The organism is Streptomyces sp. NPDC005866, assembly GCF_040629895.1.
In the GTDB taxonomy this organism is placed as follows: domain Bacteria; phylum Actinomycetota; class Actinomycetes; order Streptomycetales; family Streptomycetaceae; genus Streptomyces.
The window spans coordinates 170,120-227,311 of sequence record NZ_JBEXWP010000013.1 but is presented as its reverse complement, the minus strand read 5'-3'; the positions used below and the strand labels follow the sequence as shown (position 1 = coordinate 227,311).

The window sequence follows — 57,192 nt, the reverse complement described above, 5'->3', positions numbered from 1 at the left end:
AGCCACACGTGCCGTTCCCGGGCGAAGGGGCTCGGGTCGTACGGCGCTGGGACCGCCGGTTCCTCCAGGTCGGTGGGGGCGGCGGGCGGCTGCGGGGTCGCCGGAGGGTTCGCCGGGTCGATGCCGATCGACGGGGCGACGTACTCCAGCTCGCGCAGCAGGGCGTGGGACGAGCCCAGGGGGCCGCCGCTCGCGAGGAGTTCGTCGCTGGAGAGCGGGTTCGGGAAGTCGACGGGGACGTAGGCGCCCGCGTGGTCGTAGTGCCAGACGAGGTGCGACTGCTGGGCCGTCGACTCGAACATCTCCAGGAGTTGCTCGTAGTCGCCGCCCAGGTCGTCCACCGGGGACACCGGGAGGCCGCAGACCTGGAGGAGATAGACGCGGCGGAGGAAGTGCAGCGCGTCGTAGTCGAAGCCGGCCACCGGGGCGACCTCGCCGGACAGGCCGGGCATGTACTGGTACACCGGCACCGGCGGCAGCCCGGCCTCGGCGAGCACCTTGTTGTATTGCGCGAGTTCCTCGGCGAACGGGTTGTCGGGCGTGTGGCACAACACGTCGACGAGCGGTACCAGCCAGAGGTCACAGGCCAAAGAGGGCTCCTCGTATCAGCGCGTTCACAGCAAGTGTTCGGCTAGGTGGTCAGGGAAGAATAATCCGTGGGGCGCCCGGTCAGCTCCCCTCGTGCAGGTCCCATACCCAGACCCCACCGGTCCACTTACCGGATTTTCCGGTCAGTGCCTCGACCGCCTGCCGCAGCTTGTCGTCGTTGGGCTGTGGGGCGACCACCAGGACGCCCGCCTTCCAGTACGCGAAGTCCCGCTCCGCCTGCGCCCGCCAGTTCTTGCCGATCACCGGCACCTTCCCGCTGTAGCGGACGTCCCGCAGCATGTTGGAGGTGTAGCGCGGGACGGCACCGTAGATACCGATCCGGTCCTCGCCGTAGGGGCCGTTGAAGTATCCGCCGGGGAGCTTGAAGCCGAGGTCCGCCGCTGTCTGCCAGTGCAGCGCCTCGGCGTACCCGGGGTCGGGGAGCGGTATCGGGACGACGGACTCGCCCTGTCCGACGTACGGCTTCCACATCCCGCTCGTGACGAACTCCGGCACCGCCGTCCGCTGCGCGGACTTGAGCGGGGCCGGGACGATCGGGAGCAGGGCGAGCACGATGGCGAGCAGGCCGAAGTACTGGGCGCCTATACGAGGGGTGGCCAGCACCTTTTGGAGCGCGAGCGCGAGGAGTACGCCCAGCGCCGGGGCGCAGATCATCGCCGTCCGGCCCTCGATCACCGACTCGAAGAGGGGGAGATGACGGACCACGGCCCAGGGGCCGGGATACACCGTGTCCGTCAGCGGGATGCGGATCTTCGGGCCCATCGACAGCACCGCCGCGGCCACCGAGGTGAACGCCAGCGCCTTGACCAGCGGCCGCTCCCACAGCCGTACGAGGATCCCGAAGGCGAGCAGGACCAGCGGCCAGCCGTAGAACGCGTTCTGCTCGGTGGGGTTGAGGGAGAGTTCGTTGGCGCGGGCCGCGTTCCCGAAGAGCAGCGAGCGTTCGGCGAAGGCGAGGAGCGAGAGCGGGCTGTTTCCGGCGTTGTCGCCGTGCAGGACACTGTGGTAGCTCTGCGGGCCCGTGAACTGCCAGTAGAGAGGGAAGGCGACCAGAGGGAGACAGACCGTCCCGGCGATCAGCAGGCCCTTGCCCAGCGGGCGCCAGGACTCCTTCGCCACCTGCGGTCGTACGGCCGCGTAGGCGATGGCGAACAGGGCCATGCCCATCGCCGCGAGCAGGAACGGCTCCTCGCCCAGGAAGACCTGGTACGCCGCCATCAGGCCGAGCACGATCCCGTCCCGCCGGACCCGGGCGCCCGCGGCAAGGCGCAGGGCGCGGTCGATGATCAGCGGGATCATGAACAGGATCATGAAGTTGGGGTGCGCGTTGGCATGGCTGACCATCGGCGGCGCGAAGGCCGCGAGGGCCGCGCCGAGGAAGGCGGCACCCCGGTGCCGTACCACCCGCTTCACGATCAGCCAGTACCAGGCGACGGCGGTCGCGGTCAGGCCGAGGGCCATGCAGACGGAGAGCGAGACGGCCGGTCCGGCAAGGAGCGTGAGCGGGGCGAAGGGGACGGAGACGCCGAGCATGACCGTGTTGGCCATCAGGTTGACGCCGTCGGGGAAGCCCTGGACGTCGGAGAAGAGCGGGTTGCGGAAGTGAGCGAGGTTGTCCGCGGTCACCGCGAAGAACCACTCCCACTGGTTCTGGTCCTGGAGGGAGTCGGTGAGATAGCGGTGGTCCGGGTCGAAGAAGCGGCCCGAGTAGAGGGCGATCGACAGGGCCAGGAAGAGAACCGGGACCAGGAGGTCGGCCGGGCGGAGCCGGCGCAGCCGGAGGCGGGCCAGGTCCGCGAGGACCCTCGGGTAGGCCAGCGGGCCGACCTTGGAGCCGGGCTGGTGGCTCCAGCGGACCGGGACCTCGGCGATGGACCCGCCGCCCCGGTGCAGATGCTGGAGGACCTCGACGTCGATGCCCCAGCCGTCGAGGCGGGAGCCGGCGAAGGCCTCGCGGGCCTGGTCGCCGTCGAACAGTTTGAAACCGCACTGGGTGTCCTTGATGCCGGGCACCGCGGTGGCCCGTATCAGGAGGTTCCCGGCGCGGCCGAGCAGCTCGCGCAGCCGGTGCTGGTGGTCGGCTATCTCCGCACCCGGCACCGCCCGCGAGCCTATCGCCGCCGCGTTGCCCTCACTGAGCGCCTTGTCGAGCCGCTCCAGCTCCTCGATCGGGGCAGCGAGGTCGGCGTCGGTGACCAGCACCCGGCGGCCGCTGCTGGCGGCGACGCCCAGGCGCAGGGCGTTGCCCTTGCCCCGGTTGCGGTCACTGGTGACGAGGCGGACGTACGGGTGCTCCAAGGCGACCTCCCGCGTCCCGTCGGTCGAGCCGTCGTCGGCGACGATCACTTCCCAGGAGCCGAAGCGGCTCTCGTTGTCGGCGAGGTAGCGGGTGACGGCGTCGAGCGTCGGGCCGAGCCGTTCCTCCTCGTTGTACGCGGGGACGACCACGGACAGGTCGGGGGCGCTCATCCGTTCTCCGACAGTCGCTCGATGAGGGCGAGGGAGTGTGTGTTGTACGCGGCGACGATCCCCCGGGCGGCCTCGGTGTCCCGCCGGGACAGGGCGTCGACCAACTCCGTGTGCCGGCACCACAGATACCCGCGTAGATCGGGCAGTCGGCGCAGATGCCGGACCGCGCACACCCAGGACTGGACGCGCAGCCGGTGCAGGAAGTCGCCGAGGTAGGGGTTGCCGAACAGCGTGGACAGCTCCCGCCAGAAGCGCAGGTCGTAGCCGATCAGCACGGTGAGGTCACCGGCGGTCGCGGCGCGCTGCGCCTCCTCGCCGCGCCGGCGGACCGTGCCCAGGGCGGCCGCGACCCGGGGCTCCCGGGGGTCCTTGAAGGCGCGGTGGTGGCCGTCGGCGAGGGCCTGGAACATACCGTCGATCACCAGGCTGCGGGCCTCGATCATGCCCTGGTAGTCGGTGAGCGAGTACTCCGGGACCCGGAAGCCGCGGTGCTGGTCGGCGTCGAGGACGCCCTGCGCGGACAGGTCGACCAGGGCCTCGCGGACCGGCGTGGCGGAGACTCCGTACTGTTCGGCGATCTCCTTGACCGTGAACTCCTGGCCCGGCTGGAGCCGCCCGGCGAGCACCTCGTCACGGAGGGCGTCCGCGATCTGCTGGCGCAGGGTACTGCGGGTCACAGCGCCGTTGCCGGGCATCGTCGGGTGCCTCTCCTCACGCGTTCGGGTGACGTGCTCGCTTACATGTACATCTACGAGCACGCCACCTTACGCGTTCGGGTTGCGCGTGTACGCCTCCTCCACCGGTCTCCGCCGGTCTCCACGGGTCTCCACGTCACGGGCTGAAGCCGCCCGTGAGCCTTCCGTACGGTCTCGGTGAGCCGTCTGTCCTACACCGTGTACTCGTCGGCCACGCTCAGCGCGGCGTCGAGCGCGGCGAAGCCCTCCTTCAGCTCGGCCTCGGTGACGTTGCACGGCGGGACGACATGCGTCCGGTTCATGTTCACGAACGGCCACAGGCCCTGCTGCTTGGCGGCGGAGCCGAACGCGGCCATCGGCGCGTTGGCCTCCCCGGCCGCGTTGTAAGGCACCAGCGGCTCCCGGGTCTCCCGGTTCTTCACGAGCTCCAGCGCCCAGAACATGCCGGTACCGCGGACCTCGCCCACGCTCGGGTGCCGCTCGGCGAGCGAGGCGAGGGCGGGCCCGACGACCTCGGCGCCGAGCCGCTTGGCGTTCTCGACGACGCCCTCCTCCTCCATCACGTCGATGGTGGCGACGGCGGCGGCACAGGCCAGCGGATGCCCGGAGTACGTCAGCCCGCCCGGGTAGGGCCGCCTGGCGAAGGTCTCGGCGATCCGCTCGCTGATGGCGACACCGCCCAGCGGCACATACCCGCTGTTCACGCCCTTGGCGAAGGTCATCAGGTCGGGTACGACCCCGAAGAGGTCGGCGGCGAACCACTCACCGGTGCGCCCGAACCCGGCCATGACCTCGTCCAGGACGAAGACGATCCCGTACTTGTCGCAGATCTCCCGGACGCCCGCCAGGTATCCGGCCGGCGGAACCATGATCCCGGCGGTCCCCGGCACGGTCTCCAGAACGATCGCCGCGACCGTGCCCGGCCCCTCGAACGCGATCGTGGTCTCCAGGTGCTCCAGCGCCCGCGCGGCCTCCTGCTCCTCCGTCTCCGCGTAGAAACGGGAGCGGTAGAGGAAGGGCGCCCAGAAGTGCACGACCCCGGCGGCGGCGCCGTCCGAGGCCCAGCGTCGCGGGTCGCCGGTGACGTTGATCGCCTGCTGGGTGCCGCCGTGGTACGAGCGGTAGGCGGACAGCACCTTCGGGCGGCCCGTGTGCAGCCGGGCCATGCGCACGGCATGCTCGACCGCGTCCGCGCCCCCGTTGGTGAAGAAGATCTTGTCCAGATCACCGGGCGTCCGCTCGGCGATCAGCCGGGCCGCCTCCGACCGGGCCTCGATGGCGAAGGCGGGCGCGAAGGTCGTCATCCTGGCGGCCTGCTCCTGGATCGCGGCGACGACCTTCGGATGCTGGTAGCCGATGTTGGTGAAGACGAGCCCGCTGGTGAAGTCCAGGTACCGCCTGCCGTCGTAGTCCCAGAAGTACGACCCTTCGGCGCCGGCCACGGCCGGCGGGTCGATGAGGTCCTGCGCGGACCAGGAGTGGAAGACGTGCGCGCGGTCGGCCGCCTTGACGGCGGCTCCGGCCTGGGGATTGGGCTGAGGGGTCATGGCGCCGAGCCTAGGAGTGCCCGGCGCGTACGCGATATCGGCGACATGTTCCATGGCCACGGCGATTACGCGACAGATTGTCCACAACACGTGGACACACCCACGGATACAGCGGAGCAGCCGGTACCTGTTACGGAACCGTAGACAACGCGGGCCCCGGCCGCCGGAGCGGCCGGAATATTCTCGGCTCGATCAAGAGTGTGGAGAAGGGTCGGATCTGCCATGGAGAAGCTGAGGCCCGGGGATCCGCAGCACATCGGGAGGTACCGGCTCCTCGCGCGGCTGGGCGCGGGCGGCATGGGGCAGGTGTATCTCGCCCGGTCCGAGCGCGGCCGTACCGTCGCGGTGAAGCTGGTACGGGCGGAACTCGCCGAGCATGAGGACTTCCGGGCCCGCTTCCGGCAGGAGGTGCGCAACGCCCAGCGGGTCGGCGGGTTCTGGACCGCACCCGTCCTCGACGCGGACACCGAGGCCGCCGTGCCCTGGGTGGCCACCGGCTATGTCGCCGGGCCGAGCCTCCAGCGGGTCGTCGAGCACGACCACGGGCCACTGCCCGAGCGGTCGGTGCGCATCCTCGCCGCCGGGCTGGCGCACGCGCTCACCAACATCCACGCGGCCGGGATCGTGCACCGCGACCTCAAGCCGTCCAATGTGATGCTCACCATAGAGGGGCCCCGGGTCATCGACTTCGGCATCGCGCGTGCCCTGGAGACCCTCCCCGGCGAGAGCGCCACCCGGACCGGCTCGCTCGTCGGCTCGCCGGGCTTCATGGCCCCCGAGCAGGTGCGCGGCGACCGGATCACACCGGCCTGCGACATCTTCTCCCTCGGCTCCGTGCTTGCCTACGCGGCCACCGGCCGGCTCCCCTTCGGCTCCACCGAGGGCGGCGCCCACGCGCTGATGTTCCGCATCGCCCGGGAGGAACCCGACCTGTCCGAGCTCCCCGAGGGCATCGCCGACGTGGTCCGCGACTGCCTGCGCAAGGACCCGGCGACCCGTCCCTCCCTGGACGCGATCCTGGGGAGAACAGGAGCGGTCGACACGGTCGAGGAGGGCCGCTCCAGGGACCCGTGGCTGCCGGGATCGCTGGTGGCCCAACTGGGACGGCATGCGGCGGAGTTGCTGGAGGTGGAGGATCCGACGGTGCACGGGTCCTTGGTGGAAGCGCCAGGAGCGCGGCCGGCGACCGGCCACCCGCAGCCGGCACCCGGCCCTCCCTCCCCCGAACACGCCCCCGCCTCCCACCCGGCCTACGGTTACCCGAACCAACAACCCCACCAGCATCCGCAGCCGTACAACCCGTACACCCAGAACGACCAGAACAATCAGAACAACCACTACAACCCGTACACCACTGTCGCCACCCCGGAGCCCACCGCCCGGCAGCTCTACACGCCCCCGCCACCCTCGCCGTACGAGTTCACCCCCGACGGCGAACCGCGCCGCACCGCCCGTTCCACCGTCCTGCTCGTCACCGTCGCCCTGATCGTGATGCTGGCCGCGGGCGGCTCCGTGTACGCGCTCATGAACACCGGCGGCGGCGACAAGGCAGGCGGCACGGCCACCCCCACCCCCTCGGCCACCGCCCAGGCCTCCTCCGGGGAGCCGACGCCCACACAGTCGCCGTCCTCGTCGGCCACCTCCACCGGTACCGTCCCCACCGCCTTCCTCGGCACCTGGGCCACGGCGGTAGACAACTCCACCGGCCACAACACCCGCGAACTGACCATCCGGCAGGGCGCCGTGGGCGGCACGGTCCTCACCCTCGTCGCCGACGGCCCCGGCTACCACTGCGAGTTCGAGGCGAAACTCGCCGGGAAGCCCGGCTCCGGCGGCCCGCTGGAGATCGGGCCGTCCACGGTCACGGCGGGCAAGCCCCGTTCGTCCTGCACCGCCGGAGAGGCCACCGAGGTGACCCTGCTGCCGGACGGCAGGCTGAAGCGGGAACGGAAGGACGGCGGCGAGAGTCTCACGTACAGCCGAGAGTGAACTCCCGCTACGCCTGGGGTAGTTGAACGTTCGGCGAACACTCGCTCAGGTGACCGAATTATCCCTTCATGGCTCCTGCTCGCCCCTTACGGTGACCGCACAATCCGACTCCGGGGAGTGGCGGGGGCACCCACATGGAGTGGCTGAGCACGGAAAACGTCGTGGCTGTCGGCACCGACCACGACGCCCCGTCCGTGGAGGCGCTCGAGCGCGGTGTCAGCCCGTACCCGTACCGCGAGATCGAGTACGCGTACACCTACGGCCAGCCCGCGGCCGACACCCTGGCGTCGAGCTTCCTGTCGTACGTCGTCAGGGGCAACGGCCAGGACGTCATCCGCACGCACGGCCATGTGCCCTGCTACACCCCGGTGGGGATGAAACTCTGCCGGTGAGCCGTGGCTCAGCCGAGGCTCACCCAGGTCCCCTGCGCGGCCGAGCGGCTCATCGCGTCCAGGGCGGTCGCGCTGTGCACCGCGTCCTGCAGGGTCGGGCCGTACGAGGTGTCCTCGGCGATGGAGCGCAGGAAGTTGCGGGCCTCGATGACCTTGAGGTCGTCGTAGCCCATGGCGTTGGCCGCGCCGGGCTGGAAGGCGCCGTACTCGCCGTGGCCGGGGCCGACATAGACCGTGCTGACGGGCTGGTCCTGGTAGGAGGTGCCGCGGCTGACGCCGAGTTCGCCCATCCGCCGGTAGTCCCAGAAGACGGCGCCCTTGGTGCCGTGCACCTCGAAGCCGTAGTTGTTCTGCTCGCCGACCGAGACCCGGCAGGCCTCAAGGACACCCCGGGCTCCGGAGGCGAAGCGCAGCAGGCAGTTGACGTAGTCCTCGTTCTCGACCGGGCCGAGTTCACCGCCGGTGGCCAGGGTGTGGCCGGCGGTGGCGCCGGTGGGGCGGGCGCGCTCCGGGATGAAGACGGCGGTGTCGGCGGCGAGCGCGGTGATGTCACCGAGCAGGAAGCGGGCCATGTCGACGCCGTGCGAGGCGAGGTCGCCGAGGACCCCTCCGCCGCCGCGTGCGCGCTCGTAGCGCCAGGTCAGGGCACCGTCCGGGTGGGCGGCGTAGTCGCTGAAGAGCCGGATTCGGACGTGGGTGACGGTCCCCAGCTCGCCGGAGGCGATCAGCTCACGGGCGTAGGCGACGGCGGGTGCGTTGCGGTAGTTGAAGCCGACCGTGCCCCGGACGCCCGCCTTCGCGACGGCGTCGGCGACCGCGCCGGCGTCCTCCGCCGTCAGGCCGACCGGCTTCTCGATCCAGATGTGCTTGCCGGCCTCGGCCATGGCGACGCCGATCTCGCGGTGCAGGAAGTTCGGCGCGGTGATGCTGACGGCGTGGACGCGCGGGTCGGCGGCGACCTCACGCCAGTCCCGGGCGGTCGAGGCGAACCCGAACCGGTCGGCGGCCTCCTCGGCCCGGCCCGGCACCTCCTCGGCGACCGTCACCAGCTCGGGGCGTACGGGCAGCTGCGGGAAGTGGTGGGGGACCCGCTGGTAGGCCTGGGTGTGCACCCGCCCCATCCAGCCGAACCCGACGACGGCGACGCCGAGCGTACGCACCATGGGCTGCCCTTCTGCCACTGCGTCTGGACCGTTCCAGAGACTGCCCGATCACGATGCGGGGCCGCTTCCGTGGATGTCAAGACATTAGGGCGTCTTGACAAATCTGCCTCACCGAGGCTCCGGCGGTCGCTGTCGGGGCATGTTCGGACGTGTCCCGTTCGTCCCCGGTGGCAACGGGAACCGTCCGTTGAGATGGCCCGCGTCCGCCCGCGGCCCCGCCGGCACCGTCGCCTGCATACCGAGCGGTGTCGGCCCTGTCCGGAACTCCACCATCCAGTCGGCCGTCTCCGTGCGGACCAGTTCGGTCACGTCCTCCGAGAACCGCCGCAGTACCGCCAGGCACCGCTCGGTCGCCTCGCTCGCCGTGCCCTCCGCAGGTCCGAGCACCTCCCGCACGCTCTCCGACGCCCAGTCGAACTGGAGCACCTGGAGTCGCCGCTGCACGGCCTGCGCGGTCGCCATGTCCCTTATCCAGCCGGAGGTCACCCCGAAGAACCGGTCGATGCCGACGCACGTCACCGCCATCAGCAGCGCGAGATACCCCCAGGGTGCGACCCCGCCGATCAGCCCGGTGAGGTCCAGCAGCGGCAGGGCCGCCCCGAGCACCGCCCCCACGGCCGCCCCGCACCGCAGGGCCCGCGCCCCCCGCCGTTTCCACACCCGGTCCGTCAGGTACCAGGCGGCGGTCTCCAGCGCCCCGCGCTCCACCCACCGGTACAGCTCGTCGAGCCGTTCGGCCGGTTCCCCCCAGTCGCCGAGCGGGAACGGCCGCCCGGTCAGATCACCCGGCCGCAGTCCGGGGGCACCCTCGCCCCGCCCGTCCTGAGGCGGCCCCTCGGGCTGCATCTCCGGCTGGCCCACCCGGCACTCCCTACTGATCACAACCGGTCACGTACCGTGACATCGGACTGTCGTTGCGCATAGCGTCGGCCATGGCACTGGACGTGACAATGGATGCTGACGACGGGCACCCTTCCTACCGCCCAATGGGTGGCGGCGGCCTTGCTTTCGCCTCTTTTCCGCTCGGAAGTGGGGCTTGATCAGGTATAGGGCCGTCGGGATTCTCACTCGAAAGAGTGGCGGGGCGATGGCCGCGTCGACCACGTAGGCTCATGCACAGCAGAGAAGACCCGGACCCGGACCCAGGAGCTGATCGTGATTCCCGGTGGTGGCCAGCCCAATATGCAGCAGCTGCTCCAGCAGGCCCAGAAGATGCAGGAGGACCTGGCACGGGCCCAGGAGGAGCTGGCGAACACGGAGGTCGACGGGCAGGCGGGCGGCGGCCTGGTGAAGGCCACCGTGACCGGTGCCGGCGAGCTGCGCGCGCTGAAGATCGACCCGAAGGCGGTGGACCCGGAGGACACCGACACCCTCGCCGACCTGGTGGTCGCGGCAGTCCAGGCGGCCAACGAGAACGCCCAGGCGCTCCAGCAGCAGAAGCTCGGCCCGCTGGCGCAGGGCCTGGGCGGCGGCAGCGGCATCCCCGGTCTGCCGTTCTGATCGCACCGCTCTGATCTCGCCGTTCTGATGTTCGTTGCCCGCGCGACACCCGCACCGCCTTCCTAGGACAGGCGGCAGCCAACTACGGTACGTACCGAAAGACTCCAGGAAGGGCAGTCCGTTGTACGAAGGCGTGGTCCAGGACCTCATCGACGAGCTGGGGCGGCTGCCCGGCGTCGGTCCGAAGAGTGCGCAGCGGATCGCCTTCCACATCCTGCAGGCGGAGCCGACCGATGTACGGCGGCTCGCCCAGGCTCTCCTGGAGGTGAAGGCGAAGGTCCGCTTCTGCGCGACCTGCGGCAACGTGGCCCAGGAAGAGCTGTGCAACATCTGCCGTGACGCGCGCCGCGACCTGTCGGTGATCTGCGTGGTCGAGGAGCCCAAGGACGTGGTCGCCATCGAGCGCACCCGTGAGTTCCGCGGCCGTTACCACGTACTCGGTGGCGCGATCAGCCCGATCGAGGGCGTCGGCCCCGACGATCTCCGGATCAGGGAGCTGCTCGCCCGTCTGGCCGACGGCGCGGTCACCGAACTCATCCTGGCCACGGACCCGAACCTGGAGGGCGAGGCGACTGCCACCTACCTCGCCCGCATGATCAAACCCATGGGCCTGAAGGTCACCCGCCTGGCCAGCGGCCTCCCGGTGGGTGGCGACCTGGAATACGCGGACGAGGTCACCCTCGGCCGCGCCTTCGAGGGGAGACGACTCCTAGATGTCTGACGCCACACTGCACGCGACCGCCCAGGACCCCGACGACTTCGCGGTCCAGATCGCCGACCAGGTCGAGAGTTTCCTGGTGGCCGTCACGGAGGTGGCGAAGGGCGACGAGCCGGACTCGGCCGTCCCCTTCCTCCTCCTGGAGGTCTCCCAGATCCTGCTGGCCGGCGGCCGTCTCGGCGCGCACGAGGACATCGTCCCCGACGAGCGCTACGAGCCGGACCTGGGCCCCGAGCCCGATGTCGATCAGCTCCGCGAGAACTTCGCGCGCCTCCTGGAGCCCATCGACGTCTACTCCGAGGTCTTCGACCCGTACGAGCCCCGCAAGGCGCCCGTGCCGGCCCGTATCTCGGACGACCTGGCCGACGTCATCGCCGACCTCCGCCATGGCATGGCCCACTACCGGGCGGGCCGCATCTCGGAGGCCCTGTGGTGGTGGCAGTTCTCCTACTTCTCCAACTGGGGCGCCACCGCCTCCGCGGTCCTCCGAGCCCTCCAGTCCGTCCTGATCCACGTCCGCCTCAACCAGCCCCTGGCGGAGCTGGACGGCCTGGACACCGACCAGGACACGATGGGCGACGAAACCCTGGAGTTCGAGGCGGGCCAGGTCATGCAACAGGAGATCGGCGGCCAGCTGGGCCTCAAGTCGAAGTGACCATTCGACACGAGGAAATCTCCCCGAAGCCCCTGCTCTCCTCCCGGCCCGTGTGAGCCAGGGCACTTTCCGCGTGGTGTGCCGTGTGCTGGGCAGGTTCGGTGCCGGAAGCGAGCGGCGGAACAGTCCACCGTGACGTCTCACCATGCGGGAGCGCACTGGTGGAATTCGGGCGCTCGTTAAACTGAGCCGACACAGACAAACCGAGCGAGGAGCGCACGTGGGCCTTGTCGTGCAGAAGTACGGAGGCTCCTCCGTAGCCGATGCCGAGGGCATCAAGCGCGTCGCCAAGCGAATCGTGGAAGCGAAGAAGAACGGCAACCAGGTGGTTGTCGTCGTTTCCGCGATGGGCGACACGACGGACGAGCTGATCGATCTCGCCGAGCAGGTATCCCCGATGCCTGCCGGGCGTGAGTTCGACATGCTGCTGACCGCCGGAGAGCGTATCTCCATGGCACTGCTGGCCATGGCGATCAAAAACCTGGGCCACGAGGCCCAGTCGTTCACCGGCAGCCAGGCAGGCGTCATCACCGACTCGGTCCACAACAAAGCCCGGATCATCGACGTCACGCCGGGGCGGATCAGGACGGCGCTCGACGAGGGCAACATCGCCATCGTGGCCGGGTTCCAGGGCGTCAGCGCCGACAAGAAGGACATCACCACGCTGGGGCGCGGCGGGTCCGACACCACGGCCGTGGCGCTGGCCGCCGCGCTCGACGCCGAAGTCTGTGAGATCTACACCGACGTCGACGGTGTGTTCACCGCCGACCCGCGCGTGGTGAAGAAGGCGCGGAAGATCGACTGGATCTCCTTCGAGGACATGCTGGAGCTCGCCGCCTCCGGTTCCAAGGTGCTGCTCCACCGCTGTGTGGAGTACGCCCGCCGCTACAACATCCCGATCCACGTCCGGTCCAGCTTCAGCGGACTCCAGGGCACGTGGGTCAGCAGCCAGCCGATTGGGGACAAGAAGGTGGAGCAGGCCATCATCTCCGGTGTCGCGCACGACACCTCCGAGGCCAAGGTCACGGTCGTCGGTGTCCCGGACAAGCCGGGTGAGGCCGCCGCGATCTTCCGGACCATCGCCGATGCCCAGGTCAACATCGACATGGTCGTGCAGAACGTGTCCGCCGCCTCCACTGGCCTTACGGACATCTCCTTCACGCTGCCGAAGACCGAGGGCCGCAAGGCCATCGACGCGCTGGAGCGCAACCGGCCGGGCATCGGCTTCGACTCGCTTCGGTACGACGACCAGATCGGGAAGATCTCGCTGGTCGGCGCGGGTATGAAGACCAACCCGGGCGTCACCGCCTCGTTCTTCGAGGCGCTGTCCGACGCCGGTGTGAACATCGAGCTGATCTCGACCTCCGAGATCCGTATCTCGGTCGTCACCCGCGCCGACGACGTGCCGGAGGCCGTGCGCGCCGTGCACACCGCCTTCGGGCTCGACTCCGACAGCGACGAGGCCGTGGTCTACGGAGGCACCGGCCGATGACTGCGAAGCCGGCGCTCGCGGTCGTGGGTGCGACCGGGGCCGTCGGCACGGTCATGCTCCAGATCCTGTCCCAGCGGGCTGACATCTGGGGCGAGATCCGCCTGATCGCCTCCGCGCGCTCGGCCGGTCGCAAGCTGACCGTGCGTGGGGAGGAGGTCGAGGTCGTCGCCCTGTCGGAGGAGGCCTTCGACGGGATCGACGTCGCGATGTTCGACGTACCCGACGAGGTGTCCGCGCGCTGGGCGCCCGTCGCGGCCGCCAGGGGCGTGGTCGTCGTGGACAACTCCGGGGCCTTCCGGATGGACCCGGAGGTGCCCCTGGTGGTGCCCGAGGTCAATCCGCACTGCGCCCGCAACCGGCCGCGCGGGATCATCGCCAACCCCAACTGCACCACCCTGTCGATGATCGTCGCCCTGGGCGCGCTGCACGCCGAGTTCGGGCTGCGCGAGCTGGTGGTGTCGTCGTACCAGGCGGTGAGCGGGGCCGGGCGGGCCGGCGTGGAGACGCTGCGGGCCCAGCTGTCGATGGTCGCCGGTACGGAGCTGGGGACCAAGCCCGGTGATGTGCGGCGGGCCGTCGGGGACAGCACCGGGCCGTTCCCGGAGCCGGTCGCGCTGAACGTCGTACCGTGGGCCGGGTCGCTGCGGGAGGACGGCTGGTCGTCGGAGGAGATTAAGGTGCGGGACGAGTCCCGCAAGATCCTCGGGCTGCCGAAGCTGCCGGTCGCGGTGACCTGTGTCCGGGTCCCGGTGGTCACCACCCACTCCCTGACCGTGCACGCCCGGTTCCAGGGCGAGGTCACGGTCGACGGGGCCTGGGAGATCCTGGACACGGCCCCGGGCGTCGTGCTCTTCGACAATCCGGCCGCCGGGGAGTTCCCGACCCCCGCCGACGTGGTGGGCACGGATCCGACCTGGGTCGGGCGGGTGCGGCGGGCCCTCGACGACCCGACCGCGCTGGAGCTCTTCGTCTGCGGGGACAATCTCCGCAAGGGCGCCGCACTGAACACCGCGCAGATCGCCGAGTTGGTGGCGGCGGAACTGACTGGCCGTTCAGGTATGGCGGAGTTTGCGTGAATAGTCGGTGACCACGGTAAATGCCGCGAGTGGGAGCGTGCCCACAAGTAGGATCTCCATAATAAATGTGGCCCGGAGCATGGTCCGGACCTCTTGAACCCGGACCCCTCGGCGTTCGAAGATTTTCCTCCCCGTCCTCCGCAACCAAGCGGACGGCGGGGAGCGTCTTTGCGGTCGCCCTCTTACTGGGCGCTTACGCGGCCGGCCTTCGGGCCGTGGGGACGCATGATCCTGGCGTGGGGACGCCGTGATCGGGGCGTGGGGACGCCCGTTCATATGGGACATAAGGGAAGAGCGGGACGCATGACGGCATGTGAGACACCGTCGGGTGCACTGCCGGACGCGCGGAGAACGGTGTCGACCGTGCGGGCCGGCCGACCCGGCATGCCCGGCGTGAAACCGCCCGGCGCGCCCGACACGAAACTGATGCCCGGAACGTACAACCCCTACGGGGGTCAACGTGTCCAACTGGCGTGGCAGAGGTACTCGAACTCAGTGCGCCCCGCGGCGCGACGGCTTTGCGGCCGCCCCGCGCGGGCGGGCGCTCCCGCATGCCCGGCGCGGCCGGCGGCATGCCGGTGATCGCGCCCATGCCCGCAGCGCGGCCCACCCGCATACCCAGCCAGCGCGACGGCGCGGACGAGACGGCGGCGGCCGGTACCACCGTCGACCACCTCACCGAGACCTACCGGGCGCACTACCGTTCGCTCCTCGGCCTCGCCGCGCTCCTTCTCGACGACACCGCCTCCTGCGAGGACGTCGTCCAGGAGGCGTTCATCCGCGTCCACTCGGCCCGCAAACGCGTCCGCGACCCGGAGAAGACCCTGGCCTATCTCCGCCAGACGGTCGTCAACCTCTCCCGTTCCGCGCTGCGCCGCCGCATCCTGGGCCTCAAGCTCCTCTCCAAGCCCATGCCCGACATGGCGAGCGCCGAGGAGGGCGCCTACGACCTGCTGGAGCGGCGTGACCTGATCAAGGCGATGAAGGGCCTGCAGCGCCGCCAGCGCGAGGTCCTGGTGCTGCGCTACTTCGCCGACATGACCGAGGCCCAGGTCGCCGAGACGCTCGGCATATCGCTGGGCTCGGTGAAGGCGTACGGCTCGCGCGGCATCGCGGCGCTACGGGTGGCGATGGAGTCGGCGGCATGACGGACAGCCCCGAGGGAGGCGACTCACATGATCGCCACGAGCCCTACGCTTGGCACGAGCCGACACAGGACGGTGCGCCGCGCGACGGACGCGAGTCGCACGGTTCGGGTGAGCCTCACGGTTCTCCCGGCTTGGGGGAGCCGGCGCGGGATCAAGGGCCTGCCGGCCGGCGAGAGCCGCCGCGAGACCACGAGCAAGAGCACACGCAATCGCACGCTGGGAACGGAACTGTGAACCACGGCCCCGACGAAAAGGGCCCCGAGGAGCCCGGACAGGGCTTTGAGGGGCTCGGCCCCGGCACCGACGGGCTCGGTGCCGACGAGCTGGCCCTGCGCCGCATGCTGCACTCCGCGGTCGACGATCTCGCACCGCGCGACGGCGCCCTGGACCATCTGCGACGTGCGGTGCCCGCCCGCCGGGCCCGCAAGCGCCAGGCCGTCGTCGGCATGGCGGCCGCCGCCCTGTTCATCGGCACCGCGATCCCCGCCCTCGTGCATGTCTCCAACTCCGGCGGCACCGACCCCAACACCTCCATGGCCGGCCAGGCCTCGCAGGCCCAGGGCGGCTCCGCCGGCGGCAAGAACCCCGACGGCGGCGCCAGCACCGCGGGCGGCTCCAGCGGCCAGGCCACCGGCCACCACCCGGGCGGCACCAAGGCCCCCGGCAAGGGCGAGAGCACCGGCCCCGTCACCGGCACCAAGGTCGTCCCCACGGCGAGCGCCGACACCATGGCCCCGGTCTGCGCCTCGGCCCAGCTCTCCACCCCGACCTCCACCGTCGAAGCCGCCGACTCGACGGGCGTTGTCTACGGCACCTTCCGCGTCGTGAACGTCTCCACCACCAGCTGCACGGTCGGCGGCCCCGGCAGCGTCGGCGTCCTCGCACAGGGCGCGGCCGACCCCACCAAGATCAGCGCGGTCCGGCATGTCTCGGGCGACGCGGCGGCCGGGCTCCCCGACCCGTCCACCGAGCTCACCGGCCTGGTCCTGGCACCGGGCGCGGCCTACGAGGAGAAGTTCGGCTTCGTCCCCCTGGAGACCTGCCCGACCAGTGGCTCCAGCACCGGTTCCACCGACACCGGCGGCACCACGGCCTCCCCGAGCCCCTCCGTGGACCCCGGCAGCAGCACCGGTACGACCACGGGGCCGGCCGGCGCCACTCCCCAACTGCTCACCGCGGACGGCACGGCCGACGGGAGCATCGCGGTCTCGTACACCCCGGAGGCCGGGTCCCCGACCGGCTCCGCGACGGTGCCGAACGCGTGCGCCGGGACGGTCTACTGGAGCGGGGTCCTGCCGGCGGTGTGACGCCGTCACCGGCCGCGGTCGGGCTTGCCGACTGTCAGACTGTCGCGGTCGGGCTGTCAGCCCGTTGCGGTCGGCTCTCAGAGCGTCGCGGACGGGCTCTCACACCGTCGCGGTCGGCTGTCAGACCGTCGCGGACGGCTGCCGGGCTTCCTCGTCCGGAACCAGCCCGAGCGCCGCGTCCCGCGCGAACTCCACCTCGCGGCGCAGCAGTCGGAACCACATGAACACCACGAACCCCGCGAACACGAACCACTCGCCGGTGTAGCCGAGGTTCTGGAACGCCTTCAGATCGAGCCCCGAGTTGTCCGGCGCGGCCGCCGGAACGGCCGTCATCCCCGAGTCGGCCTTGTCCAGCGTGATCCACGCGTCGTACACCCGGTACGGCACCAGGTTCACCAGCGAGGCCGCGCTGATCGCCGCCGTCTGCCCCGTCGGCAGCCCGCCTAGGGCGCTGACGCCGTTGTCCCCAGGCGTCTCGGAGGCCTGCAGCGCGCCGGTGACGGTGACCTCGCCGGCGGGCGGCGCGGGCGCCTTGGCCGCGTCGGCCCTGCCCGGCAGCCAGCCGCGCACGACGGGCAGGGCCTGTCCGGAGTCGGTGCGCAGCAGGGTCAGGACATAGAAGCCGTCCTTGCCGTCGAGTTGCCGGCCGGGCACCAGCAACTGCTTGGCATACCGGCCGGTGACGGTGGCCCGCTTGCCGGAGGTCGACTGGTCGACGGGGAGCAGGTCGGCCAGTGGCCGGGCCGCTTCCGTCCTGGCGGCCTCGACCTGCTTGTCGGCGCTGCGGTGCGCCTCGACCCGCGACTCGAAGCGGCTCAGCTGCCAGGACCCCATGAAGACGCAGAACGGGATGGCGAGCAGCACGAAGACGTTGATGCCCCACCAGCGGGGTGTCAGCAGGAAGCGGTACACGCCTTCCACGGTACGGGGAGCTTCGCCGTGGACTGGGAGTGGGGTGGCCGACTCGCAAAGTTATCCACAGGCTGAGGACGGCCGCAGCGCGTTGTGGGCGGGGGCGGGCACTATGGGGCCATGACTGCGGCCATGAGTGAGAGCGAAATGCCGGACTGGGAGAAGCGCTTCCGCGCCCCTCGGGTCTCCCTGCCGGACTGGGCGGAGGACGCCCCCGACCGTTCCCTGTTCGTGTCGAACGCGACGGGGACGTATGAGCTGTACGCCTGGGACCGCGCGAGCGGGGAGCAGCGCCAGGCGACGAACCGGCCGAACGGCACGACGGACGGGCTGCTCTCCCCGGACGGCGCGTGGATCTGGTGGTTCGACGACAAGGACGGCGACGAGTTCGGTGTCTGGCGCCGCCAGCCCTTCGGGGGCGGCGCGGACGAGGAGGCGACGCCGGGCCTGGAGCCGTCGTACCCCTCGGGCCTGGCGCTGGGCCGGGACGGCCGTACGGCGGTCGTGGGCCGCTCCACCGACGACGAGGGTACGACGATCTACCTGGTCAGAGCGGGGGAGGAGCCGCGGGAGATCTACCGCCACCACGAGTCGGCGGGCGTCGGCGACCTCTCCCAAGACGGCTCGCTGATCGCCATCGAACACACCGAGCACGGCGACGCGATGCACTCGGCGCTCCGCGTGGTCCGCCCGGACGGCATGCGGGTGGCCGAGCTGGACGACACCAGGGGCGGCGCGGAGGAACTGGGCCTTGAGGTATTGGGCTTCGCCCCGGTCGACGGCGACCCGCGGCTGCTGATCGGCCACCAGCGGCGCGGTCGCTGGGAACCACTGGTCTGGGACGTCGTGACCGGCGAGCAGACGGACCTGACCCTCGACCTGCCGGGCGACGTGAGCGCGGAGTGGTACCCGGACGGCAGCGCGCTGCTGATCGTCCACAGCCACAAGGCCCGCAGTGAGCTGTTCCGTTACGACCTGGCGACGCGTGAGCTGACCCCGATCCCGACCCCGGCGGGCTCGGTCTCCGGGGCCACGGCCCGCCCTGACGGAACCGTCGAGTACCTCTGGTCCTCCGCCGCCGAGCCGCCGGTGGTCCGCTCGACGACGGGCGAGGTGGTCCTGGACCCGCCGGGCATGAAGTGCCCCGCGTCGGTGCCGGTCTCGGACGCGTGGGTGGAGGGCCCGGCCGGCCCCATCCACGCCCTGATCCAGAAGCCGGCGGGGGCGGAGGGTCCGTTGCCGACCGTCTTCGACCTGCACGGTGGCCCGACCTGGCACGATAGCGACAGCTTCGCGGCGGGCCCGGCGGCCTGGGTGGACCACGGCTACGCGGTGGTCCGCATCAACTACCGGGGCTCCACGGGCTACGGCCGCGCCTGGACGGACGCGCTGAAGCACCGGGTGGGCCTGATCGAGCTGGAGGACGTTGCGGCGGTACGGGACTGGGCGACCGAGTCCGGCCTGGCCGACCCCGACCGCCTGATCCTGACCGGCGGCTCCTGGGGCGGCTACCTCACCCTCCTGGGCCTGGGCACCCAGCCCGAGTCCTGGTCGGTGGGCATCGCGGTCGTGCCGGTCGCCGACTACGTCACGGCGTACCACGACGAGATGGAGTCCCTCAAGGCGATGGACCGCACGCTGCTGGGCGGTACGCCGGAGGAGGTGCCCGAGCGGTTCGCCGCGTCCTCGCCGCTGACCTACGTCGACGACGTGAAGGCCCCGGTGTACATCTCGGCCGGCGTCAACGACCCCCGCTGCCCCATCCGCCAGATCGACAACTACGTCACCCGCCTGGCAGCCCGCTCGGCCCCGCACGAGGTCTACCGCTACGACGCGGGCCACGGCTCCCTGGTGGTGGACGAACGGATCAAGCAACTGAGACTGGAGATGGAGTTCGCGGAGAGGCACCTCATGCCTGCGGCGACAGCGCCGACGGACTGAGGCGGACTTCTCAGGGCCGGCGCGGCAGAGCGTCCGCGACGCCAAGCGCCCCGGCAGGGCGGGCGGGGCTGTATCAATGTGCGGCTACCGCCGCGTGGGCGCGCTGAGCCCCCAGCCATCTGCGCCGAACCCACCACCGCAACCCACCCACCCCCCTCTCAACCAAGCGAGTCGGGTGGGTGGGCCGGCGGCACCCGACGTCCGGACAACTCCGCCAGCCCCCTGCGAGTCGCGGCAACCACCACCCGGTCCCCGTCCCGCAGCAGATAGTCCCCGGCAAGGCCCTGCCGCCCCTCAAGCGCCAGCACCCGCCACGCCCCCGCCCGAAACGCCCCCTCCACGGTCCGCCCCTCCAACTGCGGATGCCCACCCACATCCACCACCGCCACCAGCAACACCTTCCGCTCCACCGGAATCGCCCCGAGAATCTGCCGCCCCACCATCGCCCCCGCGAAGGACGGCGCCGCCAGATAGGACACACTCCGGCTCCGGGTGACCGCATGCGGATGCGCGGCCCGCAGCGTCCGGTACACGGCCGTCGCGAAGTCGTCGTCGTACAGGCGCAGTACGGCCTTCAGGTCCGGCCGTACGGCCCGCGCGTACAGCACGGCCTCCAGATTCGTCGTGTCCGCGCTGGTCACCGCGAGCAGCGTCTGCGCCCGACGGATCTTGGCGGCCTCCAGGACCCCCTCCTGGGTGACATCCCCGAGCACCACCGGCACCCGCAGCCGCCGAGCCACCGCCAGCCCGCGGGCGTCGGGATCGGACTCGACGCAGACCACGGGAACATGCAGTTCGCACAGCCGCGTCAGCACCCGCGTCCCGATCTTGCCCAGGCCGAGCAGCACGACATGCCCGCTCAGCCCCCGAGGCGGCTTCCGCAGAGCGGAAGCGGTCCGAAAGGTACCGAGTGCCTCAAGCACCGCCGCCAGCAACACCGGCAGCAACAGCAACCCCATCAACCCGGACAGCAGCTGAAGGATCTGCCGCCCGAGCGACTGCCCGATCGCGGGATCGTCGATGGCGAACAGATCGAGGAGCGTGTAGTAGAAGGCCCGAACCGGATGAATGCCCGTCACCACCGACAGCGCGACCGCGAGCGCGACCACACAACCCACGAGCCCGGCCAGCGACCAACGCAGCCGCCGCGAGAACAGCGAGGCGAGCGGCGGCACGATCCCGATTCCGATCCCGATCCCGCCCCCGACCCGGCGCCCGGTCTGTGCCGCCGCCGCGGACGACGACACCTGCTCCAGCACCATCACGCCACGCTCACCCGCGGCCCGTACCTCCGCGTCGTCGGGCAGCAGCCGCGGCCCCTGCTCCCCGCCGCCCTCGACCGGTTCGGGACCGCCGTTGTTCGCCGAGAACAGTGCCAGCGTGCACAGCCCCTGGCCGGCGTCCCGTCCCGCGACGGCAGCACCCGGCGGCAGGTCCACGGCCCGCAGCACCAGACCGTCCTTCTGGATGACCTTGCCGGTCCCGGCGAGCGCGGTGGCGGCGAGCGCGGGCGCGGCGGTGTCGGCGTCGGAGAGTACGGTCGTGGATGTGTCGCCCCCACCGCCGTCCGCGTCGCCGATCGCCAACGCGGCCGCCTGGTCGAGGAGTTCCTCGATGTGCTGCCCCAACCGCCGGTTGTACAGCCGCAGCACGAGCCGCAGCCGGGGGTTCAGCCGCCGGGCGGTGAGGGCGGCCCGGATGTTGGTCTCGTCGTCGTCGTACACCAGCGCGAGCGCGGCGGCCCGCTCCACGCCCGCCTCGGCGAGCACGGCCTCGGTGGCCTCCACGGCCTCCAGCACCCGTTCCCCGCGCGGGCCCTCGCCGGTGACCGGGCCGGCACCACCGTTGCCACCGTTTCCGTTGGCCCGCCCGACGGCGGCGCTCACGACCCGGTCGAGCAGCGCGGCCGAGGCGGCCCGGGCCCGTCCGACCACGGGCGGCCTGGCGATCCGCTCGTTCGGCGGCACGACGAGGGTGACCTGTTCGCCGTACACCATGCGCAACTCGGCGGCCAGCCGGTGCGCGAGCCCGTCGTCCCCGCACACCACCATGGGCGCCGGGGCGCCACCACCTTGATACGGAACGCTCGCCACAAGGGAAGAGACTGCCTCAACGGGACGCATGGTTCCAGCGACGAATTGAACAGCCGCCGTTGACAGGCCGTAGTAGACGGGAAGGCCGAAAAACCACCGAACACACTCGAAGCCACCGAAGCTCGCTGTCGGACCACCGCGACACGAGAGAACTCAAGCCGAAGCACCCCCCACCAGAGCACCCAAGCCGAAGCACTCACGCCAGAGCACCGACGTGCCGGAGGTACCCGCCCCGTGGCCATCACCGAAAAAGCCGCCCCGCCCGGGCCCGCCGCCCACGACGAGCGCCCCGGCACCGGCGGCCGCCGCCCGGACCAGGAGGGCTGGCATCTCAGCTCCCCGCTGGCCCTGACCCTGCTGCTCCTCCTGGTCGTGGTGTTCCAGGGCCCGGTGCGCGGCGCGCTGTCGAAGCCGGTGATGCAGAGCTGGATGACGGTGTTCGTGGCGGTCGTCGTCCAGGCGCTCCCGTTCCTCGTCCTGGGCGTGCTTCTCTCCGCGGCGATCGCGGTCTTCGTGCCGCCGTCCTTCTTCGCCCGCGCCCTGCCCGGCCGCCCCGCCCTGGCCGTCCCGGTCGCGGGCCTGGCCGGCGCCGTACTCCCGGGCTGCGAGTGCGCCTCCGTCCCGGTGGCCGGCGCTTTGGTCCGCCGCGGTGTCACCCCCGCCGCGGCCATCGCCTTCCTGCTCTCCGCCCCCGCGATCAACCCGATCGTGCTGACGGCGACGGCGGTGGCGTTCCCGCGCAACCCCGAGATGGTGCTGGCGCGGTTCGCCGGCAGCCTGCTGGTGGCGTGCGGGATGGGCTGGCTGTGGCAGCGTCTCGGCCGCGCCGACTGGCTGCGCCCGCCGGCCCACGCGCACCGCGAGGGCGAGACCAGGGCGGAGGCCTTCTGGGACTCGGTCCGCCACGACACCATGCACGCGGGCGGCTTCCTGGTCCTCGGCGCGATGGCGGCGGCGACGCTGAAGGCGGTGGCCCCGGCGGAATGGCTGCGCACGGCCGCCGGCAACCCGGTGATCGCGATCCTCGCCCTGGCGACCCTGGCCGTACTCCTGTCCATCTGCTCGGAGGCGGACGCGTTCGTGGCGGCGTCCCTCACCGAGTTCTCCCTCACCGCCAAGCTGGCGTTCCTGATCGTGGGCCCGATGATCGACCTCAAACTCTTCGCGATGCAGGCGGGCACCTTCGGCCGGGGCTTCGCCCTGCGCTTCGCCCCGGCCACCTTCGCCGCGGCGATCACCGGCGCGGTACTGACCGCGGCGGTGCTGCTGTGAACCGGCAGGCCCAGGCGGCGGTGATGTTCCTGGTGGGGGCGGCCCTGGTGCACGCGGGCGCCACCGACCTCTATCTGCGCTATGTGAAGGCGGGCCTGCGCCCGCTCCTCCTGGCGGCGGGCGCGGTCCTGATCGTCTCGGCCCTGGCGACGGCGTGGTACGAGTGGCGCCGCAGCCGCCGTCATACGCCTGCTTCCACGGAACAAACCCACCCCGAACCCCGCATCTCCTGGCTCCTGGTCCTCCCCCTCCTGGCCCTGATCCTCATCGCCCCGCCCGCGCTCGGCTCCTACAGCGCGATGCGCGCGGGCACGGCCCTGCAACAGCCGTACGGCTACACGAAGTTGCCGACCGGCGACCCGATCCCGCTGAACCTGGTCGACTACGCGGGCCGCGCGGTGTACGACCACGGCCGCTCGCTCGACGGCCACAGTGTCCGCATCACGGGCTTCGTGGCCGTGGACACCGCCGGCACCCCCTACCTGGTCCGTATGGCCCTCAACTGCTGTGCGGCGGACGCCCAGCCGGTGAAGGTGGCCCTGACGGGGAAGATCCCCCCGGTCCTCCAGCCGGACGCCTGGCTACAGGTGACGGGCACGTACACCACCCGCCAGACCCACGACCCGGTGAACGGCGGCCCGATCCCGTTCCTCACGGTCACCGAGGCCAAGCCGATCCCGACGCCGGCCGACCCCTACGACGAGACCTGGAACAACTGACGGATCACCGGAAGAAGCCGGCCAGCTTCTCGACCGCCGGGGTGACGTACTCGTCCTTGTCGTAGAGGCCGACGTGTGTCGCGCCGTCGATCCAGAAGAGTTCCTTGGGGCCGGCGGCCGCCTGGAACGCCGCCACGCTCATCCAGGAGGTCACCGCCTCCCGCCCGGCGATCACGAGCAGCGGACGCGTGCCGAGCAGGCCGAGGGAGTGGAAGGCGTCGAAGGACGCGATGCGGTCGACGCTGTTCCAGGTCAGGGTCTCGGCCGAGCGGGGGTGGTGGGCGCGGGGGCTGCGGTAGTACTCCCACCCCTCGTAGACGTGCGGCCCGCCCGCCCGCGCCTCTTCTGCCGTGGCGGGGAAGAGCGGGAACCTCTGGACCTCATCGCCCCGCGCCTCGGCGCTACGCGCAGCGGCCGCCGCCGCCAGCATGCCCTCGATGACGGCGGGATCCTGACCGCCGTCGGCGCCGTTGCGGAACTGGCGGGCGATGTCGACGGCACTGACCGTGCCGACCGCCTTGATCCGCTGATCGGTCGCGGCGGCGGCGAGGGCGTACCCGCCGGAGGCACAGATCCCGAGCGCCGAGACACGGTCGGGGTCGGCCTCCTCCCGGGTGGTGAGGAAGGAGACGGCGGCCTTGAGATCCTCGACCCGCTGAGCGGGGTCCTCCAGACCCCGCGGCTCGCCCTCGCTCTCCCCCTGGTAGGCGGCGTCGAAGGCCAGGGTGACGAACCCCCGCTCGGCGAGCCGCCGCGCGTACAGCCCGGCGGCCTGCTCCTTCACACCGCTGCCGGGGTGGCCGACCACGACGGCGGGGCGCGGCCCGGTGGCGTCCTCGTCGGGGATGTACAGATGCCCGGCGATCTTCAGCCCGGCGCTGGAAAAAGTGACGTCAGTCCTCATGCCCCACAGGATCGCGCCGCGCGAACGGCCGGTACCAGGGAGGACCCTGCCTATGCACTCCAGTACCAGGCACCGGACGACCGGCCGGGCGGACACTGGACCCATGACGAGCCCCGGCGCCCCTGCCTCCGACAACGCACTGGGCCAGTTCCTTCGCGCCCGCCGCGCCGCCCTCACCCCGCGGCGGGCGGGCCTCCCGGACGACGGCCGGCCGCGGCGGGTACCGGGCCTGCGGCGCGAGGAACTGGCCCAGCTGGCACACGTGAGCGTCGACTATGTGGTCCGTCTGGAGCAGGGCCGCACCCACAGGGTCTCCCGCCCGGTCCTGGACGCCCTGGCCGACGCCCTCCAGCTGGCCCCGGACGAACGGGACTACCTCTTCACCCTCGCCGAGACGGCACCCGCGCCGCCCGCCCGCCGACCGGGTCACCCGGAAGTGGCCCCGCATCTGCGCCACCTCCTGTCCACCATGCCCGACGTCCCGGCGATGATCCTCAACCGCCGCATGGACGTACTGGCCTGGAACAACGGCGCCGCCGCCCTGCTGACCGACTTCGCGGCGGTGCCACCGGCCGAACGCAACCTGATCCGCCTGACCTTCCTGGACGAGACCTTCCGCGCCCTGTACGCGGACTGGCCGCGCTCGGCCCGCGAATGCGTGGCGGTCCTCCGTATGGAGGCGGGCCGGGCCCCGGACGACCCCGCCCTGACCGCCCTCATCGCCGAACTGGCCACCCACGACCGGGACTTCCGCACCTGGTGGTCCACCCACCAGGTCCGCGGCCCCCGCCAGCTGACCAAGACCTACCGCCACCCCGTGGCGGGCCCTCTCACCCTCGACGTCCACCAGTTCTCGGTGGACACCCACCCCGACCAGCAACTGGTCGCCTACACCACGGAACCCGACTCCTCGTCGTACGAGGCACTCCGCTTCCTGCTCCAGTGGTCGGCGACCCGGCCGGCCCGGGGAGCCCGGAACGGCTGAACCGTCAAGGCCGGGGCGGTGGCCGTCAGGTCGGATACGGCACGTAACAGTCCAGGGCCGGGTGGTACAGCGCCTGCCAGGTGCGGCCCTCGATGACTCCGCTCTCCGGGAGGCCGTGGCAGACCTGGATCCACTCGATCTTCTTCAGCATGAGGGTGCTGTAGACGCCGTTCGGGGCGAGTCGGGGCGGCTCGCCGCCCCATGCGTTGCTGAGGCACTGGGCCTGACTGACCGCCGCGCCGGAGTCGCCGTACGTGAGGGTCGGCCGGAGGCCCGACGACACGTAGGAGCAGTCGTGCTCGGCGGCGGCCGTGGCGGTGTGGGGCACGGCCAGACCCAGCGAGGCGGCCGCGCACAGCGCCGCGGCCGAGGTGAGCAGTCGGTTCCGTCGCATGCGGGCTCCTTCAAGGCCGACTCATGCCATGATCCGCGCGGGCGTCGACCTCCGCGACTCGGGCTCGCAGGGGAGAGACGGACGCGGGTTGGTGACGCGGAGGACCCGGTAGGCGCCTTGCCGTCGCCGATGAGGATGTCGACCTCGTGGTGCACGGACCGATCGGCGATCGAACCGGGGCCGCGAAGGCGATCGTGTCCTTCGGGCGCTTGGCGCCGGCCGAGGAGTCGCGGGCGAGGGTGCTCTCCGGGTCGCCCGTGCCGTCACCGATGGCGATACGGCGCCGGACCACGCAGCCGGCCTATGAGCCGCTGCTCACGCTCGCCGGCTCGGCCGCCGCATCGGCCGCCAACTCGCCCGCCGCATCGGCCGCCGTCCGAGGGCGCGAGATACGGCGGGCGCGCACGCTGACGATTCCGCCGAGCAGCGCCATCCCCAGGCAGCCGAGCACGATGACGGTGGACGACGCCTTCAGCATCGACAGGCCCGCCCCGGTCAGCAGGACGACCAGTGCCCAGCGCACCGCGCCGCCGGCGACCCGGCTGGAGATGACGGAGCCGAGCAGGACGCCGGGGACGGCCCCGCCATGGGGCGGACCTTAACCACCATTCCTATGGGAAAAGTATGGAACCGCGTGTTCCATTGCCCTGAGACCGTCCGCCGAAACCGGAGGCCGTCCGCTGAAACCGCCCGCCCGGGGCTGAAACCCGGCTGAAGCCGTGCTGAACCGCCACGGCCGCAAGCTCTGCGGCATGACTTCGACAGACAGCGAACTCGCCATCGCGGCCACCGGGTTGCGCAAAGCCTACGGGGACAAGACGGTCCTCGACGGCATCGACCTCCTGGTACCGGCCGGCACGATCTTCTCCCTCCTCGGGCCGAACGGCGCCGGCAAGACCACGGTGGTCAACATCCTGTCCACCCTGATCTCCGCCGACGGCGGCCACGCCCGGATCGCCGGCCACGACCTCACCGCCGGGGCCCAGGCGGTACGGGCCGCCATCGGGGTCACCGGACAGTTCTCCGCCGTGGACGGCCTGATCACCGGCGAGGAGAACATGCTCCTCATGGCCGACCTGCACCACCTCTCCAAGAGCGAGGGACGGCAGGTCACCGCCGAACTGCTGGAGCGCTTCGACCTCACCGAGGCCGCGCGGCAGCCCGCGTCCACCTACTCCGGCGGCATGAAGCGCCGCCTCGACATCGCCATGACCCTGGTCGGCACCCCGCGGATCATCTTCCTCGACGAGCCGACCACGGGTCTCGACCCGCGCTCCCGCCACACCATGTGGCAGATCATCCGCGAGCTGGTCTCCGGCGGGACCACCGTCTTCCTCACCACCCAGTACCTGGAGGAGGCCGACCAGCTCGCCGACCGCATCGCGGTGCTCAACGGCGGCAAGCTCGTCGCCGAGGGCAGCGCCGAGGAGCTCAAGCGGCTCGTCACGGGCGGCCACGTACGGCTGCGGTTCTCCGACCCGGTGGCGTACGAGCGGGCGGCCACCGCGCTGCGCGAGACCACCCGCGACAACGAGGCGCTCGCCCTGCAGGTCCCCAGCGGCGGCACCCAGCGCGAACTGCGCGCCATCCTCGACTGGCTCGACGCCGCCGGCATCGAGGCCGACGAACTCTCCGTGCACACCCCCGACCTGGACGACGTGTTCTTCGCCCTGACGGGCCACCCCGTAGCTGCCACCGACAAGGAGACCGTCCGATGAGCACCGCACCCCATTCCCTGCGGGCCTACCCCTTCCGCGACAACCTCACCATGCTGCGGCGCAACCTCCTGCACGCCCGCCGCTACCCCTCCCTCACCCTGAACCTCCTGCTCACCCCGGTCATCCTGCTGCTCCTCTTCGTCTACGTCTTCGGCAACGTGATGAGCGCCGGCATCACCGGCGGGCACGCCGACCGGTCCGACTACGTCGCCTACATCGTCCCCGGCATCCTCTTCCTGACCCTGGGCATGACCTCGCTCGGCACCTCGGTGTCCGTGGCCACCGACATGACCGAGGGCATCATGGCCCGGTTCCGCACCATGGCGATCTCCCGCGCCTCCGTGCTGATCGGCCATGTGCTGGGCACCGTGATCCAGACGCTGATGGCGCTGGTCCTGGTCCTGGGCATCGGACTGGCCATCGGGTTCCGGCCGAACGCGACACCGGTGGAGTGGATCGCGGCCGTCGGGCTGATGGCACTGGTCAGCCTCGCGCTGACCTGGATCGCGGTCGGCATCGGCCTGGCGAGCCCCAACCCCGAGGGGGCCAGCAACATGGGCTATCCGCTGGTCATGCTGCCGTTCCTGTCCAGCGCGTTCGTCCCGGTGGACGCCATGCCGGGCTGGTTCCGCTGGTTCGCCGAGTACCAGCCGTTCTCGCCGTTCATCGAGACCCTGCGGGGTCTGCTGCTGGGCAGCGGGATCGGTACGAAGAACGCCGTGCTGTCCCTCGCCTGGTGCCTGGCGCTGACCGTGCTCGGCTACCTGTGGTCCAAGGCGCAGTTCAGCCGCGAGCCCCGGCAGTGAGCTCGTGCAGGGCCACGACCCGCAGTTGATCCCGCCCCAGGGCCGCGTACTCCGATCTCGCGTCGGCGTACGCGGCCCGGTCCGCGTTCTCGGCCGCCTCCCGGGACCGGGCCCAGGCCAGGGTGGGAACCTCCCGCACCGCGGGCATCCGTTCCGCCAGCGCCACGAGCCGTACGGCCGTCGTGTCGCCCCTGGCCAGCCCGGCGAAGCCGAGGGCCAGCAACGCGGAGCCGTACACCTGCAGTTCCACCGGAGACCGCTCCGCCGAGGAGCCGTTCCCCGTGGAGCCATCCCCAGAGGAAAGGTGCCCGGAGGAACTGTGCCCCGCGGAGCCGTTCCCCGGGGAAACGTGCCCCGAGCCGTCCCCCGAGGAGCCGGACAGCATCCCGAGGAGCCGCTCCCGCAACTGCCCGGCCAGCGCGGCCACCGGTTCGAGCCGGCCGTGCTGCGCATGCGCCGCCAGCGCGGCCGACTGCACCTGCAGCGCCCAGGGATCCACGAACGGATCGCCGGCGAGCAGCGCGCTGTCCTCCCGGATCCGCTCGACCGCCCGGCGCCACAGCCCGAGCCCGACCTCGGTCAGCCCCCGGGCCAGCGCGATCTCCGCCCGGGCCACCAGATCGGGAGCGTAGATCCGGCTGGACTCCGGCTGCTGGTCCAGGGCCGCGAGTTCCAGCCAGTACTCCGCCTCGTCGATCTCCCCGCGCAGGAGACAGGCGAGCACCAGCCCCCAGCGGACGCCGATCGAGTCCGGCCAGCCGTCGAACTCGTCGAGCGTCCGCAGCGCGGCCCGCAGATGGTCGTACGCCTCCTCGCCCAGCTCGGCCTGCACGCACAGTTCGCTGATCCGCCCGTGACTGAGCAGCCGCATGGCCGGGTTGCGCAGCGCCCCCAACGTCTCGGGCATCCGGCGGGCGCAGTCCAGGGCCCGCTCCGTTTCGTGCTCGGCTTCCCACACGTAACTGGCGACGCCCCACGCCGTGCCCGCCAGCAGGGGCGCGTCAGAGACGCAGAGCTCCTGGAGCCGCGCGTACTCCGGCGGGCGGATGTCCGGGGTGGCACCGAGCACGAGGGCCATCGCCCGTACGACCGTGTCCGGCGGGGCGGGCGGCAGCCGGCGCAGGGTGACGAGCTGCCGTACGGCGTGCGGGCCGAGGCCCACGAAGAGGGCACCCGTGCACACCGCCGCCGCGCTGCGGGCCGCCTCCACGTCCTCGGGGACGTCCGGGCCGGGGCGGAAACGGGACAGCGGGCCGCCGGTCTCGGCGCACAGGGTGAGCAGCCGGGCGTAGCTGGAGTCGGTGACCCACAGGGAGGCCAGCACGGCGGTGACCGCCGCGGTGGTGGGCCCGTCGGCGCGGGCCAGCGCGTACCGCAGGGCCAGGACGAGGTTGTCCTGCTCGGCCCGGATACGGAACCACGCGGGCACCGGGTCGCTGCGGAACAGCGCGTCGTGGTGCGCCCGCCCGAAGTCCCGGGCCCAGACCAGGAACCGGCCGGTCACCGCCTCCTCCTCGCCGGCCTCGGCGCGCCGGGCGGCACCGAACTCCCGCAGCGTCTCGAGCATGTGGAAACGAACCCCGGACGGGCTGTCGCCCACCTTGAGCAGGGACTGACCGGCCAGTTGCTCCAGCAGGGTCAGCGCGTCCCCGCTCTCACCGAGCAGGCACTCGGCCGCCTCCTCGGTGAAGCCTCCGGGAAACACCGACAGGGCACGCAGCGCGGCCTGGCCGTCGGCCTCCAAAAGGTTCCAGCTCCACTCGACCACGGCCCGCAGGGTGCGATGCCGCTCGGGCGCGTCCCGGGCACCGCCGCGCAGCAGCGTGAAACGGTCCTGCAGGCGGCGCGCGATGTCGGCCACGGACAGCACCCGCACCCGGGCCGCGGCCAGCTCCACGGCCAGCGGCAGCCCGTCCAGATGGCGGCAGATCTCGGCCACCTGGTGGGGCGGCAGTTCCACACCGGGCCGGGCGGCCCGCGCCCGCTGCCCGAAGAGCTCCGCCGACGTCGCCGGCGAAAGCTCCGGCAGGGCGTACACGGACTCCGAGGTCAGCCCCAGCGGAGCCCGGCTGGTGACCAGCATCCGCAGCTCCTTCGACCGGGAGACCAGCGTCTGTACGAGATGGGCGGCGCCGGCGATCACCTGCTCGCAGTTGTCCAGCACCAGCAGCGCGGGTCCCGCGCCCAGCGCGGCGACGATGCCGCTCACCGGGTCCCCGCCCCCGCTGAACCGCCCGCCCTCCCCGGCACCGACGGCCGAGGCCACTTCGCCGGGGACGTCGTCGTCGGCCAGGACACCGGCCAGGCTGACGAAATGCACCACGGGCTGTTCGGCCGCCCGGCTCACCGCGTGGGAGAGCCTGGTCTTGCCCAGCCCGCCGGGACCGACGACGCTGACCACCCGGAAGGTGCGCAGCAACTCGCCCACGGCGGCGACATCGGCGTCCCGCCCCACCAGGGGGTTCGGCTCGTGCGGCACCCCGTGCCGGACTTTAGGCACGTCCGACCGCACCAACTCCTGGTACACGGTCCTGAGTCCGGGCCCCGGATCGGTTCCCAGCTCATCCCGCAGCCCGCGGCGATAGGCGTCGTACCGGGTCAGTGCCGCGGCCCGCCCGGCGGTCACGGCCTCGCACCGCAGCAGCTCCGCGAGCACCTCCTCGTCCCGCGGCAGCTCGCGGCCCAGCGCGGTCAGCGGCGCCGCGGCCTCCGCCCGTCGCCCCAGCCGGGCCAGCGCGAGCGCCCGGGCCCGGACCAGCGCGCCATGGGCCCGGGCCCGCTCGGCGCGCAGCGCCACCACCGGATCGTGCAGGTCCTCTCCGGCACCGGCGCCCACGCTCCCGTCCCAGAGCGCCAGACCGGCCTCGGCCTGGGCCAGGGCACCGGCGTGATCCCCCGCCCGTGCCCGCTCGTCACTGCCCGCCTCGTGCAGCAGTAACGCGGAACTGTCGACCTGCGTCTCGTCCAACGCCAGCCGGTACCCCGTCGGCGTGCTCACGATCAGCTCGGCACCCAACTGCGACCTCAGCCGCGACACCAGGACCTGCACCGCCTTGCCCGGCCGCTCCGGAGACTCGTCCGGCCACAGCCCCTCCACCAGCCGGCCGGTGCTGCATCCGCCGCGCAGATCCCCGGCAAGCAGCGCCAGCAGCCCGCGCAGCCGGGGTGCGGTGATCTCCCGTCCACGGCAGGAGACTCGGGGCAGCAGGGTCAGCTCGGTGGTCACCCGTGCAGACTAGTCAGAGGGTGGGATGAACGGGGGTGCTGCACGTCTTCGTTGGTGCTGCCGTGCCACTGAGGGCGCCGCCCGTGTCGGTGGTGCGCTGCTGCGTCCGTCGTGCGCTGCCTGTGTTCGTGGGGCGCTGCCCGTGCTCGTGAGTGCCGCCGCGCTCGTGGGGGTGCGCGCGGGCGCTCTCGCTCACGGGGCGAAGGAGCCTCCGAAAGCCGCGAAGGCGGCCTCCTGACGCCACTGGACGGCGGCCTTGGGGCTCGCGCCGACAAGACGACGGCACTCCGGCCCCGGCGGCCGACCCCCGCCGTGAATCCGCTCGCCGCCTGGAAGCTGTCCGGCGCAGTCGGCCACGGGCCGGTAGCCGTCACGCGTGGGGTTGCCCTGCCACAGACTCCGGCCGGGGAGGAAGGCGTACTGCAGGGAGGCGCGGGCCAGGTCCTTCAATTCCGGGTACGTCAGGCCGTACGTCTCGGCGGCGTACTGGTACTCGTGGCTGATGTCGACGCGGGAGACCCCCGGATCGTCGGTCGCCAGGACGACGGGTACGCCGTGGTCACGGTAGGTGCCGAAGGGGTGCCCGGCGCCGTGTACGCCGAGGATCTGGGCGTTGCTGGTGAACGGAACCTCGACGGCGGTCTGGCGCTCCGCCATCGTACGGGCCGTGCGCTGCCAGTCGTCCTCATGGGCGAGGTCGACGCCGTGCCCGATGCGGTCGACGCCCGCGACGCGCACGGCTGCCCTGATGTGGAACCTCAGGTCCTCGGGCTTGCCGAGCCCGGTCCACAACTCGCCCGCGTGCAGGGTCACATGGGCCCTCGGATACACGCTGCGCAGGTAGTTCACCATGCGCATCTGCAGGCTGTAGTTCCTGAGCGAGCTGTCCCAGTCCTCGGGCTGGACGAGGTTGACGGCCACGAAGCGGGGGTCGCGCTCGGCCAGACGCATGCCGAGGGCCAGCTCTGTGAAGACCCGTTCGGGAGACTCACCGCGGAAGGCCTGGTAGATCCGGCGCACGGCCAGCCGGCAGCCGGGTCGGGGCCGGTCGGTGCCGCAGCGGGCGGTGGCATGGAACTCGGCGTCCTCGTCGTCCGTTTCCTCCCGCGCGTCGGCCACGAGCCCGTCGAGCCCTCCGCCGGCGACCAGCCTGGTGTGCAGGGCGGCGAGATCGGGGTCCCAGCCGACCTCGTCCGCGAGCCGCCCGGCGCCGTCGGAGGCCGGGTTGACCATGGTCTCCAGATAGAACTGGCGCTGCGCCGCGGCCGTGTCGGCCACCTCGGCGAGCAGCTTGCCCGGGTGCCGCGAGGCCACCGCGCCGAACTTGTCGAACGTGGCGAAGAAGTGGTCGTGGCCGAGTTGGTCCGGCGGGAAGTCCTGCATGGACCAGGCGCGGATGATCGCGTCGCGGAAGCCGCGGTCCGTACGGGCGTCGGCGGCCGGCCGGGTGCCGGGGCCGCACGGCGGGACGACAGCGGTCAGCGTCGCCGTCCCGACACACAGCGCGTCCTCGGCGGCCAGTGCGATCAGATACTCGGTCCTGACCGCGCCGAAGAGGTGATTGTGCAGGTCACCGCCTTTGGGCAGCCGCAGAAAGAAGCGGCGCAGCAACCGCTGGTCACCGCGGATCGCCCCCAGGTACTCGGCCACCCGGGCCTCGCCGCCGGTCAAGGGCGCGGACGACGGAGTACCGTCCCCGCGCGCTGTGGCTGTGGCTGTGGCTGTGACTGTGGTTGTGGCTGCGGCCGGTGCTGCGGGCTCGGTGTGCTGGGCGGCCGCGGGCGAAGCGGTGGACAGGTACGCCACCAGACAGATCAGGGCCACGGCGGCGAGTGCCGTGCGGTGGGGGAAGCCCGGGGTGCGTCGCGTGCCGTCGTAGGTCGTCACACAAGGATGGTCATCACACCGGTTCGGCTACGGCCGGACAGCCACGCGGCACACACGGCAGCGCCACCCGGGCGGGCGCAACGGCGGAGGAGCGGTCGTCGCCCGCGTCAGCCGCTCTTCGATGGGCGGTGCGCGGAGACGATGTAGTAGTCGAGCAGACCGTCGCGATAGGCCGGCAGGAAATTGCGCGGCCACCGCACGGGCTGGTCGATACCGGAGAGGAAATGGTCCAGGCCCGGCCAGACATGACCGCCGATCGATTCGGCTCGCACCTCGGTCAGACCGGCGGAGTCCAGCGCGTCGAGCAGGGAGGCCAGCGGGTGGGCCACGTCCAGGCCGCAGGCGAAGCTGTCCAGCCGGGCGGCCAGTTCACCGCCCGCGGCCTCGGCGCCGACCGGCAGGAAGAAACTGGCGACGGCAAGACGGCCGCCGGGCCGCAGCACACGTGCGGCCTCGCGGACGAACGCGGCCAGGTCGCGAAAGTGCTGGGCGGCCTCCACGGAGTACAGCCGCCCGAACCGGCCGTCCTCGAACGGCATTTCCTCCGCCGCCCCGTGAGCGAAGCGGAGCCGCTGCGGCGCGCGGGCGAGTAGTTCGGCGTTGGCCCGCCGGGCCCGCTCCAACTGCTCGGGATGGATGTCCAGGCCGGTCACGGAGGCGAACCCGAACTCGTCCAGCGCGAGTACGGCACCGAGCCCGAGCCCACAGCCGACCTCGACGGCATGGGCGTCCGCCCCGTCGAGAGTGCCCAGCACACGACGGTAGAGATTCCGCTGACTGCGCACCCGGTCCTCGGCGGTCAAGGGCCGGTCGAGCGAAATCCCCTCCCAGTGACCGAAGTTGATGAACCCGCCCCCGAACGCCGGTGCTGAGCTGAGATCCTGCGGCCCGTAGACGGCACGCACGGCAGGCGCGACGTCGTCGCGGATACGGTCCACACGCTCTCCCTGTCGACGATCGAGTGTGCTCGCCCCTGTCCCCCCTGAGACGCATCGTGCCCCAGTCGGTCACCGTGAACCAGGGGACACCGGGCCGAGACCTCCGCCGGCCCAGCTCAGCAACGTAACCACTGACGCAGACGTGGCCGCACAGGACGGAACCCCGGTTTCAGCGGATGCGCACGTCGGCGACACTGGACTACGGCCGCCACCGAGGCGGCCGAAGCGGCGGCTGTGGCGGCTGTGGCCGCGGGGGCCGCGGCGGCCGAAGTGGCTATGAGGTCTTCAGGGGGACACATGGTGCTCTGGTCACGGCTGCGCCGGGGACGGCCGGCACCCAAGCTCCCTCTGCCCGGCCCGTGCTGGGCCCGCCGCCACACCCTGCGCACGGAGCGCCTCCTGCTCTACACCCCGGAGACGTCGCTGGACCTCGTCGCCGCCGCGGCGGCGGGCTCGGACCCCGAGGCCCAGCGATGGCTCAGCGGCCGCACCGAAGACATCATGACCGACGCGCGTGTCCGCGAGGCCGTGCTCAAGCTGTGCCCCGGTGACACCGAGGCCCTGCGTACCTCCCCCATGGCCCGGCGTCTGCTGTCCCAGTCCTTCCAACCCAGCCCCGACCAGGGAGAGATGCTGGTCGCCGTGCGCATGGACGACGGCAGATACGCCGGGCTCACGATGCTGCGAATCAGCACCGGGGAGATCGGCGGCTGGCTGGCTCCCCACGCGCGCGGCCTGGGCCTCGGCACGGAACTGTTCCAGGCCGCAGCCCACCTCGGCCACGCCCACCTGGGCCTCCAGACGGTACGCGCGGGACACGAGCCGACGAACGCCGCGAGCGCCCGGGCCCTGACAAACGCCGGCTTCCTCCCGACCGAAGGGCCGCCCCGCCATACCCTGGACAACGGCCGCGAGATCGACGCCCACTGGGTACGCCACACAGCACCACGCCCGACGACCCGCTGCCCCGGCACCGGACCCGGCACCGGACCACCATCACCGAGCGAACCGGCGGTGCGCCCCTAGAAGGCCGATGGAGGTCATTGGGCGGACCAGTTGGGCATGCGTGCCTGCGGGTAGCGTGAGCCGGCGGCGCCGTGCGGCACGATCTGCTGAACGCGTGCCAGCTCGTCCGCGGTGAGGTCGATCCGGGCAGCGGCGACGTTCTGGGCCAGCCGGTCCGGATCACGGGTGCCAGGGATGGGCACGATGTCGTCTCCCTGAGCCAGCAGCCATGCCAGGGCGAGCTGGGTGACCGTGATGCCCCGGGTCTGCGCCAGTGCCGTGAGGGACTGGATGGCGGCCAGGTTGCGCTCGTAGTTTCCGGGCTGCCAGCGGTCGTCCCGGCTGCGCATGTCGTTGGCCGGGTACGCCGCGGCCGGCTTCACCTCGCCGGTGAGGAACCCGCGGCCCAGTGGTGAGTACGGCACGAACCCGATGCCGAGTTCGCGGATCACCGGGAGGATCTCCGCCTCGACGGAACGCTCGAAGACGGAGTACTCCGTCTGGAGCACCGAGACGGGCGTCACCGCGTGCGCGCGGCGGATGATGTCCGGTCCCGCCTCGCTCAGGCCGAACCAGCGCACCTTGCCTTCGGCGATCAGCTCACCGACGGTTCCCGCCACGTCCTCGATGGGCACGTCGGGGTCGACGCGGTGCTGGTAGAGGACGTCGATGTGATCGGTGCCCAGGTAGCGCAGGCTGTTCTCGGCGACCTCCCGGATATGCTGCGGCCGGCTGTCCAGACGGGTGCCGATGTCCGACGGATCGCTCATGTCGAAACCGAACTTCGTCGCCAGTACGACCTCGTCCCGGAACGGTTCCACCGCCCGGCCCAGCAGCTTCTCGTTGCTGCCCTCGCCCAGCCCGTACATCTCGGCCGTGTCGAAGAGGGTCACCCCGAGTTCGTAAGCGCGGCGGATGGTGGCCTCGGACCGGGAGGTGTCCGAGTCCCCGTAGGCCATGGTCATTCCCATCGTGCCCAGTCCGACTGCTCCGACCTGCAGCCCCTGGGATCCGAGGCGTCGCTGAGGAAGTGCTGCGTTCTCACTGTTCATGCTGTCAACGCTAGGCATCACGACTCAGGCAGGCATGGGCACGCGCTGGCATATCCTTGCCTGAAACTCCCACCGGAGGGTGCATGCCAGCCGATCTCGCCGAGCTGATCAGCCGCCACCGCACCCGTCCGCGAACCCCCAGCGCGGTGCCCCGGCTGCGCGTCGTCGCGCTGGACACGCCGGTCCCGCCGACCGATGTCACCTACACGCCGATGATCTGCCTGGTGGCCCGCGGCGCCAAACGCACCGTGGTCGGCGCCCACAGCCGGGTGGCACGAGCGGGCGAGATGTACCTGAACCCGGTGACGACGCCGGTCGTCGCCGTGTTCGAGGAGGTGCCGTACCGCTCCGCGGTGCTCCACCTGGACGCCCGCCTGCTCGCGGACGTGGCGGCCGATGCGAGGCCCTCCCGGGGCTCTTACGAGCCCGAGGCCCTGGGAAGCGTGCAGGCCGACCCCGCCGTACTCGACGCGATGACGCGCTGGGTCCGCCTGCTCGACACACCCGAGGACATTCCCGCGCTGGCGGAACACCGGGAGGCCGAGCTTCTGTACCGGCTGCTGGAAAGCCCCCTGGGCGCGCAGTTGTGTGCGTGCGTCCTGGAGGACTCGGCCACCGGCCGGATACGCCAGGTGGCCCGGTGGATCACCGAACACGCGGCCGAACCGCTGCGCGTCGAGGACATCGCGCGCGAGGCCCGGATGAGCCCCACCAGCCTGCACCGCCAGTTCCGGGCCGTCATGGGCACAAGTCCGCGCCGGTTCCAGAAGGGCGTACGCCTGCAGGACGCCCGCCGTCGGATCCTCGCCGAGGGAGAGACGGCGACCGAGGCGGCGACCGCCGTCGGCTACGTCAGCGCCTCCCAGTTCAATCGCGAATACCGTCAGGTGTACGGCCTTCCGCCCCTGCAGGACGCCGTACGAATCCGCCGGCACCTCGCCGGCCTGGCCGACGCGGCCCACGGGGGAGAACCGGACACCACCGGGTGACAGGCCCGGCAGAGCGGCTTGACGTCACAAGCTGCGCCCGGGCGCGCGGCACGTGACGCCCGAGGCGAGGACCCCGACCACGACATCGGTCGCTGACACATCGCTGACGCATGGCCGAGCCGGAGGCCGGGCCCGTACGGCGTGCCGCTCGCGCCGCCGACCGGTCGGCCAGACCGGCGTTGAGCCCGCTCCGCACGGGGCGTACGAGCACCTGCCCGCCGGACGGTTCAGGCACCGGCTCCGCGCCGCCACCTCGAAGCCCTCCGGTCGCACGGCACCGCCGTCCGGAGCGGGCGATTCGGGCCTCTCACGCGTTTTCCAGCAGATTCGCGGAGTATGTCGTTCGGTGTCCGCTGTCGCCGGTGCGCCTTCCTGTTGGTGCGCACCGCCCTCGGACGACTGCGGCGAGACTAACCCGCCACCCAACTATGGGCACGACGGTGGCTGAGGTCTCCCAACCGGGTAATGGGGACGGTAGCGGCTCCGGGATTGGGCGAGGACGGGGCAGGCCTCGGCGCGGCGTTCACGGTCGAGCCAGGATCTGTCACGGCTGCCCGTACGGGTCGGACGACGCATCTGTCACGGGTGGGTGTAGTCGACCGCAGCGGGCTCGGCGTACTCGTCGAGTTCGGGCAGGTTCACGACGATGGGGTCGACGCCGGAGCGGATCACGGCCCATACCGTCTCGAATTCCGTGGAGGCGTTGATCTCCTGGTGGACGACGTGCGCGGGGACGAACACGAAGTCGCCGGGTCCGGCCTCCGCGGCGTTGTCCAGTTTGTCGCCCCATCGGAAGCGGGCCGTGCCGCTGATGATGTACAGGACCGTCTCCTGGTCGCCGTGGTGGTGGGGACCGGTGGCGGCGCCTGGCTTGACGGTGCTGCGGAAGGCCGACAGGTGGGCCGCGTCGGGGTTGCGCCCGTCGAAGGCGACCTCCCGGAACAGCCCCGGGGTCTGGGGGGTATCGCCGTCGTACTGGTCGCTGTGTACGACCCGGACCTGAGGGGTGGAGTGGGTGGCGCCCATGAGGATGTCTCTCCGGTGTCAGGGGGTGGTCTTCTTACGGCGGGCTCCGGTCTGGCCGCGACTGGACGGATGATGGCCGGGCTCATCAGGACCGCCACCTGAAGGCGCGCGCGGAGCGCGAGTCCCGCATCAGGCTCATCCCTCCGCACTTCGGTGCGATGCTCCGTCTGCACATCGCGCGGCACGGCACAGCGCCGGACGGTCGCCTGTTCCGCACGAGCCGTGGTGGCGTGATTCAAGACACAGGTTACGGCGAGGTGTGGGCCGATGCCCGCGCGTTCGTGCTGCCCCCAGGAAGCAGCCTCATCACTCGCTCGAAGGCCGTGCGACCTCCGGTGCGTCGGCGTCTCCTTCTGGCTCTTCAGCGGAGTCGATCCCATCGAGGTGGTGCGCCGAGCCGGGCACTCGGTGGCCGTGCTACTGCGCGTCGACGCGAGGGTTCTGGCTCAGGCCCAGGAACGCGCGAGCCGTCAGATTCAGGCTGGCCTGCGTGAATGGCATGGAGACAGCCCTGTCCCCTGGGGGACGCTTGGGGGACACGCACTCATCCGGGGTGGGATTCACCCGAGACAAGGTGAGATAAAGGGACCTTTTCGACTACTGTTTAATGAGTCCGTTCGAATGCGAAAAGATCCCCTCTGATCTGCGGAGACGTAGAACGGAGGGAGTTTCTCCTCTGGGCCGCCCGGGTCGTGGGCCGTGGCTCCGCAGCACTCCTTTCCTGGCGCCTAGGCACCAGAGAGAGTCAGCGTTCGGTATCGATCAACGGGCATGCGCTCGGCGCTCGTATATCGTCATCCTGCGGCCGCGGTCTTGTTTGTCGGCTACCGCTGTGAAGTACGTTCTCAGTACAGAGATCTTCATCCTGTCCCGATTGGCCGTTACCGGTTTCGCTACCGCAGTGGCATCTGTCACCAGCAAGATTCGTTGTTGTCGCAGCATCGCGGCGCGAATCCGCGTTGGAGTTGCCTCTACACCCTTCAGCGTTCCGGACCTCTCCGGGCTCTCCGCCAGGGCAATGTCGTGCAGTCCGGCGAAGGCTCTCGGCGAGACCGATTTGGTGTCTCGCCGGGCCGATGGGATGAACAGCACCGCACTGCCACTCTTCTTCGTCCGTTGTATGTCCGCTGCCACCGCGAGGACGTCGTCCACTCGGCTTTTGGGGGAGCGCTTGGACAGCGACTGTGGCAACTGAGCCACCATCGCCACGCCGACCACCAAAGGCAGGATCCACACTGACGCCCTAGGGAATCGCGGCCTAGCGGCCTGTATCACCGAGCCGATGATTCCGCCGACCAGCAGGGCGAGACCCAGCATGCTGAAGAGGATGTAGCGGTCCAGAAACAAAGGCTGGATTAGGGAAAGACCGATAAGGCCAAGCTGCGGCACCGCCAACAGCGGTAGCCCGACGGTCGCCAACGATGTCCGACCGGCTTGGGGCCGGTCAATCAGGGCTCCGATGCCACCGATCGCCAGCAGTACGGCCGGCCCGATCAGCATGTGCCAGGTCAGCGGCGGTATCCACGACACCTGCGCCGACTGGCCTCGACTGAAGAGGACCAGCGGCGACACACAAACCGCAGCAGCCGCAGCGACCGTCACCCAGCCAGTCCACACCGCCCGGGTGGTTCGGGACCAGGCCAGAGTCGCCAGGTGAGCCGGCAGAACCAAGAGCGACAGCCAGTTAAGCGCTGCGCAGACCAAAACCGTGCCGCCGTAGGCAGCCCAGTGCACCACACGGGCGCGTCCCTGGAGCATGGTGATGAGCAGCAGAGTCGAGACGCCAACTCCGGCCGCCACAAGCGCGTACGGCCGTCCCTCCTGCAGATAGAACTGCACCGCCGGAAGCAGCCCGAACGCCAGGCCGCCGGCCAAGCCCGCCCAAGTCCCGGCAAGCTGACGGCCGATGACCTCGACGCAGGCCGCTGCCACGCTCGTGGCAAGAACCGACGGGAGTCGCAACGTCGTGGTGCTGGCTCCGAAGCTTTCGAACAGCACATGCATCAGCAGGTAGTAGCACCCGTGCACGACGTCCACGTTCCCCAGCAGGTGCCATATCTCAGCCGTCGAGCGCTGAGCCACATTCCAGGTCGCGGCCTCGTCGCGCCACACACTGTCCTGCCGAGACAGCCCCCACATGCCGAGGACGAGCGTCCACAGCATCGGTATCAGCCAGAGAGGGACAGGGCGACGCAAAAGAACTATGGGTGATGGCATGAAATCTGTTCCGACCCTCAGGTTTGCGGTGCGGTGACCGGAATCGTCGGTCTGTGGACATGAAGGAGACTTCGCAACTGTTGGCAGCGCGTAGTCCAACAGGGAATTACATGAGCGCCACCGGCCGGCCGCGAGGCGTACGCACCGTAGCGTGCCTGTGCCGCCACGCCTGAGACCGGGGTGATCAAGAGCGCCGTCTCGGTGTCTGGGTGCCGTCTCTCTGGGATACGCGCCGAACGGCAAGCGTCGCCGCCCGAAGGTGTACGGCAAGACGAAGACCGAAGTCCGCCAGAAGGTCCGGGACTTGAAGAAGGAGGTGCAGACAGGCGTCAAGGCGCCGGTCAATTACACCGTGGCCGACGCGGTGAACGACTGGTTGGAGCGCGGGCTCAAAGGCCGCGATGAGAAGGGCACCATCGGCAAGAACCGCTCGATGGCGAACAAGCACCTGCTCCCGTTTATCGGCAAGTCCAAGCTGAAGGAACTCAGCGCGGACGACATCGACGACTGGTTGGACGGCAGGGCCGAGTTCCTCGCGACGCGAAGCCTCCGTGACCTGCTCGCCATCCTGCGCCGTTCCATCGCGCACGCGCAGCGCCGGGACAAGGCCGCGCGGAACGTCGCCCTGCTCGTCACCGCACCGGAGGGGCGCCCTGGCCGGCCGAGCAAGGCACTGAACTTGGATCAGGCGAAAGCCGTGCTCGCCGCCGCGCGCCCGTCACGGCTGTACGCCTACCTCGTGCTCTCGCTCCTGAGCGGTGTCCGTACGGAAGAGGCGCGGCCCCTCACCTGGGATCATGTCTTCCTGGAAACGAAGGACGGCACTCCGCCCCACGTCGCGGTGTGGCGCTCGGTGCGCAAGCACGGTGAGACGAAGACCAGGAAGAGCCGACAAACCATCGCTCTGCCGAAGCAGGTGGTCGACGTTCTCGAAGAGCACCTGAGGTGGCACAAGCAGGAGCGGGCATCGCGAGGGATGGAGTGGAGCCCGACCGGCCGCGTCTTCACGACCCGGACCGGCGGGCCGCTGGATCCGTCCCACGTCCGGCGTGACTTCAAGGCCATCGTGAAGAAGGCAGGGCTGAAGCCGGAGTGGACGCCTCGGGAGCTTCGGCACAGCTTCGTGTCCCTGCTCTCCGATCACGGCATCCCGTTGGAGCGCATCGCGCTCTTGGTCGGCCACAGCAGTCAGGCCACCACAGAGGCGGTCTACCGCAAGCAGCTCCGGCCGGTGATCACGGAGGGGGCCGAAGCCATGGATGACATCTTCGCCGAAGATCAGGAAGGGGACGAGAAGGCAGACTCGGGGAAGAGGACGGCGCGGTGGCCTGATCAACTTCGTTTGGCCCCCTGTTTGGCCCCCCAGGCACGACAGAGGGCAGGTAGTAAATTTACTACCTGCCCTCTGACCAGCGTCGGGGTGGCGGGATTTGAACCCACGGCCTCTTCGTCCCGAATAATGTGCGGAAAGATCGCTGGCCAGGGGCGCTTGGCTCCTGTGCAGGTCGGGGCGTTGGTATGAGTTGGTTCCGGTGGGTGGCGATCCGCACGACTTCCTTGATCCACTCCCCGTTTACTCCCCAGGGCTCACCCGTCGGGACGACGCAGACTCAGACGTATAGAACGGCGCCGCGCGCGAACTGTGAGGCCATTCGGCATGGTGCCCGGCGAAGCGCTGGTGGAGGTGTGAGCCTCCCTCGTGAGTAACTGCCCCCACGCTTTCCAACTGTGGTGGTGGGGTCTTCGGCTGAGTGCAGAGGTGTTCACCTGGGTTCATGGGCGGCTGGCCACCGGCATGCCCGTCGTCGTTTGCATCGGTGCGGAGTCGTCACCGTGATGGCTTCGCGCACGGGGATCAGCCCCGCCAGCGGCCGATCTGGTCCCAGTCGGCCTCGATGCTGCGCCGCGTGGCTCGGTCGCGGCTGACGGCTCCGGCGCGTTCACAGACCTGCACCATCAGAGGCATACCACCCTCCTCGTTGAGGCGGTGTCCGATGAGCCGGATCTCCACGATGGTGCGAAGCCAGTCCGCGACCGGCTCCTCACCCCGGACGAGCCGGTCGAGGTACGCCTTGTCCCGGCTACGGGACTGCTGCTTCTCTGTTAGACGGTTGAACGCGGCATTGTCGGCCTCAGACAGTCCGGCCAGCCGTGCCGCGACGGCTTCGTAGGGGTCCGGCAGCCGAGCGGCATCCTGCTCGCCCGGCTCTGCGCCGACTCCTGTCCGAGCTTCGGGCGGCCATGCGAACACGGGCGGTGCCCCCGTGGATGACGACCTGCCCGCCCGGCTGTTCAGAAGATCACGAAGCCAACCCATCCGAGATGTCGCCTCCCCTTCACTGATGTGGCAGGCAGCCTAGTAGCACGTCAACGTGTGGGACACAGAGCGAAGGACGAGACGGCCATAGTAGGGGCCTAGGACACCCTTTGCGCCACCGCTCGGCTACCGCAGCCCCGCCGAATACGAGACCGCACTCGCAGCCTGACCAACACACCGATGGTGTCCGTCAAAGCGGAACAAGCTCAGCTGTACTTCGCTGCTGTAGCGCACCGAGTTCCGTCGAGACCTGCGAAGTAGCGTGCATCGTGCAGAGGCTGCGTGAAGGACATCTGAAGTCGCGCTGCGCAGAGCCGTTCTGCGCTACGTTGCTAATCCTTTGACGTCTCGTCAGGTAGGGAGACGGCGTGGAACAGCCCGAGGCTGCGGATCTCGCGCTGGGGCGGGCCATCGTGGCGCGGATCGCGCCCGAGGAGCTGCCCTACTTCGACGAGACCGTGGCGAGCCTGCCCCGCCGTACGCGCAGCCGTGGCGGGCGGCGACCCAAGGAGGATCCGCTGGCCTTCGGCGGCGCCGCCGAACTGGTCGTCACCAGCATTGCCTGCGGGGTCGCTACCGAGGTGGTGAAGACGATGGGCGCGACGGTGGGCAGCGGGCTGGTTGCCCGGTTCCGGCGGCTGCTGACCCGCGGCCGCAGTGCAGCTCCGGCGGCGCCCGACCCCGGCGGGCAGGCATCGCCGCCGGCCCTCACCGAGGAGCGGATCGCCGATCTGGGGGCAGCCGCAGGACGTAGCGCTGTCCTCCTCGGTCTGCCGCCGGACCGCTCCGAGTTGCTCGCTGAAGCGGTCCGGGACCATCTGAGAGCGGCCGACCGGCCCAGCGCATGACGGCCACCGGGAGTGGTACGCCGCCCCTGGAGACGGTGCCGCCGCGCCGACCGCTGCCCTCGGGCACGCTCGTCGCGTTCGTGCTGCTGATCTGCGCGGTGCTGTCGTTCCTGTCGGTCCTGCACCCCGGCTACGCCGACTTCATCGCCGGTAACCGGGGCGGCGCCTCCGACCTCAACAACTGCGTCCGGGAGGCGATACGGAAGGCCGGCGGGACGGGCAACTTCATCCAGTCCCACACCGGGCGGCAGTGCGACTCCGGTGACGACCGCACCTCGCAGGGCATCCTCGTGTCGTATGTGATCCTCGCCGTGGCGACCGCCGTGCACTACCGGTTCCGGTCTGCCCGCCGCGCGCGCCGCCGCGGGGTGCGGCCGCTGGACCCGGCGCGCTTCCCCGCCCTGCACACGGAGACCGGCCGCCTGGCCGCCGGTGCCGAACAGGCCCGTAGGGCCACCTTCCTGGTGGACTTCCTCGACTCTGGGGTGAACGGCGTCACCTTCGGTCGCGCCGGCCACCGGCGGATCATCCTCAGCCGCGGCCTGATCCGCCTCCTCGACGGGAACACCTCAGACCGTGCCGCCTTCCGCGCCGTCGTCCTCCACGAACTGGCCCATCTACGCAACCGCGACGTCGACATCACTCTTGTCACCCTCGGGCTGCTGCGCTGCTACTTCGTGTTGATGCTGTTCCCCCAGATGTTCGGGGTCCTGTTCGGACTGCTCTTCGTGCCGGGCGCCGCCCCGTACGACGGGCCGGCGCTGTTCGACTTGGCCGTGTTCGGCGCGGTGCTGCTCGCCGCCCGCTCCGCCATCCTGCGGACCAGGGAGTTCCGGGCCGACGCCCGGGTCGTGGAGTGGATGGGTACAGCGCAGCCGTTGCTGCACGCCTTCGACCTCGCCTCGGCCGCGTCCGGCGGCCGCCCCCCACGGTCGGTGCGCGGCTGGTGGGCGAGGACCGCCCGCACCCATCCGACGTTCGCCCAACGTCGGGCCTGCCTGGCCGACGAGGCGCTGTTGATGCACCAGGGCTTCGGATTCGCCTTCGTCATCGGGTTCTGCCTGCCCGCCGCCTGGGACCCGGTCTCCTCGGTCACCGCACAGGTCCGGCAGGGCGGCGGCATCAGCGGCTGGTGGCCGCCATGGCTGATCACCCTGCTGCTTGTACTGGTGCTGCTGCTGACTGCGGTCCGTGCCTCGCTGCACCGGCTGAGGCATCGGGCGGGGGCGCCCTCGCCGGTGCCGTTCCGGCTAGGCGTGGGCCTCGGGGTGCTGGCGGGCTTCGCGCTTGCGCCCAGTGCGGTCGCCGACCATCTGATGCTGCCGGGGATGCGCCTCTCTTCACAAGCCTCCGGCTGGCTGGCGGTGGCGCTGCTCACACTGCTGTTCACCATGTGGTGCCAGTACCTCGGTGACTCCTGGGCATGTGCGGTGGACCTGGCGCGGCGGCCGTTCGCCACCCTCACGGGGGTGGGTCTCGTGGTGGCGTGGGCGGTAGTCGCGGAGGCAGGAACCGTCTTCGGGCTCCAGTGGCAGATCGAGTACGGCCAGTTCATGGACAAGCGCCTGGCCGCTCTGCCGGGCCCGCTGCACGCCGCGGTGTGGACGCAGTACACCTATATGACAGAGCTGCTCTCCCCTTGGTGGCTGCTCGCGCTGCTCGCGGTACTGCTGGGAGCGCCGCTGGCGGGTGCAATACGCGGGTGGCGGCTGGGTGGGTGCGTGGTGGTGCAGGACCTGCCGGGGCCAGCGCGGCGCGCCCTCGCCCCGGTGCTGGGTGCGACCGCGCTGACGGCGGTCCTGCTGCCGCCCGCCTACACCTGGTGGGCACATCAGCGCGGCCTCGATTGGCTGGCATCCCCGAGCCTCCTCACCCCGATCACGGTGGCCGCGGCAGCCGGGACGCTGGCCGGTGGGCTGGCCAGGACCCGCAGCATGGTGTGGGCAGTGGCTACCTCACTGGCGGTGGGTCTGCTGCTGGCGCTGCCGGTGCCGACGTTCGTGTGGAGTTTCCAACTGGGCGTCGGGGCCGAGGGTGCCGTCCTCGGCACCCTGCTCATCGCGGCGATCCCCCGCGGCCGCCTCCTGCCCCGGCGTACGGCGGCACTAGGCCGTTTCTGACAGCGCTTGAAACCGTCCGGCGACTGTCACAGGCGTGCCGGGCGAGACCGCCTGTGCCTCACGAGCCATCACGCGCAGCGCCGACGATCGCTCCGGTGGTCGACCAAGAGCCATCAGAAGCGCCCTATTCAACTGTCGTCAGTTCTGACTCTGCGACTCCAATCCGGCGGCCAAGCGGCGCGGCTGAGGCAAGCGCGCTGGACGCTCTCGGAACCGCGGCCCCGAGAAGGTAGTGACTGACGCTCTCGGAATCCTGCTGACAGCCGAACGCGCTTCGCTGCTGTCTGGCCGTCACGACGAATTCGTAGCCGTGGTCCTGAAGGGCTACACCGGCATGCGATGGGGCGAAATCGTCGGCCTGGAGCGCAAGTTCGTCCGCCCTGCCCTCGGTACGGGTGGACTGGCAGCTCTACGAACTCGACTCGGGTGAGTTCGAGCGCTGCCCGCCCAAGGACGACTCCTATCGGACCATCGACACGCCGAAGTGGCTGTCTGGCTTGGTCGCCGGCCATATCGCCCGGACCGAGTCGACACCCTGCCCGTGCCACGAGAACGCCTACGTGTTCCGTGGCCACGGTCCTGCTAACGGCGCCGCCCGGCACGTCGGCGCAAAGTTGGTCGACGTGGCCCGCCGCGCCGACGTCTCCGCGGCAACGGTCTCGAACGTGCTGAACCGGCCCGACACGGTCGCGGAGCGGACGCGGATCAGGGTGGAGACAGCCATCGCGGAACTCGGCTACGTCCGCGCGGGCCAGTCAGCAGAGACGGCCGCACACTGGCGTCGTACCGGTTTCGCTACCTGGCTGTTCCATCCGGCCACGACGGGGTGGTACCCGAAGAAGGCGCCGCAGGAGGCGCGCCCTGTACCCGTGATGGCGCACCCTTGGCCAGGGGTGCCGGCGCGCGGCCGGAATGCCTCTGGTCGTGCTGACGCATGCTGGCTGCCGATCGCGCGAGGCCTGACTCCGCACGGGCTTCGGCACTCCCACAAGACAGTCATGGAGGAACTCGGGACCCCGCCCAAACTCATGGACGAACGGATGGGACACGAGGATGGCTCTGTGCAAGCCCGTTACTCGCACATCACGGCACGGATGAGGAACCGGCTCATGGGCGAACTGACCGAGCAGTGGGAGGGAGCGTTGGCGGCACGGTCTGCCATGCACCCACGATCACCGGTGCGCGCGCTCGATGCGCTGTTGAAAGCGCGTGAGAGGTGACGTTCGGGGAGTGGAGTTCCTTGATCCACTCCCCGCTCACTCCCCAGGGACCCTGAGGAACGAGTCAGGGCCGGTTTCCCGTGAAGGAAAACCGGCCCTGACCTGCTATTTCGGCTGTCGGGGTGGCGGGATTTGAACCCACGGCCTCTTCGTCCCGAACGAAGCGCGCTGCCAAGCTGCGCTACACCCCGGTGTCGCTGCTGTACTGCTTGTCGCGGCGACGTCGTTTACTTTAGCCCACCGGTGGCTGGAGACGAAATCCGGTTTATGGGCGGCGGCCGACAGGGTTCGGGCGGGTGTGGTCCACGGCCACCAGGAGGACCGCCAGGGCGTAGAAGGCGAGGCCCAGCAGGAGGGCGTTGGCGAGGGTGCCGCGGTAGCCGTGTTGCTCGGCGTCCAGGAAGGGGTAGAGGTAGCGGCCCGGGGTGCCGGGGAGGAGCAGGTCCGCTCGGGTCAGGTAGAACGCCAGGTAGGCCAGGGGGTAGAGCATCCAGCCCGCCGTCTGACGGAGGTGGAGGCGGCCGCGAGGCGTGAGGATGAGCCAGTCCACGAGGGCGGCCGCGGGTGCCGCCGTATAGAGGAGCTGCAGGGCCAGCCACTGGGGGTGCCAGGCCACCGGGGGGTGTGTCGCGCCTGTCATGGAGAAGGGGGGAGTGGTGTGGCCCAGGAGCAGGTGGTAGACCAGGGCCGAGATTACGGCGTAGAGAAGGGCCGCTCCCGTCAGGGACGAGGACAGCGGGCGGGACGCTTGCCAGGCGCGGCGGGCCGAGGCGAGGCTGACCAGGGCCAGGAGTATCGCCGCCTGTATGCCGAAGTAGCTCAGGATCTGGCCCGGGCTGCCCAGCAGCAGTTCCAGGGCGACGCCCGCCGACGCCAGCACGGCCGTCAGGAGGCGGAAGACCGCGGTCAGGGGGCGGCGGGCGGGGGCCACCACCGCCGTCGCCGGAACGTGTCCGGGCAGCAGTACGGGCGTGCCCGGGACCGCGGGGAGGTCCGGGATGTCCCGGGGTATCGGAGCCGTCATGCCCTCAACATAGGAAGAAAGGGGCATATGTGGCATGTCGGCCTACGCCGGGTGGGTTACCGGTGGGTGAGCGGGTGGGTTGTCCCCCGCCGGATCCGCTCCCCGCTCCGCCAACCCCTATTCCCGTCCCACCAACGTCAGCAGTGTCGCCTCCGGTGGGCACGCGAAGCGGACCGGGGTGTAGCGGTTCGTGCCGCAGCCCGCCGAGACGTGGAGGTATGACGTACGGCCCTCCGCCGTGTGCAGTGAGAGGCCCTTCACGCGGTCCGTGTCCAGGTCGCAGTTGGTGACCAGGGCGCCGTAGAAGGGGACGCAGAGCTGGCCGCCGTGGGTGTGGCCCGCCAGGATCAGGGGGTAGCCGTCGGCCGTGAAGGAGTCCAGTACGCGCAGGTACGGGGCGTGCACCACGCCCACCGAGAAGTCCGCCGTACCGGACGGACCGCCCGCCACCTGCACGTAACGGTCCCGCTTGATGTGCGGGTCGTCCAGTCCCGTCAGCTCCACCGAGACGCCCTCGATCTTCAGGACGCCCCGTGTGTTCGTCAGGTTCAGCCAGCCCGCCCCGTCGAAGGCGTCCCGCAGGTCCTCCCACGGGTTGTGGATCGCGCCTACCGCCGGCGGGTTGCCGTTCAGGCCGTGGTTGCCGCTCGTCTTCTCCAGCAAGTAGCGGGCGGGGTTGCGGAGTTTGGGGCCGTAGTAGTCGTTGGAGCCGAAGACGTACGCGCCGGGGAAGTCCAGCAGGGGACCGAGCGCGTCCAGGACCTCGGGGACGCCCTCAGGGTCCGACAGGTTGTCGCCCGTGTTGATCACGAAGTCCGGGCGCAGACCCGCCAGCGACCGCAGCCAGCGCTGCTTCTTGCGCTGGCCGCTCACCATGTGGATGTCGGAGACCTGGAGCACGCGCAGCGGGCGCATCCCCGGCGGCAGGACCGGGACCGTCACCCGGCGCAGGCGGAAGGAACGGACCTCGAAGCCGGCCGCGTACAACACACCGGCGGCGCCGAACGCCGCGATTCCCAGGGGTACTCCGTATCGAGCGCGCATACGACCATCGTGACAGACGCGGAGCGGGACCAATGACTGGCCGCGGACAACGGCCGCGGACAACGCGGACAACAGGGGCGGGTAAATCGGCGGGCGTTCCGCAGGCGGCACCTGCGACAATCGGGACCATGACCACCACGCTCAAGTCGAAGCTGCACGACGACCTCAACTCCGCGATCAAGGAGCGCGACGAGCTCCGCTCCTCCACGCTCCGGCTGACGCTCACGGCGATCACCAAGGAGGAGGTCGCGGGCAAGGAGAAGCGCGAGCTCTCCGACGACGAGGTGCTCAAGGTGATCGCCAAGGAGGCGAAGAAGCGCCGGGAAGCGGCCGATGCCTTCGCGCAGGGTGGCCGCCCCGAGAGCGCCGAGCGGGAGAAGGCGGAGGGCGAGCTCCTCGCCGAGTACCTGCCCAAGCAGCTCAGCGACGAGGAGCTGGACGGGATCGTCGCCGCGGCCGTCGAGGAGGCGAAGGCGGCGGGCGCCGAGGGGCCGCGGGCCATGGGCGCCGTGATGAAGATCGTGAACCCGAAGGTGGCCGGACTCGCCGAGGGCGGTCGGGTCGCCGCCGCTGTGAAGAAGCGGCTCCAGGGCTGACACCGGGAGCTTCGGGCGGTACGACGGCGGGGCCGCACCCCGCTCACAGGGGTGCGGCCCCGCCGTCATACCTGCAACGACAAGTACGTCGCACCGCCAAGGACACGAACGTCTTGCCGGCGAGGACAGGGAGCAGGTCAGCCCCGGCCTCCGCCGTTCCCGTTGCGTCCGCCGTTCCCGTTCCCCTGGATGAAGCCGTTCGGGAAGGAGAACGTCGGGGTCGGGGTGGTGCCGGCGGTCGTCGCGCCGTTCGCCGTGCCGCCGTTCGCCGTGCCGCCGTTCGCCGTGCCGCCGTTGCTCGTTCCGCCGTTCGTTGTCAGGCCGCCGATGAGACCGCCGAGCACGCCGCCCGAGCCGTTGCCGTTCGCGTTCCCATTGCCGTTCCCGTTTCCATTGCCGTTTCCGTTGCCCTTGTCGTCCGGGATGTTGACGAGGTTGAAAGACTCGGGCTGCTTGCCCACCAGGGCGCCGGTCATGGCGTCCTTCCAGATCGGGCCGGGCGTGTCGGCGCCGAAGACCTCGTTGTGGAAGACGCCGCCGATGGTGATGTTGGTCATCTCGATGTTCTGCTTGGCGCTGCCGACCCAGACCGCCCCCGCGAGGTTGGGCGTGTAGCCGACGAACCAGGCGTTCTTGCGCGCGTCCGTCGTACCCGTCTTGCCGGCGCTCTCCCGGTCGTTCAGGCCGGCCTCCTGACCGGTACCGGAGTCGACCACACCGCGCAGCAGGGTGTTGATGGTGTCCGCGGTCTTCTCGCTCATCGCACGCGAGCAGGTCGACTTGGGCACGGCCAGGGACTTCTGCTCGTTGCCGACCTTCTGGGTGATCGACGCGATGGCGACCGGCGTGCAGTACGTGCCGCGGTCGGCGAAGGTGGCGTACGCGCTCGCCATGGTCAGCGGGGAGAGACCGATCGCGCCGAGGGCGATGGCCGGGGTCTGCGGGAGCTTCGAGCCGTCGCCCTGGTGGACGTGCAGCGCGTCGGTCATCTTGACCACCGGGCACAGACCGATGTCGGAGATCAGCTGGACGAAGTAGGTGTTGATGGACTTCGCCATCGCCTTCTTCATCTGGTACGGCCCGACCTCGGACTCGTTCTCGTTCTCGACCTGCTCGTTCGTCGTGTTGACCCACTGCTTGCCGTCGCACTGCTGCACAGGGCTCGGGTAGTTCATCTTGTACGGCGCCGAGTACTCCTGCGTCGCCGGCTTGCCGCCCTCGATGGCTGCCGCGGCCACGAACGGCTTGAACGTGGAACCCGTCGGGAAGCCGTAGTTGGAGCCGCCGTAGTCCCTGTCGACCGAGAAGTTGTACTCGGTCTCGTTCTTGTTGTAGCCGTACGGCTTCGATTGGCCCATCGCCAGGATCTTGCCGGTCCCGGGCTCCACGAGGGTGGCGGCCGCGGCGACCGAGTCGGCCTTGTAGACGTGATCCTTGATCGACGTCTGCACCGAGTCCTGGGCCTGCGGGTCCAGGGTGGTACGGATGGTCAGGCCGCCCTGGTTCCAGAGCTTGGCGCGGGCCTCGCGGGTCTTGCCGAAGGTCGGGTCGGTGAGGAAGACGTTCTCGACGTACTTGCAGAAGAACCCGGCGCCCTTGGCGGCGGTGATGCAGCCGTTCTTGGGCTCGGTGACGTGCAGGTCGAGCGGCGCTTCCTTGGCCTTGTCGGCCTCCGCCTGGGAGATGTCGCCGAGTTGGGCCATGCGCTCGAGGACGATGTTGCGCCGCTTGGTGGCCTCGGCCTCGTCGTTGACCGGGTCGTAGCGGCTGGGCGACTGCACGATGCCGGCCAGGAGCGCCGACTGCTGGAGGTTGAGGTCCTTGGCGTGCTGGGAGAAGTAGCGCTGGGAGGCGGCCTCGATGCCGTAGGCCTGCTCGCCGAAGAAGGTGATGTTCAGGTAGTTCTCAAGGATCTTCTTCTTGCCGAGCTTCTCCTCCAGCTGGATCGCGTACTTCAGCTCCTTGATCTTGCGGCCGAGGGTCTGCTGGGTGGCCTGGGCGACCTTGGTCGGGTCGTCGCCGGCCTCCTCGATGAAGTAGTTCTTCACCAGCTGCTGGGTGAGCGTGGAGGCACCCTGGGAGACCCCGCCGCTCTGCGCGTTCTTGTTCAGCGCGCGCAGGACGCCCTTCAGGTCCACGGCGCCGTGCTGGTAGTAGCGCGAGTCCTCGATCGCGACGATCGCCTTCTGCATGTACGGCGAGATCTCCTTGAGGTCCACCACCGTGCGGTCGCGGGAGTAGACCTGGGCGATCTGGTTGCCCTGGCTGTCGAGGATCCTGGTGCGCTGGCTGAGCTGCGGGCTCTTCAGGTTGGCCGGGATCTCGTCGAATCCCTGGACCGAGCCTTTGGCCGCGAGGCCAAGGACCCCGGCCGCGGGCAGCGCGATGCCCGCCATGACGGCTCCCGCGAGCACACTGACACCGAGGAACTTGGCGGCCTGCTGCGTGGCCGACAGACCACCGCCCGAGCGCTTCTTTGGCATGGGGGCAGCCTAATCCGTAGCGATGAGCATTCCGGGTGAGCGGGGGGCTCCCGGGATGTTCGAGTGCCGGATCGTGACATAGAGGGCGACGCGGCCCGAAGGTAGAGGCGCGAGCCGCAAGGTAGAGGCGCGAGCCGCAAGGTAGAGGCGCGAGCCGCAAGGTAGAGGCGCGAGCCGCAAGGTAGAGGCGCGAACCGAGGGCAGCGGGCGACGCGAGCCGCAGGCGGAGGGCTACGCGAGTCGGAAGCAGATGCGACGCGGCCCGAGGGTGCAGGGTGCCGGCGGCACGCTCCGCCTGACGGCACGACGACATAAACGGTCTACGTTGCCATTCGCCGGACACACATGCAGGCCTTGGCCTAAGCTGCTCTCAACTGTCACAGCAGCGCGGCCACGTATCAATACGTCCGGCGACCCCGAATCGTTCCGGAACCAGCCCACTTTCTTTCGGGTGATGTGTTGATGGCGTGTCCGAATCCGCCTCGTGTGTCACCCGGCGTCCGTTGTGACGTACCACAGCTGTCCCGGTTTGCCGGGATGATCACGCATGTCGCCAGCTCACTCCCGCGGGTGATCTGCCGCTTACCCATAGTCCGTTCGGGCCATTCAAGATTGGGCCCGAAGGGGGTGTTGCGCTGTGCCCACCTTCCGTAACGTCCTCAACTGGCGGCGGTGAATATGCCGCTGCCGCCGTGGGGGAGCCTCGATTCGGGAGAGGACGGCGCCGGTATGGGCTGGGTAACCGACTGGAGTGCGCAGGCTGCCTGCCGCACTACCGATCCGGATGAACTGTTCGTTCAAGGAGCAGCGCAGAACAGGGCCAAGGCGGTGTGCACCGGGTGTCCGGTACGCACGGAGTGCCTGGCCGACGCGCTGGACAACCGCGTCGAGTTCGGCGTGTGGGGAGGAATGACCGAGCGGGAGCGCCGCGCACTGCTGCGCAGGCGGCCCACCGTGACCTCCTGGCGCAGGCTCCTGGAGACAGCACGCTCGGAGTACGAGCGGGGGACCGGCATCGTCCCCCTCGACAACGACGAGGTATACGAAAACTACGCGGCGGTGAGCTGAATCACCCGCCGCGCCATCGGCTGCACCACCCGCTCAACCTGCCGGGCATACGCCCGCTGAATCTGCGGGAGGCATAGGCCTGCTGAATCGGCGGGCCGCACAGGGCCGCTGAATCGGCGCGGGCATACGCCCTCCGGAGACTCCGCGGGCATACGACTACGGCAGCTCCGGCCGGCCGGCCGCGAGCCGGTCGCCGATGTCCCGCAGCCCCGCGAGGTCGTGCACATCGCCGGGCAGCGCGGCCACTTCCACCACGGCCACCTCGGGGTGGCGCGCGGTGAAGCGGTCACGTGTGCGTTGCTCGCGGGAGAGCAGCCGCATGCGATCGGCGTGCAGCCTCAGCAGGCCTGCGGTGAGTTGTTCGACGGTGCGATCCGGGCCACCGGAGGAGTCGGGGTCGGACTCGGACGCGTCCGGCCCGGGCTGGGACGAGGGGGATTCGTCTGCCTGGGGCGTCGTCGTCCCGTCGAGTCCGGACGAGGGGGAGCCGTCGGACTCGGACGCGGATGATCCAGAACTGCCGTACATGTCGGGAGAGTTACGAAGTCCAGCTTTCCCGCCACCCTGATCCACAATGCGGGGCTCCTCAAGATTTTCCGCGGCGGCGAACGCACGCTCGGCGGACAGCCGGTCGGCGCCGCTGCCATGGACACGGTTGAGGACCAGACCCACCAGCGGCATGTCCTCCGCGGCCAGCCGCTCCACGAAGTACGCGGCCTCCCGCAGCGCGTCCCGCTCCGGAGCCGCCACCACCAGGAACGCCGTACCGGGCGCCTGAAGCAGCTTGTACGTCGCGTCCGCGCGCGTGCGGAACCCGCCGAACGTCGTGTCCATCGCGGCCACGAACGTCTGTACGTCCTTCAGCAGCTGCCCGCCGAGCAGTTTGCCGAGCGTGCCGGTCATCATCGACATGCCGACGTTCAGGAAGGCCATGCCCGCGCGTCCGCCCAGCTTCGCCGGAGCGGTGAGCAGGCGGATCAGCTTGCCGTCCAGGAACGAGCCCAGCCGCTTCGGCGCCTCCAGGAAGTCCAGCGCCGAGCGGGAGGGCGGGGTGTCGACGACGATCAGGTCCCACTCGTCCCGGGCCCGCAGCTGGCCCAGCTTCTCCATCGCCATGTACTCCTGCGTGCCCGCGAAGCCCGCCGAGAGTGACTGGTAGAAGGGGTTGGCCAGGATGGCGGCCGCCCGCTCGGCGTCCGCGTGCGCCTCGACGACCTCGTCGAAGGTGCGCTTCATGTCGAGCATCATGGCGTGCAGTTCACCGCCCGCCCGTGGCGCTCCACCCCCACCCTCGGCCGAATCGCCGCGCGAGGGCCCTCCTCGATCCTCGGTGCCCTTCACCTTCCGCGGCACGTTGTCGAGCGAGTCGATGCCCATGGACTGCGCCAGCCGCTTGGCCGGGTCGATGGTCAGCACGACCACCTTGCGGCCGCGCTCGGCCGCCCGCAGTCCCAGCGCTGCCGCGGTGGTCGTCTTCCCGACCCCGCCGGAGCCGCAGCACACCACGATCCGGGTGTTCGGGTCGTCGAGCAGCGGGTCGATGTCGAGTGCGGGCGCGTGGGCCAGTCGGCGCGTGCCGTCCTGCGCCGGTTCCGGGTCCGGGTCCGAAGTCATGACATCCCCTGTTTCCGCAGCTCGGTGGCGAGTTCGTACAGGCCCGCCAGGTCCATCCCCTCGGCGAGCAACGGCAGTTCGTGCCGCGGCAGGTCCAGCTCGGCGAGGACCGCGCGCTGCTCGTGCTCCAGCGCGTACCGCTCGGCGTACTCGGCGGCCTGTCTGAGCAGCGGGTCCACCAGCTGCTCGGCCTTCCCGCCGCGCCGCGCCCCGCCCAGACCCGCCGCCGACAGCGACTGCGCCACGGCGGTGCGCGGCACGGCCCGTACGAGTTCCAGGTCGGCCGCGTCCAACACCTCCGGCCGGACCATGTTCACGATGACGCGGCCCACCGGCAGGCGCGCGGCCCGCAGTTCGGCGATGCCGTCGGCGGTCTCCTGGACCGGCATCTCCTCCAGGAGGGTGACCAGGTGCACGGCCGTCTCCTTGGACTTCAACACCCGCATCACGGCCTGGGCCTGGTTGTGTATGGGGCCGATCTTGGCGAGCCCGGCCACCTCGTCGTTCACGTTCAGGAAGCGGGTGATGCGGCCGGTCGGCGGGGCGTCCATGACGACGTAGTCGTACACGAACCGGCCGGCCTTGTCCTTCCTGCGCACCGCCTCGCACGCCTTGCCGGTCAGGAGGACGTCCCGGAGGCCCGGCGCGACGGTGGTGGCGAAGTCGATCGCGCCGAGCTTCTTCAGGGCCCGGCCGGCCCCGCCGAGCTTGTAGAACATCTGGAGGTAGTCCAGAAGGGCCAGTTCGGGATCGATGGCGAGCGCGTAGACCTCACCACCTCCCGGCGCGACCGCGATCTTCCGCTCTTCATAGGGCAACGCCTCCGTCTCGAAGAGCTGGGCGATGCCCTGCCGACCCTCGACCTCCACGAGAAGCGTCCGCTTCCCCTCGGTCGCGAGGGCCAGCGCGAGTGCGGCGGCGACCGTCGTCTTTCCGGTCCCGCCCTTGCCGCTGACGACCTGGAGCCTGCTCACGTATTCGAGACTAACCAGTCGGCCGGACACTCACGCGGGGAGGCTGTGGATAACCGTGCGTGCGGTAGGCCACCCGGGCCGGTGTCAGCCGGCGGTCTCCGGGTAGGGCGGTGGGCCGTCTCTTGCCCCGGCGGTCGGCGGTCTCCCGGTGGGGCGGTGGGCCGTCTCCGGCCCGGACGGTGGGCCGTCTCCGGCTCGATCAGCCGGCCGTCGCCGGGCGGTCGGTGGTCTCGGCCCGGACGGGTCGGCTGTGTCCGGCACTGGCGGTCGGTGGTCTCCGGGTCGGGTGGTGGGCCGTCTGGGGGGCCTGGCGGTCGGTGGTCTCAGGCCCGGGCAGCCGGCCGTCACCGGCCCGGGTGTTCTGCCCGTCTCCGGCCCGGGTGTTCGGCTCGTCTCCGGCCCGGGCGTCTGCCCGTCTCCGGCTCGGCGGCTGGCCGCGTGTCCCGTTCGTCACAGCGGATACAGTCGGCCCCATGACCAAGTGGGAATACGCAACCGTGCCGCTGCTCGTCCATGCCACGAAGCAGATTCTGGACACCTGGGGCGAGGACGGCTGGGAGCTCGTCCAGGTCGTGCCCGGGCCCAACAACCCCGAACAGCTCGTGGCCTACCTGAAGCGGGAGAAGCCGTGACGAGCGCCGTCGAGGCCAAGCTGGCCGAACTCGGTCTTTCGCTGCCGGCGGTCGTCCCGCCGCTCGCCTCCTACCAGCCGGCCGTCCGGTCGGGTGCTTACGTCTACACCTCCGGCCAGCTGCCGATGGTGGACGGCAAGCTTCCGGTCACCGGCAAGGTCGGCGCCGAGGTCACCGCGGAGGAGGCCAAGGAACTGGCCCGCACCTGCGCGCTGAACGCCCTGGCCGCCGTGAAGTCCGTCGCCGGTGACCTGGACCGCATCGCGCGCGTGGTGAAGGTCGTCGGTTTCGTCGCCTCCGCCGCCGACTTCACCGGCCAGCCCGCCGTGATCAACGGGGCCAGCGAGCTGCTCGGCGAGGTCCTCGGCGACAGGGGCGTGCACGCGCGCAGCGCGGTGGGCGTCGCGG

Annotated in this window: 46 protein-coding genes, 1 tRNA gene and 3 pseudogenes (2 of these 50 only partly in view); 26 read left to right on the top strand and 24 right to left on the bottom strand. The window is 70.6% G+C overall.

Annotated elements, in window-relative coordinates; genetic code table 11:
* From ABZ396_RS21310 to ABZ396_RS21295, 4 genes are all read right to left on the bottom strand, one after another.
* Window positions 1–590 carry the 5' portion of a hypothetical protein gene (locus ABZ396_RS21310; RefSeq protein WP_358917692.1) on the bottom strand. It extends 61 nt beyond the left edge of the window, so the window shows 590 of its 651 coding nt (coding positions 1–590); its start codon is at window positions 588–590; its stop codon lies off the left edge, out of view.
* 79 nt (window positions 591–669) lie between these two features.
* Complete coding sequence (locus tag ABZ396_RS21305; RefSeq protein WP_358917694.1) at window positions 670–3,078, bottom strand: dolichyl-phosphate beta-glucosyltransferase; 2,409 nt, start codon at window positions 3,076–3,078, stop codon at window positions 670–672.
* Window positions 3,075–3,773: a GntR family transcriptional regulator gene (locus tag ABZ396_RS21300; protein WP_358917696.1), complete on the bottom strand. Its 699-nt coding sequence runs from the start codon at window positions 3,771–3,773 to the stop codon at window positions 3,075–3,077. Before ABZ396_RS21300 ends, ABZ396_RS21305 begins: the two co-directional genes overlap by 4 nt.
* 191 nt (window positions 3,774–3,964) lie before the next feature.
* Entirely contained in the window at window positions 3,965–5,320 is a 1,356-nt protein-coding gene (locus ABZ396_RS21295; RefSeq protein WP_358917697.1) for an aspartate aminotransferase family protein, read from the bottom strand.
* 222 nt (window positions 5,321–5,542) lie between these two features.
* On the opposite strand from ABZ396_RS21295, the gene ABZ396_RS21290 reads away from it, so the two are divergent.
* Window positions 5,543–7,309, top strand: coding sequence for a protein kinase (locus ABZ396_RS21290; protein WP_358917699.1), 1,767 nt, complete (start codon window positions 5,543–5,545; stop codon window positions 7,307–7,309).
* A gap of 191 nt (window positions 7,310–7,500) precedes the next feature.
* A pseudogene (locus ABZ396_RS21285) lies at window positions 7,501–7,701 on the top strand (phosphate ABC transporter substrate-binding protein); the annotation flags it as partial.
* Between the two features lie 8 nt (window positions 7,702–7,709).
* Here ABZ396_RS21285 and ABZ396_RS21280 read toward each other — a convergent pair.
* Both ABZ396_RS21280 and ABZ396_RS21275 read right to left on the bottom strand, forming a co-directional pair.
* Complete coding sequence (locus ABZ396_RS21280) at window positions 7,710–8,864, bottom strand: Gfo/Idh/MocA family oxidoreductase (protein WP_358917701.1); 1,155 nt, start codon at window positions 8,862–8,864, stop codon at window positions 7,710–7,712.
* A 108-nt stretch (window positions 8,865–8,972) separates the two neighbouring features.
* Window positions 8,973–9,725: an SLATT domain-containing protein gene (locus tag ABZ396_RS21275; protein WP_358917703.1), complete on the bottom strand. Its 753-nt coding sequence runs from the start codon at window positions 9,723–9,725 to the stop codon at window positions 8,973–8,975.
* A gap of 294 nt (window positions 9,726–10,019) precedes the next feature.
* Here ABZ396_RS21275 and ABZ396_RS21270 point away from each other — a divergent pair, with 294 nt between their 5' ends.
* From ABZ396_RS21270 to ABZ396_RS21240, 7 genes are all read left to right on the top strand, one after another.
* The gene (locus ABZ396_RS21270; RefSeq protein WP_358917705.1) at window positions 10,020–10,364 is read left to right on the top strand and encodes a YbaB/EbfC family nucleoid-associated protein; all 345 of its coding nucleotides are present in this window, start codon (window positions 10,020–10,022) and stop codon (window positions 10,362–10,364) included.
* Between the two features lie 121 nt (window positions 10,365–10,485).
* Window positions 10,486–11,085 (top strand): recombination mediator RecR, encoded by a 600-nt coding sequence (gene recR, locus ABZ396_RS21265; RefSeq protein WP_358917707.1) that lies wholly within the window; start codon window positions 10,486–10,488, stop codon window positions 11,083–11,085.
* Window positions 11,078–11,737 (top strand): DUF5063 domain-containing protein, encoded by a 660-nt coding sequence (locus tag ABZ396_RS21260; protein ID WP_358917709.1) that lies wholly within the window; start codon window positions 11,078–11,080, stop codon window positions 11,735–11,737. Before recR ends, ABZ396_RS21260 begins: the two co-directional genes overlap by 8 nt.
* 220 nt (window positions 11,738–11,957) lie before the next feature.
* Window positions 11,958–13,229 (top strand): aspartate kinase, encoded by a 1,272-nt coding sequence (locus ABZ396_RS21255; RefSeq protein ID WP_358917711.1) that lies wholly within the window; start codon window positions 11,958–11,960, stop codon window positions 13,227–13,229.
* Window positions 13,226–14,305 carry an aspartate-semialdehyde dehydrogenase gene (locus ABZ396_RS21250; RefSeq protein WP_358917712.1) on the top strand — a complete coding sequence of 360 codons (1,080 nt, stop codon included), beginning with the start codon at window positions 13,226–13,228 and terminating at the stop codon, window positions 14,303–14,305. The genes ABZ396_RS21255 and ABZ396_RS21250 overlap by 4 nt, the downstream gene beginning before the upstream one ends.
* Before the next feature lie 551 nt (window positions 14,306–14,856).
* The gene (locus tag ABZ396_RS21245) at window positions 14,857–15,453 is read left to right on the top strand and encodes a SigE family RNA polymerase sigma factor (protein ID WP_358917885.1); all 597 of its coding nucleotides are present in this window, start codon (window positions 14,857–14,859) and stop codon (window positions 15,451–15,453) included.
* Window positions 15,454–15,683: 230 nt separating this feature from the next.
* Entirely contained in the window at window positions 15,684–16,760 is a 1,077-nt protein-coding gene (locus tag ABZ396_RS21240) for a hypothetical protein (RefSeq protein WP_358917714.1), read from the top strand.
* Window positions 16,761–16,880: 120 nt separating this feature from the next.
* Here the strand turns inward: ABZ396_RS21240 and ABZ396_RS21235 are convergent, their stop codons facing one another.
* Complete coding sequence (locus tag ABZ396_RS21235; protein ID WP_358917715.1) at window positions 16,881–17,672, bottom strand: SURF1 family protein; 792 nt, start codon at window positions 17,670–17,672, stop codon at window positions 16,881–16,883.
* A gap of 132 nt (window positions 17,673–17,804) precedes the next feature.
* Between ABZ396_RS21235 and ABZ396_RS21230 the strand changes: the two genes are divergently transcribed.
* Window positions 17,805–19,613: a prolyl oligopeptidase family serine peptidase gene (locus ABZ396_RS21230; protein WP_358917717.1), complete on the top strand. Its 1,809-nt coding sequence runs from the start codon at window positions 17,805–17,807 to the stop codon at window positions 19,611–19,613.
* A 158-nt stretch (window positions 19,614–19,771) separates the two neighbouring features.
* Here the strand turns inward: ABZ396_RS21230 and ABZ396_RS21225 are convergent, their stop codons facing one another.
* Complete coding sequence (locus tag ABZ396_RS21225; RefSeq protein ID WP_358917887.1) at window positions 19,772–21,664, bottom strand: NAD-binding protein; 1,893 nt, start codon at window positions 21,662–21,664, stop codon at window positions 19,772–19,774.
* Window positions 21,665–21,940: 276 nt separating this feature from the next.
* On the opposite strand from ABZ396_RS21225, the gene ABZ396_RS21220 reads away from it, so the two are divergent.
* Window positions 21,941–22,978 carry a permease gene (locus ABZ396_RS21220; protein WP_358917718.1) on the top strand — a complete coding sequence of 346 codons (1,038 nt, stop codon included), beginning with the start codon at window positions 21,941–21,943 and terminating at the stop codon, window positions 22,976–22,978.
* The gene (locus tag ABZ396_RS21215; protein ID WP_358917720.1) at window positions 22,975–23,697 is read left to right on the top strand and encodes a TIGR03943 family protein; all 723 of its coding nucleotides are present in this window, start codon (window positions 22,975–22,977) and stop codon (window positions 23,695–23,697) included. The genes ABZ396_RS21220 and ABZ396_RS21215 overlap by 4 nt, the downstream gene beginning before the upstream one ends.
* A gap of 4 nt (window positions 23,698–23,701) precedes the next feature.
* Here the strand turns inward: ABZ396_RS21215 and ABZ396_RS21210 are convergent, their stop codons facing one another.
* On the bottom strand, window positions 23,702–24,601 hold the full coding sequence (locus ABZ396_RS21210) for an alpha/beta hydrolase (RefSeq protein ID WP_358917722.1): 900 nt from the start codon (window positions 24,599–24,601) through the stop codon (window positions 23,702–23,704).
* A 103-nt stretch (window positions 24,602–24,704) separates the two neighbouring features.
* Between ABZ396_RS21210 and ABZ396_RS21205 the strand changes: the two genes are divergently transcribed.
* Window positions 24,705–25,586 carry a helix-turn-helix transcriptional regulator gene (locus ABZ396_RS21205; protein ID WP_358917724.1) on the top strand — a complete coding sequence of 294 codons (882 nt, stop codon included), beginning with the start codon at window positions 24,705–24,707 and terminating at the stop codon, window positions 25,584–25,586.
* A 25-nt stretch (window positions 25,587–25,611) separates the two neighbouring features.
* Here the strand turns inward: ABZ396_RS21205 and ABZ396_RS21200 are convergent, their stop codons facing one another.
* Window positions 25,612–25,980, bottom strand: a complete 369-nt coding sequence (locus tag ABZ396_RS21200) for a peptidoglycan-binding domain-containing protein (RefSeq protein WP_358917726.1) — start codon at window positions 25,978–25,980, stop codon at window positions 25,612–25,614.
* Between the two features lie 301 nt (window positions 25,981–26,281).
* A complete protein-coding gene (locus ABZ396_RS21195; protein WP_358917727.1) occupies window positions 26,282–26,503 on the bottom strand; it encodes a hypothetical protein in 222 nt (73 codons plus the stop codon).
* Between the two features lie 229 nt (window positions 26,504–26,732).
* On the opposite strand from ABZ396_RS21195, the gene ABZ396_RS21190 reads away from it, so the two are divergent.
* A complete protein-coding gene (locus tag ABZ396_RS21190; RefSeq protein ID WP_358917729.1) occupies window positions 26,733–27,698 on the top strand; it encodes an ATP-binding cassette domain-containing protein in 966 nt (321 codons plus the stop codon).
* Window positions 27,695–28,504, top strand: coding sequence for an ABC transporter permease (locus ABZ396_RS21185; RefSeq protein WP_358917731.1), 810 nt, complete (start codon window positions 27,695–27,697; stop codon window positions 28,502–28,504). Before ABZ396_RS21190 ends, ABZ396_RS21185 begins: the two co-directional genes overlap by 4 nt.
* Here ABZ396_RS21185 and ABZ396_RS21180 read toward each other — a convergent pair.
* The 3 genes from ABZ396_RS21180 to ABZ396_RS21170 all read right to left on the bottom strand — a co-directional run bounded on the left by ABZ396_RS21180 (window position 28,482) and on the right by ABZ396_RS21170 (window position 34,555).
* A complete protein-coding gene (locus ABZ396_RS21180) occupies window positions 28,482–31,730 on the bottom strand; it encodes a BTAD domain-containing putative transcriptional regulator (protein ID WP_358917733.1) in 3,249 nt (1,082 codons plus the stop codon). The genes ABZ396_RS21185 and ABZ396_RS21180 overlap by 23 nt on opposite strands.
* Window positions 31,731–31,922: 192 nt before the next feature.
* Window positions 31,923–33,617, bottom strand: a complete 1,695-nt coding sequence (locus tag ABZ396_RS21175; protein WP_358917735.1) for an adenosine deaminase — start codon at window positions 33,615–33,617, stop codon at window positions 31,923–31,925.
* A 107-nt stretch (window positions 33,618–33,724) separates the two neighbouring features.
* Complete coding sequence (locus ABZ396_RS21170) at window positions 33,725–34,555, bottom strand: class I SAM-dependent methyltransferase (protein ID WP_358917736.1); 831 nt, start codon at window positions 34,553–34,555, stop codon at window positions 33,725–33,727.
* A 297-nt stretch (window positions 34,556–34,852) separates the two neighbouring features.
* Between ABZ396_RS21170 and ABZ396_RS21165 the strand changes: the two genes are divergently transcribed.
* Complete coding sequence (locus ABZ396_RS21165; RefSeq protein WP_358917738.1) at window positions 34,853–35,581, top strand: GNAT family N-acetyltransferase; 729 nt, start codon at window positions 34,853–34,855, stop codon at window positions 35,579–35,581.
* 14 nt (window positions 35,582–35,595) lie between these two features.
* Here ABZ396_RS21165 and ABZ396_RS21160 read toward each other — a convergent pair whose 3' ends face one another.
* Window positions 35,596–36,612 (bottom strand): aldo/keto reductase, encoded by a 1,017-nt coding sequence (locus tag ABZ396_RS21160; RefSeq protein WP_358917740.1) that lies wholly within the window; start codon window positions 36,610–36,612, stop codon window positions 35,596–35,598.
* 83 nt (window positions 36,613–36,695) lie between these two features.
* Between ABZ396_RS21160 and ABZ396_RS21155 the strand changes: the two genes are divergently transcribed.
* Window positions 36,696–37,601 (top strand): AraC family transcriptional regulator, encoded by a 906-nt coding sequence (locus ABZ396_RS21155; RefSeq protein WP_358917742.1) that lies wholly within the window; start codon window positions 36,696–36,698, stop codon window positions 37,599–37,601.
* Window positions 37,602–38,180: 579 nt separating this feature from the next.
* Here the strand turns inward: ABZ396_RS21155 and ABZ396_RS21150 are convergent.
* Window positions 38,181–38,627 carry a cupin domain-containing protein gene (locus ABZ396_RS21150; protein ID WP_358917744.1) on the bottom strand — a complete coding sequence of 149 codons (447 nt, stop codon included), beginning with the start codon at window positions 38,625–38,627 and terminating at the stop codon, window positions 38,181–38,183.
* Window positions 38,628–38,665: 38 nt separating this feature from the next.
* On the opposite strand from ABZ396_RS21150, the pseudogene ABZ396_RS21145 reads away from it, so the two are divergent.
* A pseudogene (locus ABZ396_RS21145) lies at window positions 38,666–39,210 on the top strand (site-specific integrase); the annotation flags it as partial.
* A gap of 179 nt (window positions 39,211–39,389) precedes the next feature.
* On the opposite strand, the gene ABZ396_RS21140 reads toward ABZ396_RS21145, so the two are convergent.
* Window positions 39,390–40,790 (bottom strand): hypothetical protein, encoded by a 1,401-nt coding sequence (locus tag ABZ396_RS21140; protein ID WP_358917746.1) that lies wholly within the window; start codon window positions 40,788–40,790, stop codon window positions 39,390–39,392.
* A 313-nt stretch (window positions 40,791–41,103) separates the two neighbouring features.
* Here ABZ396_RS21140 and ABZ396_RS21135 point away from each other — a divergent pair, with 313 nt between their 5' ends.
* Window positions 41,104–42,366, top strand: a complete 1,263-nt coding sequence (locus ABZ396_RS21135) for a site-specific integrase (RefSeq protein ID WP_358917747.1) — start codon at window positions 41,104–41,106, stop codon at window positions 42,364–42,366.
* A gap of 333 nt (window positions 42,367–42,699) precedes the next feature.
* Here the strand turns inward: ABZ396_RS21135 and ABZ396_RS21130 are convergent, their stop codons facing one another.
* Window positions 42,700–43,095 carry a hypothetical protein gene (locus ABZ396_RS21130; protein WP_358917750.1) on the bottom strand — a complete coding sequence of 132 codons (396 nt, stop codon included), beginning with the start codon at window positions 43,093–43,095 and terminating at the stop codon, window positions 42,700–42,702.
* A 434-nt stretch (window positions 43,096–43,529) separates the two neighbouring features.
* On the opposite strand from ABZ396_RS21130, the gene ABZ396_RS21125 reads away from it, so the two are divergent.
* From ABZ396_RS21125 to ABZ396_RS21115, 3 genes and pseudogenes are all read left to right on the top strand, one after another.
* Window positions 43,530–44,009 carry a hypothetical protein gene (locus ABZ396_RS21125; protein WP_358917752.1) on the top strand — a complete coding sequence of 160 codons (480 nt, stop codon included), beginning with the start codon at window positions 43,530–43,532 and terminating at the stop codon, window positions 44,007–44,009.
* Complete coding sequence (locus ABZ396_RS21120) at window positions 44,006–46,129, top strand: M48 family metalloprotease (protein WP_358917754.1); 2,124 nt, start codon at window positions 44,006–44,008, stop codon at window positions 46,127–46,129. The genes ABZ396_RS21125 and ABZ396_RS21120 overlap by 4 nt, the downstream gene beginning before the upstream one ends.
* Window positions 46,130–46,286: 157 nt before the next feature.
* A pseudogene (locus ABZ396_RS21115) lies at window positions 46,287–47,349 on the top strand (LacI family DNA-binding transcriptional regulator); the annotation flags it as partial.
* A 117-nt stretch (window positions 47,350–47,466) separates the two neighbouring features.
* On the opposite strand, the gene ABZ396_RS21110 reads toward ABZ396_RS21115, so the two are convergent.
* From ABZ396_RS21110 to ABZ396_RS21100, 3 genes are all read right to left on the bottom strand, one after another.
* Window positions 47,467–47,540: transfer RNA gene (locus tag ABZ396_RS21110), tRNA-Pro, on the bottom strand.
* Between the two features lie 74 nt (window positions 47,541–47,614).
* Complete coding sequence (locus ABZ396_RS21105) at window positions 47,615–48,373, bottom strand: Pr6Pr family membrane protein (RefSeq protein WP_358917756.1); 759 nt, start codon at window positions 48,371–48,373, stop codon at window positions 47,615–47,617.
* Between the two features lie 117 nt (window positions 48,374–48,490).
* Window positions 48,491–49,417 carry a metallophosphoesterase gene (locus tag ABZ396_RS21100; RefSeq protein WP_358917758.1) on the bottom strand — a complete coding sequence of 309 codons (927 nt, stop codon included), beginning with the start codon at window positions 49,415–49,417 and terminating at the stop codon, window positions 48,491–48,493.
* Between the two features lie 128 nt (window positions 49,418–49,545).
* Between ABZ396_RS21100 and ABZ396_RS21095 the strand changes: the two genes are divergently transcribed.
* Window positions 49,546–50,013, top strand: a complete 468-nt coding sequence (locus tag ABZ396_RS21095; RefSeq protein WP_358917760.1) for a GatB/YqeY domain-containing protein — start codon at window positions 49,546–49,548, stop codon at window positions 50,011–50,013.
* A gap of 137 nt (window positions 50,014–50,150) precedes the next feature.
* Here ABZ396_RS21095 and ABZ396_RS21090 read toward each other — a convergent pair whose 3' ends face one another.
* On the bottom strand, window positions 50,151–52,496 hold the full coding sequence (locus ABZ396_RS21090) for a transglycosylase domain-containing protein (protein ID WP_358917762.1): 2,346 nt from the start codon (window positions 52,494–52,496) through the stop codon (window positions 50,151–50,153).
* Window positions 52,497–53,225: 729 nt separating this feature from the next.
* On the opposite strand from ABZ396_RS21090, the gene wblA reads away from it, so the two are divergent.
* Window positions 53,226–53,564 carry a transcriptional regulator WblA gene (wblA, locus tag ABZ396_RS21085; RefSeq protein WP_063777071.1) on the top strand — a complete coding sequence of 113 codons (339 nt, stop codon included), beginning with the start codon at window positions 53,226–53,228 and terminating at the stop codon, window positions 53,562–53,564.
* 156 nt (window positions 53,565–53,720) lie between these two features.
* Here the strand turns inward: wblA and ABZ396_RS21080 are convergent, their stop codons facing one another.
* A complete protein-coding gene (locus ABZ396_RS21080; protein WP_358917764.1) occupies window positions 53,721–55,178 on the bottom strand; it encodes an ArsA family ATPase in 1,458 nt (485 codons plus the stop codon).
* Window positions 55,175–56,152: an ArsA-related P-loop ATPase gene (locus tag ABZ396_RS21075; RefSeq protein ID WP_358917766.1), complete on the bottom strand. Its 978-nt coding sequence runs from the start codon at window positions 56,150–56,152 to the stop codon at window positions 55,175–55,177. The genes ABZ396_RS21080 and ABZ396_RS21075 overlap by 4 nt, the downstream gene beginning before the upstream one ends.
* A gap of 473 nt (window positions 56,153–56,625) precedes the next feature.
* On the opposite strand from ABZ396_RS21075, the gene ABZ396_RS21070 reads away from it, so the two are divergent.
* Both ABZ396_RS21070 and ABZ396_RS21065 read left to right on the top strand, forming a co-directional pair.
* A complete protein-coding gene (locus tag ABZ396_RS21070) occupies window positions 56,626–56,784 on the top strand; it encodes a DUF4177 domain-containing protein (RefSeq protein ID WP_019992579.1) in 159 nt (52 codons plus the stop codon).
* On the top strand, window positions 56,781–57,192 hold the 5' portion of the coding sequence (locus ABZ396_RS21065) for a RidA family protein (protein WP_358917768.1). It continues 56 nt past the right edge of the window; only the first 412 of its 468 coding nucleotides appear in the window; its start codon is at window positions 56,781–56,783; the stop codon falls past the right edge of the window. The genes ABZ396_RS21070 and ABZ396_RS21065 overlap by 4 nt, the downstream gene beginning before the upstream one ends.

Excerpts from the sequence above, each read along its gene's own strand:
- ABZ396_RS21300 (WP_358917696.1), bottom strand. The coding sequence starts at position 3,773 with ATGCCCGGCAACGGCGCTGTGACCCGCAGTACCCTGCGCCAGCAGATC.
- ABZ396_RS21210 (WP_358917722.1), bottom strand. The coding sequence starts at position 24,601 with ATGAGGACTGACGTCACTTTTTCCAGCGCCGGGCTGAAGATCGCCGGG.
- ABZ396_RS21100 (WP_358917758.1), bottom strand. The coding sequence starts at position 49,417 with ATGCGCGCTCGATACGGAGTACCCCTGGGAATCGCGGCGTTCGGCGCC.
- ABZ396_RS21150 (WP_358917744.1), bottom strand. The coding sequence starts at position 38,627 with ATGGGCGCCACCCACTCCACCCCTCAGGTCCGGGTCGTACACAGCGAC.
- ABZ396_RS21245 (WP_358917885.1), top strand. The coding sequence starts at position 14,857 with ATGCCCGGCGCGGCCGGCGGCATGCCGGTGATCGCGCCCATGCCCGCA.
- ABZ396_RS21080 (WP_358917764.1), bottom strand. The coding sequence starts at position 55,178 with ATGACTTCGGACCCGGACCCGGAACCGGCGCAGGACGGCACGCGCCGA.
- ABZ396_RS21260 (WP_358917709.1), top strand. The coding sequence starts at position 11,078 with ATGTCTGACGCCACACTGCACGCGACCGCCCAGGACCCCGACGACTTC.
- ABZ396_RS21190 (WP_358917729.1), top strand. The coding sequence starts at position 26,733 with ATGACTTCGACAGACAGCGAACTCGCCATCGCGGCCACCGGGTTGCGC.
- ABZ396_RS21160 (WP_358917740.1), bottom strand. The coding sequence starts at position 36,612 with ATGAACAGTGAGAACGCAGCACTTCCTCAGCGACGCCTCGGATCCCAG.
- ABZ396_RS21165 (WP_358917738.1), top strand. The coding sequence starts at position 34,853 with ATGGTGCTCTGGTCACGGCTGCGCCGGGGACGGCCGGCACCCAAGCTC.
- ABZ396_RS21155 (WP_358917742.1), top strand. The coding sequence starts at position 36,696 with ATGCCAGCCGATCTCGCCGAGCTGATCAGCCGCCACCGCACCCGTCCG.
- ABZ396_RS21140 (WP_358917746.1), bottom strand. The coding sequence starts at position 40,790 with ATGCTGTGGACGCTCGTCCTCGGCATGTGGGGGCTGTCTCGGCAGGAC.
- ABZ396_RS21305 (WP_358917694.1), bottom strand. The coding sequence starts at position 3,078 with ATGAGCGCCCCCGACCTGTCCGTGGTCGTCCCCGCGTACAACGAGGAG.
- ABZ396_RS21280 (WP_358917701.1), bottom strand. The coding sequence starts at position 8,864 with ATGGTGCGTACGCTCGGCGTCGCCGTCGTCGGGTTCGGCTGGATGGGG.
- ABZ396_RS21185 (WP_358917731.1), top strand. The coding sequence starts at position 27,695 with ATGAGCACCGCACCCCATTCCCTGCGGGCCTACCCCTTCCGCGACAAC.
- ABZ396_RS21120 (WP_358917754.1), top strand. The coding sequence starts at position 44,006 with ATGACGGCCACCGGGAGTGGTACGCCGCCCCTGGAGACGGTGCCGCCG.
- ABZ396_RS21070 (WP_019992579.1), top strand. The coding sequence starts at position 56,626 with ATGACCAAGTGGGAATACGCAACCGTGCCGCTGCTCGTCCATGCCACG.
- ABZ396_RS21250 (WP_358917712.1), top strand. The coding sequence starts at position 13,226 with ATGACTGCGAAGCCGGCGCTCGCGGTCGTGGGTGCGACCGGGGCCGTC.
- ABZ396_RS21295 (WP_358917697.1), bottom strand. The coding sequence starts at position 5,320 with ATGACCCCTCAGCCCAATCCCCAGGCCGGAGCCGCCGTCAAGGCGGCC.
- ABZ396_RS21290 (WP_358917699.1), top strand. The coding sequence starts at position 5,543 with ATGGAGAAGCTGAGGCCCGGGGATCCGCAGCACATCGGGAGGTACCGG.
- ABZ396_RS21205 (WP_358917724.1), top strand. The coding sequence starts at position 24,705 with ATGACGAGCCCCGGCGCCCCTGCCTCCGACAACGCACTGGGCCAGTTC.
- ABZ396_RS21095 (WP_358917760.1), top strand. The coding sequence starts at position 49,546 with ATGACCACCACGCTCAAGTCGAAGCTGCACGACGACCTCAACTCCGCG.
- ABZ396_RS21105 (WP_358917756.1), bottom strand. The coding sequence starts at position 48,373 with ATGACGGCTCCGATACCCCGGGACATCCCGGACCTCCCCGCGGTCCCG.
- ABZ396_RS21090 (WP_358917762.1), bottom strand. The coding sequence starts at position 52,496 with ATGCCAAAGAAGCGCTCGGGCGGTGGTCTGTCGGCCACGCAGCAGGCC.
- ABZ396_RS21200 (WP_358917726.1), bottom strand. The coding sequence starts at position 25,980 with ATGCGACGGAACCGACTGCTCACCTCGGCCGCGGCGCTGTGCGCGGCC.
- wblA (WP_063777071.1), top strand. The coding sequence starts at position 53,226 with ATGGGCTGGGTAACCGACTGGAGTGCGCAGGCTGCCTGCCGCACTACC.
- ABZ396_RS21230 (WP_358917717.1), top strand. The coding sequence starts at position 17,805 with ATGAGTGAGAGCGAAATGCCGGACTGGGAGAAGCGCTTCCGCGCCCCT.
- ABZ396_RS21225 (WP_358917887.1), bottom strand. The coding sequence starts at position 21,664 with ATGGTGGTGTGCGGGGACGACGGGCTCGCGCACCGGCTGGCCGCCGAG.